Raw genomic sequence first — 56,890 nt, forward strand, 5'->3', positions numbered from 1 at the left:
GCTGAAAGCATCTAAGCGTGAAGCCCACCTCAAGATTAGATTTCCCATAGCGTAAGCTAGTAAGACCCCTTGAAGAACACAAGGTTGATAGGCTAGAGGTGTAAGTGTAGTAATACATTTAGCTGACTAGTACTAATAGGTCGAGGGCTTGATCTTAATTAAAATGCTTTGTGCAATTTTGAAAGAATTTCTTTCAATGAAACTTCGGCAGCTAAAGCTGCGAAGTACTGTTCTAAAACGAAATCAGAGATTTCTGTGGAACAGTATCTGGTGATAATGGCTTGAAGGTAACACCCGTTTCCATTCCGAACACGAAGGTTAAGCTTCAATGCGCCGATGATACTACAAGGGAGGCCTTGTGGGAAAGTAGGTCGTCGCCAGGTCTAAACATTGTTCCGCGGTAGCTCAATGGTGGAGCACTCGGCTGTTAACCGATAGGTTGAAGGTTCGAATCCTTTCCGCGGAGCCATTTTTATAAAAACATAAAATTTATTAGTAATGTTAGAACCTAGATAACAGATAGGTTCTTTTTGTGATTTAATATAAACTATTTTAGAGGGGAGTAAGTGAATGCTTATATCCCCTCTTTATTGTTATTTTTTATATGAAATGAATAATGGTAAAAAATATCAATGTCTAATAATTTAGAAGATTAAATTAAATTTAAAGGATTTTTTGTATGAAAGTAGAATATATTTAAAAAGGGACAATAGTATGTTAGGGGGAATTGCTTATGAAAGAGTATAAAACCAAAAACTTAAGGAACTTGGGAATAATAGGACATAGCGGTTCAGGAAAAACAACTTTGGCTGATGCAATACTTTACCGTACAAAATCCAATGATAGATTTGGAAAGGTAGACGAAGAAACAAGTGTATTTGATTTTGATTCAGAAGAAAAGAAAAGAAGAATTTCTTTATCAACATCCGTTGCTCATTGCGAATGGAAAGATGTAAAAATTAATTTAGTAGATATGCCTGGATATTTTGATTTTGTAGGAGAAATGATTGAAGGATTAAGAGCTATAGATGTGGCTCTAATAGTATTAACAGGAACTTCCGGAGTGCAAGTTGGAACAGAAAAGGCTTGGGAATATGTAAATGAATGCAAACTTCCAAGAGCTTTTTATATAAATAAATTAGATAGAGAAAATAGTAACTTTGAAAAGACATTAGACTCTCTTAAAACGAAGTTTGGTATATCAGTAGTACCTATTCAATATCCAATAGGAGAAGAATTAGGATTTATGGGAGTAATTAATGTTATTTCCAATAAAGCAAGAGTATATAATCCCCAAAAGGATGACATTGAAGATGCAGAAGTACCTGAAAAATTGAAAGATAAAGTTGAAGAATGTAAAAATATGATAATTGAAGCAGTAGCAGAAACTGATGAAGAATTATTAGAAAAATATTTTAGTGAAGGTACTTTAAGTGATGAAGAAATATATAGCGGATTAATAAAAGGTTGTGCTAGTGGAGACATAGCACCAGTGATGTGTGGATCTGCTTTAACGGGTAGAGGTATAAAGAGTTTATTAGATGATGTAATTGAATGCTTTCCTAGTCCTGAAGAGGTAGAAGGAAAAAAGGCTAAGGATTTAAAAAACAATAAAGATATTAATATAAATATTTCAGAAGATGCGCCATTCTCAGCTTTCGTGTTTAAAACTATCGCAGATCCATTCATAGGTAAACTATCTATGTTCAGAGTACTAACTGGTAAAGCTAAACCAGATATTTCAGTATACAATCCAGATAAAGAAAAGCAAGAAAAATTAGGATCACTATATTTCATGAAGGGAAAACAACAAATTCAAGCGGATAAAATAATTGCTGGAGATATTGGAGCAGTTACAAAACTTCAATATACTAGCACGGGAGATACGCTTTGTGACAATAACTTTATAGTATTATATGATAAGGTTTTATTTCCGAAACCAGCAATATCTATGGCTGTAGTGCCTAAATCAAAAAATGATGAAGAGAAGATATCTTCAGGCTTGGCTAGATTATTAGAAGAAGACCCAACATTTACAGTTTCAAGAGATACTGAAAATGCAGAAACTATAATTTCTGGAACAGGAGAAACGCATCTAGAGGTTATTACATCAAAGCTGAAAAATAAATTTGGTGTAGAGGTTGCATTACAAACGCCAAAGATACCTTATAGAGAAACAATAAGAAAAGTATCAGATGTTCAAGGAAAGCATAAGAAACAATCTGGTGGACATGGACAATATGGCGATGTTAAAATCAAGTTTGAACCAAGATTTGATGGAGATGATTTAGAATTTGTTGATAAAGTAGTTGGTGGCGTTGTTCCAAGGCAATATATTCCTGCTGTTGAAAAGGGATTAAAGGAATGTATACTTCAAGGAGTTTTAGCAGGGTATCCAGTTATAAGATTAAAGGCTACACTGCATGATGGCTCATACCATCCAGTAGACTCTTCAGAAATGTCCTTTAAGATGGCAGCATCTCTTGCATTTAAAAAAGGTATGCAGGAGGCAGAACCCTTAATATTAGAACCAATTATGAGTGTAGAAATATTTGTACCAGATGAATATATGGGAGATATAATAGGAGATATAAACAAAAAAAGAGGAAGAGTATTAGGTATGGAGCAAGTAGGCAAACTTCAAAAAATTATAGCAGAAGTTCCTCAGTCTGAGATGTTTAAATATGCAACAGATTTAAGATCTATGACTCAAGCGAGAGGAAGCTTCACTATGAAATTTGAAAGATATGAAGAGGTACCGCCATCAGAGACAACAAAGATAATTGAAGAGAGAAAAAAAGAAAAAGAAGCATTATAATTTTAAAATCCCCTGTTAAATTAACGGGGGATTTTTTTATATGTTTCAATTAATATGTTTCAACAAAAACTTCAAAATAAGATTGAGGATGTGCACATGCAGGACATAGGTCAGGAGCTTCTTTTCCTTCGTATATATATCCGCAATTGTTGCACTTCCATAAAGAAACTTCATCTTTCTTAAATACCATTTCAGTTTTTATATTTTCTAAAAGTTTTCTAAATCTATTTTCATGTCTTAGTTCTACTTCAGCAATTTTTCTAAACACAGTAGCGATTGATGGAAAACCCTCTTCATCAGCTATATCGGCGAATTCAGGGTATAACTCTGTCCATTCTTCATTCTCACCATTAGCAGCATATTCAAGATTTTGAACAGTACTACCAAGTCCAACTGGATAAGAAGCTTCTATATCCACTACTTCGCCTTGAAGGTCTGCATTTAAAAATTTAAAGAATCTTTTAGCATGTTCCTTCTCATTTTCAGCAGTTTCCAAAAAAATGTTGCTTATCTGAACATACCCTTCTTTTTTAGCCTGAGAAGCGTAATAGGTATACCTAGTACGTGCCTGTGATTCTCCGGCAAAAGATTTCATTAAGTTTTCAGCTGTTTTAGTTCCTTTTAATGATTTCATATTAATCCCCCTTCGTAATTATATTTTTATAATGTGTGAATATAATTACATTGTAGCATTAATTCTCCTAAAACTAAAATAATATTTAGTCAATTAATATAAACATAGGGATAAATGTATATTTAATTTGTGTTTAACAAAAAATAACTTGGATCTAGAAGAGGAAGGAGGACTAGTTATGTCAGATTATAAATTAGATATTAAGGGTGCCATTGAACTTTCCGATTATAGCAGCATAAACGACTATATGGAAATAGTAAATGAGAATGATAGCTTAACCATTAATTTAAGAGGTAATAAAGATGAGATTGGAATTATATGTAGCATGTTAAAAGAAAAAGGGTTTTATATAATAAGAGAGGAGCTAAGTGGTCAATACCCCTATATATTAGCTGGTAAGAAGAACAGAGAGTAAAATGGTGTAAGACTATGGTATAATATAATAAAATATTACATTGCTGTGGGGGAATGTTAATGAGTAAAAATTATATTATAGGTATTGATTTAGGTGGAACTAAAATAAATTCAGTATTATCTGATTTAGAAGGTAATGTGATAAGCCAATATACAATATATACAGAAGCATCTAAAGGAGAACAGGCAGTATTAAGTAAAATTATAGATACCATAGATAGAGTATTACAGGATAGCAATAAGACAATACAAGATGTAAGAGCCATAGGTATAGGCTCACCAGGACCTTTAAATTCAAAAGAAGGAATCATTATAACTACGCCTAACTTACCATTTAGAAATTTCAATATTGTAAATCCAATAATAAACAAATATAAAGTACCAACCTATTTAGATAATGATGCAAATGTAGCTGCTATGGGAGAGTTTTTATTTGGTGCTGGAAAAGGAACTAAAGATATGATTTATGTTACTGTAAGCACAGGTATAGGTGGTGGAGCTATTTTAAATAATAGGCTATATAGAGGAAATACATATAATGCTTTAGAGATAGGCCATATGACGATAGAACCTAACGGGCCAAAATGTAATTGTGGAAATTATGGGTGTGCTGAAGCTGTTTCGTCAGGTACCGCTATCGCTAGGCAAGGGAAAGAAGCGGTAGAAAATGGAGAAGAAACCTCTCTTAGTAATTATAAAAATATAACTGCATTTGAAGTATTCAAAGAAGCTCAGAGTGGAGATTTGGTGTCAAATAATATAATAAAAAAAAGCTTAAATTACTTAGGAATATGTATATCCAATATAGTAGCTAGCTTTGATCCAGAGATGATTATTATAGGCGGTGGGGTAGCAAAAGCTGGAGACATAGTTTTCAACTCAGTTAGAGAAGTTGTAGATAATAGATGCTTTAAAACTATGGCGGAATCTTGTAAGATAGTACCACCAAAGCTAGGGGGAGACGCAGGGGTAATGGGAGCAGTTGCCCTAGCTCTAATTGAGGAGGGAGTGGAATTTTGATAACAGATTTATATTTAACTAGACATGGTGAAACTCTTTGGAATACTCAAGGTAGGATGCAGGGATGGAAGGACTCACCTCTAACGGATAAAGGTGTCATACAAGCTGAATTATTAGGAAAAAAATTAAATGATTTAGATATTGATGTTATATATTCCAGTCCAATAGGACGAGCTTCTTATACAGCACAAATACTTAGAGGAGATAGGAATATTTTAATAGAGTTTGATGATAGATTAAGAGAAATAAATATGGGGAAATGGGAAGGTATGCTACAGGAGGATATAGAAAATATATATAAAGAAGAGCTATATAATTTTTGGAATAAACCTCATTTGTATAAGCCTATAGAAGGAGAAACTTTTAGTAATATTGTAAATAGGACAACTTCCTTTATAGAAGAAATAGTAGATAAACATAGAGGAAAGAATATTTTGGTAGTTACACATACTATAACGTTAAGATCTATGTTAGCTTATATAGAAAATAAGAATTTAGAAGACTTTTGGGATGACATATTTATTCATCCTACGAGTTTGACTATGATAAGAATTGGAGATAATGTGAAAGAGGTAACTTTAAAAGCGGATATATCTCATTTTAATAATGAGTTATAAAAGGGCTTAAATTGTAAAATCATAAATAGTTCATAAAAAAGATATGATAACTTAATTAAAGTTATCATATCTTTTTTGTAATGCATAAAGCATAGAAATAGTTAGATATAGGAAGTTAAGTGTATTTATTTTAAAATAAGGGCAAAAATAATGATAAATACCAATAATTTAGATGTTGAGTCATTACGAAAAAAATATTAATATTAAATTAAGGTCAAAGAAAGTCAAAGTCAATGAGGTGTATTATGGCGAGATTATCAGATATAATTGAAGAATTTATAAAAAGTATGTTAGATAGTGCAGAAGAAAGAGAATTGCAAATTCAAAGGAATGAGTTAGCTAATTATTTTAGCTGTGCTCCATCTCAAATTAACTATGTATTAACTACCCGTTTTACTACAGATAAAGGTTATTATGTAGAAAGTAAGCGAGGGGGAGGGGGATACATAGTAATTAAATATATAGATATAGATAGAAATGAATATTTGGTAAATAATATAAATCATAAAATAGCAGATAGTATAACATTTCATAGTGCGTTACAAATAATAGATAATCTTGTAGAAAGAAATATAATATTAGAAAAAGAAGGGAATCTTATTAAGGTAGCTATAAATGATAGAACTCTTTATTTGTGTGGAGAAATGAAAAATAAGGTAAGAGCGGACATATTAAAGAATATGATGATTGTACTTTTATTATAATTGTATTTATATGGTATAATTGTATTAAATAGAATTAATTATAATCTGCTAACAGGAGGTGTTGTTATGTTATGTGAAAGATGTAAAAAGAATGATGCCAATGTTCATTTAACTCAGATTGTTAATAGTGTTAAAAGTCAACTCAATTTATGTGAAAAATGTGCAAAAGAAATGGGTGGATTTGACCTACCTGTGGATATAGATTTTTCTTCCCCTTTTACTTTTCAAAATATATTGAGTGGAATAATGGATTATATAAATCAACCATTGAAGCAAGAAGATAATATTTCACTTACTTGCAATAATTGCGGCACTAATTATGGAGAATTTAAAAATAAAGGTTTAGTTGGATGTAGTGAATGTTACACTAACTTAAATAATACATTGATGTCAGTAATAAAAAGAGTTCAAGGGAATGTAGAGCATGTGGGTAAAATTCCCAAAAGAGCTGGCAAATCTATTATAGAAGTGAGAAAAATCAATAATTTAAAAGAAGAATTAAAGAATGCCATAGAAAAAGAAGAATATGAGAAAGCTGCTGAATTAAGAGATATAATAAAAGGATTTGGAAAGGAAAAGGGAGAGGAGGTATAGAATGTGAAAAACTGGTTAATTTCTCCGGAAGATAATAAAGAAATAGTAATAAGTAGTAGAATAAGATTGGCAAGAAATATAAAAAATATATTTTTTCCTCACAAATTAAAAGAAGAAGAGGGAAGAGATTTAGTAAATACTATAGAAGAAGCCTTTTATTCATCCTGCAATACTACACAGGATTACAGCACATATTATCTTTGGCAATCTGACCCTTTAAATAATAACATTTATCTAGATAAGCATCTTATAAGCAGTAAGCTATTATCAAATTATATGAGCGCAGCCTTTATAATCAATAAAGACGAAACAGTAAGTATTATGATTAATGAGGAAGATCATTTAAGGATACAATGCATAACATCAGGATTAAATTTAGAGGAAACCTATGATGCAGCAAACAAGATAGATGACCTATTGGAGGAAAAATTAGATTATGCATATAGTGAACAGCTAGGATATATGACAGCTTGTCCTACTAATATAGGAACTGGACTTAGAGCATCAGTTATGATTCACCTACCTGCATTATCTATGAGTAATGAGATGACGGGAGTATTCAATGCACTTACTCAAGTAGGTATGACAATTAGGGGAATGTATGGTGAGGGATCAAAATCCAGGGGTAATATATATCAAATATCTAATCAAGTAACTCTAGGAGTAAGTGAAAAAGAGATATTAGATAATTTAAAGGCAGTAGTAAATCATATAATTAATCAAGAAAATTTAGCTAGAGAAAAATTTATAAAGACTTATGAATATGAGTTAAAAGATAGAATATATAGGGCATACGGCATATTAAAGTCTTCATTTATAATGGACTCAGCAGAGTGTTTAAGCTTATTGTCCAATGTAAGATTTGGAATTGAGATGGGTATAATAAATGATATTGACAAAAATACTTTGAATGAGTTAATGGTAAACACTCAAGGAGCTATGTTACAAAAAGTTTATAATAGAGAACTTTCAGATAGAGAAAGTAGTATATATAGAGCTGAATTGCTAAGAAAAAGTCTAAATAGACAATCAATATAAAGGGTGGTGAATTGTAATGATATACGGAAGATTTACAGAGAGAGCGCAAAAAGTATTAATGTATGCCCAACAAGAAGCACAGGAGTTGAAGCATGGCTATGTGGGAACTGAGCATATATTACTTGGTATATTAAAAGAAGAAGGATTAGCAAAAAACTTGCTTAATGATGTAGGAATTACATTAGAAGATGTTAAAAATTTAATTGAGGAATATGAAGGCAAGGGAGATCTTAACATATACAAAAATGAGATTCCATTAACTCCAAGAACAAAGAGACTTTTAGAGCTAAGTTTATTAGAAGCTAGAAATTTAAGCCATAATTTTATTAGCCCAGAGCATATTTTACTTGCGTTGATAAAGGAATCAGAAGGCGTGGCTTACACAATATTAAACAATTTAGGAATAGATTTTACAAAGCTAAGAAAGAATTTGCTAGAAAATCTAGCGGGAGAACAAAAAATAGGTGAATCTATAAATAGTAAAATAAATAATAGTGACACTCCAACTTTGAATCAATTTGGAAGAGATTTAACCGAAATGGCAAGAGAAGGTAAATTGGATCCAGTTATAGGAAGGGAAAAAGAGACTCAAAGAGTTCTAGAAATTCTCTGTAGAAGAACTAAAAATAATCCTTGCTTAATTGGGGATCCTGGAGTAGGTAAAACTGCTATTGCTGAAGGGTTAGCTCAAAAAATTGTTGAGACAAATATACCAGAGATATTAAGAGATAAAAGAGTAGTTACTTTAGATTTATCATCAATGATCGCAGGGGCGAAATATAGAGGTGAATTTGAAGAAAGATTAAAAAAGGTAATGGAAGAAATAAGGAAGGTTGGAAATGTAATATTATTTATAGATGAAATTCATACAATAATAGGAGCAGGCGCTGCAGAAGGAGCCATTGATGCATCTAACATATTAAAGCCAGCTTTGGCAAGAGGAGAAATACAATGTATTGGTGCAACAACGATAGATGAGTATAGAAAATATATTGAAAAAGATGCAGCACTAGAAAGAAGATTTCAACCTATAACAGTAGGAGAACCAACAAAAGAGGAAACAATACTAATTCTTAAAGGGGTTAGAGATAAATATGAAGCACATCATAGAGTTAAAATAACTGATGATGCAATCGAAGCAGCTGTAAATTTGTCAGATAGATATATAACTGACAGATATTTGCCAGATAAGGCGATAGATTTAATAGATGAAGGTGCATCAAGAGTGAGAATAGAAAATATGATTGCTCCACCTGATATGAAGCAATTAGAAGAACAATTGGAAAAAGTAACCAAAGAAAAAGAGGATGCTATAAGAGTTCAAAACTTTGAAAAGGCAGCGAAGCTGAGAGATAATGAAAAAGAGTTAAAAGGTAAATTAGAAGATTTAAAATCTGACTGGAAAACACAAAAGCAAGTTAGCACATACACTGTATCCGAGGAGCAAATAGCCTCAGTAGTTTCTAAATGGACCAATATTCCTGTGGAAAAGCTTACTGAAAAAGAATCTGCAAAGCTTCTAAAGCTTGAAGAAATTTTGCATAATAGAGTAATTGGTCAGGAGGAAGCAGTAAAGTCAGTAGCGAGAGCAGTTAGAAGAGCAAGAGTTGGTCTAAAAGACCCAAATAGACCTATAGGATCATTTATTTTCTTAGGACCTACTGGTGTTGGAAAAACTGAGTTATCTAAAGCATTGGCAGAGGCTATGTTTGGAGATGAATCTAGCATGGTAAGGATAGATATGTCGGAGTACATGGAAAAACATACTGTATCTAGACTTATAGGATCTCCTCCAGGATATGTAGGATATGATGAGGGTGGTCAATTAACTGAAAAAGTAAGAAGAAATCCATATTCTGTTGTATTATTTGATGAAATAGAGAAGGCTCATCCGGATGTATTTAATGTACTATTACAAATATTAGAGGATGGTATACTAACAGATGGAAAAGGTAAAACCGTTAACTTCAAAAATACCATAATAATAATGACATCCAATGTAGGTGCCTCTACAATTAAAAAACAGAGGACATTAGGTTTTTCAACTAGTACCAACGAAAGCGAAAGTCAGTATGAGAGCATGAAAAATAATATTATGGAAGAACTAAAACGTTCCTTTAGACCTGAATTCTTAAATAGAATAGATGATATAATAGTATTTCATCAGTTAGAGGAGAAGCACTTACAAGAAATTGTTAGATTGATGTTGAAATCAGTAAAAGAAAGACTTAAAGAACAAGATATAGATATAAGTTTTGATGACAAAGCAGAAAAGCTATTAGCTAAAGAAGGATTCGATCCTGTATTTGGCGCTAGACCTTTAAGAAGAGCCATCACAAAAACTGTAGAAGATAAATTATCAGAGGAAATATTAAGAGGAAATATTAATAGAGGAGAGCAAGTATTAGTAACCGTTGAAGATGATAAATTAATATTTAATAAAAATTAGATGAAAAAGGGCAGATATAAGAGATATCTGCCCTTTTTATAAATTTTTTCGTATTTTATTAAATTTAATAATAAGTATAAATATTAGTATAATTAAAGAGGATTTTATTATATTGTGTAGAAATTTTAATTACTAAAGTACAATAGTCAATAATTAATTAATACGGAGGGATAGATTTTGAATATTGAAATAAAGAAAAGTTATGATGAATTAAGTAGATTTGCAGCATTGGAAATAAAAAAATTAATAGATGAAAAACCAAATTGTGTACTAGGATTAGCTACTGGTAGTACACCAATTGGATTATACAAAGAGCTGGTAAAACTGCATAAGGAAGGAGAAATAGATTTTTCAAAAATTACTACTTTTAATTTAGATGAATATAGAGGACTTGATGGAGATCATAATCAAAGTTATAGATATTTTATGGATGATAATTTGTTTAATCATATAAACATAGATAAAAATAATACTTTTGTACCTAATGGAGTAGCACAAGATGTTGACGATGAATGCAAAAAATATGAAGAACTTATGGAGGAAAAAGGCGGAGTAGATATTCAAGTATTAGGCATAGGTGTTAATGGTCATATAGGATTTAATGAGCCTAATAAACATTTATACATGGATACACATATTGAAGATTTAACTGATGAGACTATATCTTCTAATTTAAGGTTTTTTTCTAGTAGGGAGGAAATGCCTACTCAAGCAATAACTATGGGAATAGGAAGTATTATGAAAGCAAAGAGAATAATACTTTTAATTTCAGGAAAGAATAAGGCTGATATAGTTGCAAAATTATTTAGTGGCAAAATAACTACTGAATTACCTGCATCAATACTCCAAATACATAATAATTGTACAGTAGTATTAGACGAGGAAGCTGCATCTTTATTGAACAAATAAGTATATAGGGAGGAAGGTTTAATTTTTTTAAACTTCCTCCTTTATTATTGACAAAACTTTGCAATTATATTGTATAATAATAAATTGCAGGGTAAATGAGGAGTTGATTAAATGGGGAAGATTAAAAATTACTATGTTTGTCAAGAATGTGGATATGAGGCTTTAAAATGGTCAGGTAAATGCCCAGACTGTGACACATGGAATAGTATGGTAGAAGAAGTCAGGGAGGCAAAAACAAGTAAAAGTTCATCATCCATTTTAAAAATAAGTAATGAACCACAAAGCATTTTAGAAATTAAGTCACTTAATTATGAAAGATTGGATACTGATATTAAAGAACTCAATAGGGTTATGGGTGGAGGTATTGTAAAAGGATCTTTAATACTTATTTCTGGTGATCCAGGCATAGGTAAATCTACATTACTATTACAAGTAGCTAATAATATATCGAAAAAGTATGGAAAAGTTTTATACATATCAGGAGAAGAGTCAGAAGAACAAATAAAAATAAGAGGTGAGCGGTTACAAGCTCTATCAAAAGATCTTTATTTACTTTCTGAAACTAATATTGAAAATATAGAACATCATGTAAATAAATTCAATCCAATATTTGTAATAGTTGACTCTGTTCAGACATTATATCATCCGTCTATTTCATCAGCGCCAGGAAGCGTATCTCAAGTTAGGGAAGGCTCAAACAGTATAATGCGTATAGGAAAGAGTAAAGGCATACCATTTTTTATTGTAGCTCATGTTACAAAACAAGGAGCTTTAGCAGGACCAAAGGTATTGGAACATATGGTTGATACTGTTTTACATTTTGAGGGTGAAAGAACAGAAGAATTTAGGATATTAAGAACAATAAAAAATCGTTTTGGAACTACTAGTGAAATAGGCGTTTTTGAGATGAGAGAAAAAGGTTTAGAAGAAGTAGCAAATCCATCTGCAGTTTTCTTAGAAGATACCGACTTTAATAAGGAGGGTTCTATAGTAATTGGTGTTATGGAGGGGAGTAGACCAATTTTAGTGGAAGTTCAAGCACTTGTTACGGAAACTAAGGCTGCCATGCCAAGAAGAACTTCTGTAGGAATTGATAACCCAAGGTTAAATCTAATTTTGGCTGTATTAGAGAAGAAGCTAAGATTGCCATTTTATAAATATGATGTATACATTAATGTGGTCGGAGGGTTAAATATAGAAGGAACTTTTGGGGATTTAGGAATTGCTCTAGCTCTTATATCTAGCATAAAAAGCTGTGAAACAAAATTAGAGAAGCTTCTTGTGGTAGGAGAAATAGGTTTAACAGGTGAGGTAAGACCTGTTAGTTTCAGCGAAAAAATAGTCAATGAAGGTAAAAAGATGGGTTTTAAAAACTTTATAGTTCCCCAAAGAAATAAAGATAAGATATTATCAGATGGTATAAGTGTTATGGGAGTATCGACATTAAAAGAAGTTATAAATAAAGTATTTTAAGTATAGGTGAGGAAAAGTGAGATTAGAAAAAGATAAAGAACTTATGAATATTCTAAAAATAATGGCTCCAGGGACGACATTAAGAGAAGGCTTAGAAAATATACTAAGAGCTAAAACAGGTGGACTTATAGTATTAAGCGATAATGAGCAAGTTTTAAGCGTAGTAGATGGTGGTTTTATAATTGACTCAGAATATAGCCCTTCATATGTATATGAATTAGCTAAAATGGATGGGGCAATAGTAATAAGTAGTGATTTAAAAAGAATAATGTGTGCAAATGCTCAACTAATGCCTGATCATACTATACCAACCTTTGAGACGGGAACAAGACATAGAACAGCAGATAGGATGGCAAAACAAACAGGGACAATAGTAATAGCTATATCTCAGAGAAGAAATATTATATCTGTTTACAAAGGAAATATTAAATACATACTAAGAGATAGTAGTATTATATTGGGAAAAGCCAATCAAGCCCTGCAAACTTTAGAAAAATATGTAGCGGTGTTAGATAGGGTGGTAAGCACTTTAAATGTACTAGAGTTTCAAGACATTGTTAGCTTATTTGATGTAATGACCGCCATACAAAGAACAGAGATGGTTATGAGAATTGTTGGAGAAATCGAAAGATATATTTGTGAACTTGGTAATGAAGGAAGATTGATTTCTATGCAATTAAATGAATTGGTAAAATCTGTAGAGCAAGATGAAATTTTGTTGATTAGAGATTATTGTGAGACCTATTTTGATTATGGTGAAGTGTATAAGCAAATTCAGGGATTATCTTCAGAAGACTTATTGAATTTGGATATTATTTCAAAAAATTTAGGGTATACTGGGGTACCTTTAGTAGATACTTTAATATCTCCAAGAGGATATAGAATGTTGAACAAAATACCAAGAATACCTAGCAATGTAATAGACAATTTAGTAAGACATTTTAAAGAGCTTAAAGCAGTTATGGAAGCAAGTTTCGAGCAGTTGGACAATGTAGAAGGTATTGGAGAAGCAAGAGCAAAGGCTATCAAAAATGGATTGAGGAGATTGCGCGAACAAGTAATGATAGATAGACCTAAGGATATATAGAGCAAGTAAATGTTCATTACATTTACCGGCTCTATATAAAGTAAGTCCTATCTTAATGAATATTTTCCTAAGGTATGTATTCTATCATATTCTTTTATTAGTACATCATATAAGTTGATATCTAATGTATTGCATAGGGAAGTTAAATAGAAAAGGTGATTACCTACTTCTCTTTCTATAACTTCTCTACAATTTTCGCATAAGAACCCTCTTGTATGTGTGTCTAATATATTTGGTAATTCATTTATGTCGATATCTTCATTATCTTCTATAGATAATTGATTTTTTGCTTCTATATGAATACACCCGCAGTTTGTAACTGATTTGGCGACTGCTCTATTTATTCTGGCATCTGATTCTTGAAGTTTTGTCATAATATCTAGAATGCTTTTATGTCTTAACAGGGATTCGTCAACGGAATTTTGAAAATTATCAAATATTATATCTTTCATAGAGTTCAGCTCCTTATAGTAAAATGTTGGCTATCGAGATAATTATAGTTTTTTTCTTATAAGTTTGTCAATTTGTAATGAAACTCACTCAGCATAGCTAAGGAGTACTGATTCAAAACGAAATCAAGGATTTCTACGAATCATGAAGATATGTGTCTTTATACTCACATATATATAATAATTCAAAAATCAGTTTTAGAATAGGGGGATAAAAATTTATAATAATAAAAAATAATCAAATAATGAACAAATAATTAAATAATGAACAAATAATTAAATATTTTAACTGTTGTTGAAAATTAGTATTAATTAATATATATTAAAAATATATTTAAACATTAAAAAAGCAAATAATTAACATAGGAGGTGAATTGAGATGTTAAAAAAGGTATTGAGAGGTTTGTTTACAACTATAGGTGTTACTCTTGGATTTATAATAAGTTCAGAAATGTTAAATACAGAATTATTTTCAAAACTGGATTATTTTCAGAATAGTCCTCTTAAAAGTGTTTTATTCATTTCTTTATCAAGTATTTTATTTGGACTCATATTATTTTTAATATCTCCTTGGATTACTATTTTTATCATGAAAGTTATGGACTATGCAGAAAAAAGCATACAAAAGATACCAACACACGAAATATTATTGGCTGCTTTTGGTGCTATAATTGGGTTGGGAATATCAGCTATATTTGTAACCCTTTTATCTAAAATACCTATTATAGGTGTAGTGTTAGCAGTTGGAGTGGCTTTACTTATGGCTGCGCTTGGAGCTAATATTGCACTTAAGAAAAGAGAAGATATACTTGCATTGTTCACAAACTTAAAAAAATCTGGAACTCCAAGTAAAGATAAAAAGAGTAAATTATATAAAGGAGATCCTAAGGTATTAGACACATCTGTTATAATAGATGGTAGAATATTTGATATATGTCAAACAGGATTTGTAGAAGGAACCCTTGTAATTCCTAACTTTGTTCTTGAAGAATTAAGGCATATAGCTGACTCCTCTGATGGTTTAAAAAGAAACAGAGGTAGAAGAGGATTAGATATATTAAACAAAATACAAAAAGAATTAAATATAGAAGTTCAAATATATGAAAAAGATTTTCCAGATATTGCTGAAGTGGATAGCAAATTGTTAAAGCTAGCACAAGTGCTAAATGGAAAAGTTATAACTAATGACTACAATTTAAATAAAGTTGCTGAATTTCAGGGAGTACCAGTATTGAATATAAATGAGCTAGCTAATGCAGTAAAACCTGTAGTTCTTCCAGGAGAAGAGATGAGAATACAAATCGTTAAAGATGGAAAGGAATCAGGGCAAGGTGTAGCCTATTTAGATGATGGAACTATGATTGTAGTAGAAGGCGGCAGAAAATCTATGGGAGAAACCATAGATGTAGTTGTTACTTCTGTATTACAAACAGCAGCAGGTAGAATGATATTTGCTAGACAGAAGGATGGTATTGACTAATCCAGAGGAGAAAAAAATGTTAGGAAATTGTGCTTTGATTTTAGCAGCTGGTAAAGGGAAAAGAATGGGAGTGGGTTTTAATAAACAATTTTTAGATATAAACAATAAACCCATTCTATATTATACATTAAAAGCTTTTGACCAACATGAAGAGATTAATAGTATTATTTTAGTAGCTGCGGAGGAAGAAATTGATTACTGTAAAAATGAGATAATAAATAAATATGGAATAAAAAAAGTAAAAAAGGTAGTTTGTGGTGGAGAAGAAAGACAGCATTCTGTACTTAATGGATTAAAAGAAGTAGATGATGCTAATATAGTTCTCATTCATGATGGAGCAAGGCCTTTTATATCTAAAAAAATAATATCAGACGGAATTAAGTATGCTAACATGCATGGAGCTGCCGCTTGCGGTGTTACTCCAAAAGATACTATTAAAATAATAGATGATAAAGGATTTTCTTGCGAGAATTTAGACAGAGATACTTTAATAAGTATTCAAACTCCACAATGTTTTCAATATGACTTAATACTGAAATGCCACAATGACATTTTAGATAAGAATATTAAAATTACAGATGATACTTCCGTTGTAGAATATTTTGGTTATAGGGTATATATTTATAAAGGTGAGTACTCTAATATTAAAATAACTACTCCCGAGGATCTAATTATTGGGAAAAATTTATCGCAAATGCTTAATTGTTAAAGTAACACTTGACAGTTATAGTTTTTTAAATATAATTATTGTTATAATTCAATATAAAGCCGTGAAGAAGAATAGTAGAAACAAAGTTACAGAGAGAAAGTCCCAGGCTGAAAGATTTTCAACTGTTTTGAACCCGCTTTGGAGCTGTAGGAAAAACCTACCGGAAATAACCGTTATAGAGACTAAGTGATAAAATTAGGTGGTACCGCGACTCATCGCCCTATAATAGGGCGATTTTTTATTTTTTGAGATTAAACTTATTAAGGAGGAATATAATATGAAATTATCAAAAATGCTTGTAGGAACTCTAAGAGAAACACCAGCAGAAGCGGAAATAATAAGTCATCAATTAATGCTTAGAGCAGGTATGATGAGAAAAATGGCTTCTGGTATTTATAATTTTATGCCTTTTGGGTTAAGAGTTATAAAAAAAATTGAGGATATAGTTAGAGAAGAGATGGATAACGCAGGAGCACAAGAATTTTTAGCTTCAGCAGTATTGCCATCAGAATTGTGGAAAGAATCCGGTAGATGGGAAGTATTTGGACCAGAAATGTTTAAGTTGAAGGATAGAAATGAAAGAGAGTTTTGTCTAGGACCAACTCATGAGGAAGTGTTTACGGACATAGCTAGAAATGAAATCAAGTCCTATAAACAATTACCTTTAAATTTATATCAAATTCAAACAAAATATAGAGATGAAAGAAGACCAAGATTTGGAGTTATGAGATCAAGAGAATTTGTAATGAAAGATGCTTATAGCTTTGATAAAGACAATGAAGGATTAGATATAAGCTATAATAAAATGTATGAAGCTTATCATAATATATTTAAAAGATGTGGCTTAAATTGTAAATGTGTTGAAGCTGACTCAGGAGCAATGGGCGGATCAGGTTCAGCGGAGTTTATGGTTCAATCAGAAGTTGGAGAAGATGAAATAGCATTTTGTACTCACTGTGAATACGCTGCTAATATAGAAAAAGCACCTTCTACAGCTGAAATAAGTGAGAAAGAAGAATTAGCTACTATAGAAAAGATTTCTACTCCAGATGCGAAAACAATAGAAGATCTAGTTAAGTTTTTTAAAACTAATTCCAAAAAATTTGCTAAGACATTAATTTATCTATCAGATGGAAAAGTAATAGCTGTTATGGTAAGAGGAGATAGGGAAGTAAACGAAGTAAAAGTTGTAAATGCCATAGGTGGGGCTGTAGATTTTGAAATGGCAGATGCTGAGACTGTTAAAGCAGCAACAAATGCAGAAATTGGTTTTGCAGGACCTGTAGGAATAAAAGCAGATTTACTGTTAGTTGATGAAGAAGTGGCAAACATGTATAATTTTATTATAGGAGCTAACGATACTGGTTACCATTATATTAATGCTAACTATAAAAGAGATTTTGAAGGAAAGGTTGGTGACTTTAGAAAGGCCGTTGAAGGAGATAAATGCCCTAAATGTGAAAACAGTATTACTGTAGCTAGAGGTATAGAAGTAGGTCATATTTTTAAGTTAGGAACTAAGTATTCAGAGTCTATGGGAGCTACATTCTTAGATGAAAAAGGAGAAGCTAAGCCATTAATAATGGGATGCTATGGAATAGGAATCAATAGAACCATGGCTACAGTTATTGAACAAAACCACGATGAGAATGGAATAATATGGCCATTAGCTATAGCACCATATCAAGTTATAGTAGTTCCAGCGGTTATGAAAGATGAAGAGCAGGTTAAGATTGCAGAAGAAATACATGATAAACTTCATAAGATGGGATTAGAAGTACTACTTGATGATAGAGATGAAAGAGCAGGAGTGAAATTTAAAGACGCAGACTTAATAGGCATACCAATGAGGGTTACTGTTGGTAAGAAAATTAAAGAAGGAAATGTAGAGTTCAAATTAAGAAGTTCTTCTGAAAATGAAGTGGTAAGTGTAGAACAGGTTTACGAAAAGATAAAAGAGGAATTTGCTAAAAATAATATGAGACTTTAATAATTATTTAATAATGAATTTGGGGGATGTATGTAATGAAACTTGATTTAAATAATATAAAGATAGCTCAGGAAAATATAGCAAGTGTGGCTAGGAAAACTCCGCTCTTTTATTCAACTACTTTTTCAAGAGAAAGTGGATATAATGTTTATCTAAAATGTGAAAACAAACAAAAGACTGGAGCTTTTAAGATTAGGGGAGCATATAACAAAATAGTAAATTTAAGTGAAGAAGAGAAAGCAAGGGGAGTTATAGCTTCTTCAGCAGGAAATCATGCCCAAGGGGTAGCTTATGCAGCTACAGCCTTAGGCATAAAATCTACTATAGTTATGCCACAAACTGCACCACAAGCAAAAGTTCAAGCTACAAAGGCTTATGGAGCTAAAGTTATACAATATGGGGAAGTATATGATGAATGTTATGCAAAGGCATTAGAGGTACAAAAGGAAATAGGAGCTACATTTATTCATCCTTTTAATGATGAGGATGTAATTGCAGGCCAAGGGACCATAGGAGTTGAAATATTAGAAGAATTAGAAGATGTAGATGCCATAGTAGTACCAATAGGAGGCGGCGGCTTAATATCAGGTATTGCGCTAGCTGCTAAGTCTATTAAGCCAGAGATTAAAATAATAGGAGTACAGCCATCTATTATAGCTTCATCTAAAGCTTCACTAGAAGAAGGGAAGATTGTTACTCTACCTGGTGTGAAATCATTAGCAGATGGTATCTCTGTAAAAACTCCTGGAGATATAACCTTTGAATATATTAGGAAATATGTAGATGACATAGTAACAGTTTCAGAGGATGAAATTGCGTACGGTATATTTTGCCTGATGGAGCGTTCAAAATTAGTTTCAGAGGGGGCAGGAGCAGTAGCTATAAGTGCTGTATTAAACAACAAAGTAAATGTTAAAGGGAAAAATATTGTTTGTTTAGTAAGTGGAGGCAATATAGATATAGCTGTACTCTCAAAAATAATTGATAGGCAGCTTATCATACTAAAGAGAAGAATTAGGTTTGTGGTTGAAATACAAGATAAGGTAGGGGAGCTAGGACAGTTAGTAAATAGTGTGGTTTCCATGGGAGCAAATGTGGTAAAAGTACGCCAAGATACAAATTGGAACGACAAAGGACTAGATTATGCAAATGTACTCTTTGAAATAGAAGTTCAAACTAGAGAGCATGCACAAAATGTTATAGATAGTTTAGGTAAAAAAGGCTATAATTTAGAAATAGTAGGATAAAGGGAGGTAAATTACATGAAGCTATATAACACTTTAACTAGAAAAAAAGAAGAATTTATTCCTATAAACCCGAATCAGGTAAATATGTACGTATGTGGACCTACTGTATACAATTTCTTTCATATTGGAAATGGAAGAACATTTATTGTATTTGACACTATAAGAAAATATCTTGAATATAGAGGATATAAAGTTAATTTTATTCAAAACTTCACAGATATTGATGATAAAATGATTAAAAGAGCTAATGAAGATGAAATTACTGTAAAAGAATTGGGAGATAGATTTATAGAAGAATATTACAAAGATGCAGATGGGCTAAACATAAAAAGGGCTACTGTTAATCCTCGTGCCACAGAGTTTATGAGTGAAATTATAAAGTTTGTTGAGGAGTTAATAGAAAAGGGATATGCATATGAAATAGATGGAGATGTATATTTTCAAACTAAAAAGTTTAGTGAGTATGGAAAGTTATCTGGTCAAAATTTAGAAGAATTACAAGCAGGAGCTAGGATTAATATAGATGAAAGAAAAAAAGATCCTATGGATTTTGCTATATGGAAAAAGCAGAAACCTGGCGAACCAGCTTGGGAAAGTCCTTGGGGATTGGGAAGACCAGGATGGCACATAGAGTGTTCTTGTATGGCTTATAAACTTTTAGGTGAAACAATAGATATTCATGCAGGAGGATTTGACCTTGTATTTCCTCATCATGAAAATGAGATAGCTCAAAGTGAATGTAGAACTGGAAAACCTTTTGCTAACTATTGGATGCATTCTGCCTTTTTGAATGTGGATAATCAGAAGATGTCAAAATCTCTTAATAATTTTTTTACAGCAAGGGAAGTGCTTCAAAAGTATGATGCTGAGGTAATAAGATTATTTATGTTATCAGGTCATTATAGAACACAATTAAATTTTAGTGAAGAATTATTAGAATCAGCTAAAGCAGGATTAGAAAGAATATATAATGCAGTAGGAAATTTAGAAAATTTATTAAATGAAGTTACATTAGAAAATATGAATGATGATGAGAAAGAATATGCTAAAGTTATAGAAGGCTATAAAACTAAATACATTGAAAAAATGGATGATGATTTTAATACTGCGGATGCTATTTCAGTTATATTTGATATGATAAGAGATATGAATACAAATATTAATAGAAATTCATCTAAGGAATTAATTAATTTTTCATTAAGTATAATAAGAGAGTTGGGTGAGCCGCTTGGAATAGCTCAAAAAACAACTAAGTTAGATTTAGAAAAGGACATAGAGGATTTAGTAAATAAAAGACAACAAGCTAGGAAAGACAAGAACTGGGCTTTAGCAGATGAAATAAGAGATGAATTAAAAAATATGGGCATAGTATTAGAAGACACTCCTCAAGGAGTAAGATGGAAGAAGATTGATTAATTGGAGAATTTATTTATGAACTTAGATATTATAAACAAAAAATTTACAAAAGAAGAAGCTAGGGCGTTAAGCCCTCTAGTTTTAGCTTTTGTGGGAGATGCAGTATATGAAGTTTTAGTGAGAATATATCTTGTAGATTTAAATAAAGATATGTGTGTAAACAAACTTCATAAGAAAGCGGTGGACTTTGTTAAGGCTAATTCCCAAAGTGAAGCTATAAGAAATATACAACAGTACTTAACTGAGGATGAAATCGCTATATATAAAAGAGGAAGAAATGCTAAAGGAAGAATCCCTAAAAGCGCTACGGTTCAAGATTATAGAATGGCCACAGGATTTGAAGCCGTGGTGGGATTTTTATATTTAACAGACCAAAAAGAAAGATTGTCAAATATATTTAATACGATTCTAAAAATGCAAAATGATAATACTACAAATTAGTGTTTAATGGGAGGTAAGTGATGGGGCTTAAGGTTAAATTATTAGAATACACTCCAAATCCGGAAAAACTTGTAGCATCAGCTGCAAAGTTGTGTTATAGCGCTGTAGGAGTGGAGGAAATACAAGAAAATTTAGAAGAAAATAAAGTGGTAAAGTTTTTAGATATGCTAATGTCTTATGGTCATGAATCACCAATTGAGCATGTATCCTTTACTTTTGGAGTTGAAGGAGTATCTAGAAGCTTAACACATCAATTAGTAAGACATAGAATAGGATCTTACTCACAACAGAGCCAAAGGTATGTAAAGTTAGAGCAGTTTGAATACATAATTCCTCCAGAAATTGAGAAGAATGAAGAAGCTAAAAAAGTGTTCGTCAGATCTATGGAAGAGTGTCAAAAAAGTTATAATAAATTAGTTGAAATTTTAAAAAGTAAATATGTCGAAGATGGTATGAGTAAAACTAATTCAGAGAAAAAAGCTATTGAAGATGCTAGATATGTATTCCCTAATGCATGTGAAACAAAGGTAGTATTTACAATGAATGCTAGAAGCCTAATGAACTTTTTTAAACATAGATGTTGTAATAGAGCCCAATGGGAGATCAGAGAACTAGCATACCAAATGCTTATGGAAGTTAGAAAAGTAGCACCTGTGCTATTTAAATACAGTGGACCAAATTGTACCAATGCACCATGTCCAGAAGGTAAAATGAGTTGTGGCAAAATAGTGGAAGTTAGAGAAAAATACCTATCAAAATAAGAACAAAGGGGTAAATGTTATGAGAGAAGACATAATAGCAGGAAGAAATGCAGTAATAGAAGCTTTAAAATCTGATAGAACAATCGATAATATAATGATTGCTAAAGGAGATGTAAAAGGTTCAATAACAGTTTTGTTGGCCTTAGCAAAAGAAAAAGGAATTATTGTGAAAGAAGTAGATAGAAGAAAATTAGATCAAATTTCTGAAAATGGCAATCATCAAGGAGTAATAGCTTATGTAACTCCTTACAAATATGTAGAACTAGAAGACATACTTAACTATGCAAAGGCTAAAGGAGAAAGTCCATTTATAATAATACTAGACGAGATAGAGGATCCACATAATTTTGGGGCGATTATCAGAACAGCTGAAACTTGTGGAGTACACGGAATAATAATACCCAAAAGAAGAAATGTAGGGATCACACCAGTTGTTTATAAATCCTCTGCAGGTGCAATTGAATATATGAAAATTGCAAAGGTACCTAATATAAATACTACAATAGAGTATCTTAAAAAAGAAGGAATATGGGTATATGGAGCTGATATGGATACAGAAACTCATTCCTATGAGGCAGATTTTTCTGGATCGGCAGCTTTAGTAATAGGCAGTGAGGGAAGAGGTATCTCCAAACTTACGAAAGAAAAATGTGATTTATTAGTTAAAATACCTATGAGAGGGGAGATAACCTCTTTAAATGCATCAGTGGCTGGTGGAATTTTGATGTATGAAATATTAAGGCAAAGAATTACAAGAGGATAAAATTGAGGAATGTATTTGTAGATGGGTATAACGTTATAAATAGTTGGCCTGAATTAAAATTAATAAAAGATTATAGCTTAGAGGGGGCTAGGCATAAGCTTATAGAAATGCTTCAGAACTATGCTACATTCAAGGGATATAAAATATTTTTAGTTTTTGATGCTCATCTAGTAGTTGGAAGCATTGAAAAGAAAGAAAGATACGGAGAGTATCTTATTGTTGTGTTTACAAAAGAAGGAGAAACAGCGGATGTATATATAGAGAAGAAAGTAAATGATATAGGAAGAAAGTGGGAAGTCTGTGTAGTAACCTCTGATTTAGTAGAGCAACAAGTAACTTTTCAAAGAGGTGCAATAAGAATGTCTTCTTTAGAGTTTTATCACGAAGTTAAAAGTATTGAGAGGAAAATATCATCTAAAATAGAAAATAACGGAAAAGTGAATAGAGATACAATTGAAGATAGAATAAAAGGAGAGGTACTGGAAAAACTTCTTAAAATTCGCAAAAGTCATTGAAATGCCTTGACTGTAAAAGGGTGGGTAATGTATAATTTAAGCTGTAGTATACTTTCTAGGGGGGATATTGTGGGAAAAGGGGTTAATGAGGAGAAAAGTAGGAATATGAATGTTTCCTTTAATGAAATGTTAGACGAGGAAATTGTCATTGAAGCTAAAAGAGGAAACGTAAGAGCACAAGAGTATTTAATAAACAAGTATGAAAACTTTGTAAAGTCTAAAGCTAAATCCTATTTTCTAATAGGAGCAGATAAAGAAGATATATACCAAGAAGGGATGATTGGACTTTACAAGGCAATAAGAGATTTTAAACCAGATAAATTATCTTCATTTAAAGCATTTGCTGAACTTTGTGTAACTAGGCAGATAATAACTGCTATAAAAACAGCTACAAGACAAAAACATATTCCATTGAACACATATATTTCATTAAACAAACCAATATATGATGAAGAATCAGACAGAACCCTAATGGATATACTATCTGAGTCTAAGGTAACTGACCCAGAGGAATTGATAATAAGCAGAGAGGAAATGGGATATATACAAAATGAGATTGGTGAGGTTTTATCTAATTTAGAGATGGAAGTCCTTATGTCGTACATAGATGGAAAATCATATCAAGAAATAGCTTGTGATTTAGATAGACATGCGAAATCTATAGATAATGCTTTACAGAGAGTAAAAAGAAAGCTTGAAAAGTGCTTAAATATAAGATAATTTTATATTGACAAAACAAAGTTCATGTATTAAAATTAATAATCGGTATACGTTTATAATTTTACATCATACATAAATGCTCTTAATAATAATTAATGACTCAATTGCCCATGTAGCTCAGTAGGCAGAGCGTCACCTTGGTAAGGTGGAGGTCACCGGTTCAATCCCGGTCATGGGCTCCAATATTTTATATATTAACCACAACACACCAGGGTAAGTTTACTTATGAAATTATGTATATAAATAAAGGAGGAACAAAAAATGGCAAAATTAAAATTTGAAAGAAATAAACCACACGTAAATATAGGAACAATAGGACACGTAGACCACGGTAAGACAACATTAACAGCAGCAATCACAACAGTATTAGCAAGCAAGGGATTCGCAGATGCATTCGACTATGACCAAATAGATAAGGCACCAGAAGAAAAAGAAAGAGGAATCACAATCAGCACATCCCACGTAGAATACGAAACAGAAAACAGACACTATGCACACGTTGACTGCCCAGGACACGCAGACTATGTAAAGAACATGATCACAGGAGCAGCACAAATGGATGGAGCGATCTTAGTTGTAAGTGCAGCAGACGGTCCAATGCCACAAACAAGAGAACATATACTACTAGCATCAAGAGTTGGAGTTGAATATATAGTAGTATTCTTAAACAAAGCAGATATGGTAGACGATGCAGAATTAATCGAATTAGTTGAAATGGAAGTAAGAGAACTATTAAGTGAATATGGTTTCCCAGGAGATGACGCACCAGTTGTTGTAGGATCAGCATTAAAAGCATTAGAAAACCCAACAGATGATGCAGCAACAGAACCTATAATGAACTTAATGGCAGCAATAGACAGCTATATCCCAACACCAGAAAGAGCAACTGACAAACCATTCTTAATGCCAGTAGAAGACGTATTTACAATCACAGGAAGAGGAACAGTTGCAACTGGAAGAGTTGAAAGAGGAGTTCTAAAAGTAGGAGACGAAGTAGAAATCGTTGGATTAAGTGAAGAAAAGAAGAAGATAGTAGTAACAGGAATAGAAATGTTCAGAAAGTTACTAGACCAAGCAATGGCTGGAGATAATATCGGAGCTCTATTAAGAGGAGTACAAAGAGATGACATCCAAAGAGGTCAAGTATTAGCAGCAGCAAACACAGTAAAACCACACAAAAAATTCGTAGGTCAAGTATACGTATTAAAGAAAGAAGAAGGTGGAAGACACACTCCATTCTTTAACGGATATAGACCACAGTTCTACTTCAGAACAACAGACGTAACTGGATCAATCAAATTACCAGAAGGAGTAGAAATGGTAATGCCAGGAGACCACATTGACATGGACGTAGAATTAATCACTCAGATAGCAATGGATGAAGGATTAAGATTCGCGATCAGAGAAGGTGGAAGAACAGTAGGTTCAGGAGTTGTTACTACTATAGTTGAATAATTTAATTAGGGGACTGGGTTTCTAGACCTAGTCCTTTAAGGATTAAATTTCCATATAATTCAATTTGTTAAATTACGTTGACATATAAAATGAATTATGTTAAATTATTAAGGTAATGCATGAAATTAGTAGTATATATCCCTGCGGTTTATATAAATTCAGTTTTAGTACCAGGAGGTGTAGGATATGAGAATAAAGATGACTTTAGCTTGCACTGAATGTAAGCAAAGAAATTACGATTCAATGAAAAACAAGAAAAATGACCCAGACAGATTAGAAATGAGAAAATATTGCAAATTTTGTCGCAAACACACAGTTCATAAAGAAACAAAATAGTTTATAGAGGCATTATTTTATTCAGGGATGTGAAGAAATGAGTGTTAATGTGAAAGAAAAAAGAGAGGTTATTAAAAAAGAAAATAACGCTAAACCAAAAAGAGGCGGCATTATTGGATTTTTTAAAGGTGTAAAAGGTGAATTTAAGAGAATCACATGGGCCTCTAAAGAAGAAGTGAAAAAGTCTACTATTATTTCGTTGAGCTTTTGTTTGATTTATATGGTAGCAATAGGTTTGATAGATTTTGGCTTTAATAAATTGTCACAAATCATCTATAAATAATATAGCAAAAGGAGGTAGGGGTCGAGAGAGATTCCCGTCCCTTAGATTATGGCAGAGAAAGCTAAATGGTATGTAGTGCACACCTATTCAGGATATGAAAATAAAGTTAAGGCTAATTTAGAAAAGACAATCGAGAACAGAAATCTTCATGACTGGATAAGTGATGTTCAAGTTCCTATAGAAGAACAAGTAGAAATTAAAGATGGTAAAAAGAAAGTAACTCAGAAGAAAAAATTTCCGGGTTATGTTCTAGTAAGAATGGTGATGACAGATGACTCATGGTATGTTGTTAGAAATACCAGAGGAGTTACTGGATTTGTTGGTCCAGGATCAAAGCCTGTCCCATTAACAGATGATGAAGTAGCATCCATGGGTATTGTGGATAAACATATAGATTTAGATATAGAAGTTGGAGAAACTGTAATGGTAGTTTCAGGACCTTTAGAAAACTTCTCCGCTGTTATCCAAGAAATTAATTTAGAAAAGAAAAAAGTTAAAGTGCTAGTTAATATGTTCGGCAGGGAAACACCTGTTGAACTTGATTTCAAACAGATAGATAAACTAGACTAATGAAGAGACGAAAGTCTTAATTAAGTGGGAGGATTATATCCGTATAACCACATTTATAGGAGGTGTAAATTATGGCTAAGAAAGTTACAGGAATGATAAAACTTCAACTTCCTGCAGGAAAAGCAACTCCAGCGCCACCAGTAGGACCTGCTCTTGGTCAGCATGGAGTAAACATCATGGCATTTACTAAGGAATTTAATGCTAAAACTGCGAATCAAGCTGGCTTAATAATACCAGTAGTAATAACAGTATATCAGGATAGATCTTTTAGTTTTATACTAAAGACTCCTCCAGCAGCAGTTCTTATTAAAAAAGCAGCAGGAATCGAAAGTGGTTCAGGCGTGCCAAATAAGACAAAAGTTGCTAAGATTACTAAAGAACAATTGAAGCAGATTGCTGAAACTAAAATGCCAGACTTAAATGCTGCATCATTAGAAGCTGCTATGAGAATGGTAGCTGGTACAGCAAGAAGTATGGGTGTAACTGTTGAAGAATAATAGTTCTGCCCCGTTTAAAATTGTGGGAGGTAAAAACCGTTAATACCACGAAGGAGGTTAAGTATGGGAAAAAATTATATTGAAAGTGCTAAATTAGTTGAAAAAAATACATTATATACACCAGTTGAAGCAATGGATCTTGCAGTAAAAACTTCAAAAGCAAAGTTTGATGAAACAATTGAAATTGCTGTAAGATTAGGTGTTGATCCAAGACATGCAGACCAGCAGGTAAGAGGAGCAGTTGTTCTTCCTCACGGAACTGGTAAGAAAGTTAGAATTTTGGTAATCGCAAAAGGCGATAAAGCTAAAGATGCTGAAGCAGCAGGAGCAGATTATGTTGGTGCTGAAGAATACATCGACAAAATTCAAAAAGAAAATTGGTTCGACTTCGATGTAGTTGTTGCTACACCAGATATGATGGGATTGGTTGGTAGATTAGGTAGAGTATTAGGACCTAAGGGATTAATGCCAAACCCAAAATCAGGTACAGTTACATTTGATGTAGCTAGAGCAATAGCTGATATCAAAGCCGGTAAAGTTGAATATAGAGTTGATAAAACTGCTATAATTCACGTTCCAATTGGAAAGAAATCCTTTGGAGCTGAAAAGCTAATGGATAACTTCCAAGTTTTAATGGAGGCTGTTGTAAAAGCTAAACCAGCTGCAGCTAAAGGTCAATACATTAAATCAGTTGCTGTTTCAAGCACTATGGGACCTGGAATTAAAATTAATCCAGTAAAAGTTCTTGAATAGTATTGACAATAGATTGAGAATTTGATATCCTTTTAAGGATTAAACAAGTAAATACTCCGTAGACAGTAGGTGCGAAAGCGTAACGGTCATCCAACCTACCGAGGGTTCCAATATATTTATATTAGATATATAATTGGTTTCTCCATGTCTACGGGAGAAACCTTTAATTTTATATACAGTTTAAACTGTGAGGAGGTGGACACACAGTGAGTAAAAATAGACAGTTAAAAGAAGTTAAGGTTGCTGAGATAAAAGAAAAAATGGAAAAAGCTCAGGCAATCGTATTAGCTAAATATCAAGGCTTAACAGTTGAAGAAGATACAAAGCTAAGAAAGAAACTAAGAGAAGAAGGAGTAGAATACAAGGTATACAAAAATACTTTAAGTATTCTAGCAGCTAAAGAATTAGGTCATGAAGGTGTCGTTGAATACTTAGAAGGACCAATTTCAATTGCTTTCGGATATGATGATCCAACTGCTCCAGCTAGAGTTTTAAACGACTTCGCTAAAGAAGTTAAGAAATTAGAACTAAAAGCTGCTGTAGTTCAAGGTGAGGTATATGATGCAGATAAAGTTAAACAACTTGCTGCAATACCACCGAAGGAAGTATTGCTTGCAAAACTTCTAGGAAGCTTCAAAGCTCCATTATCAAATTTGGCATACTTGTTGAATGCTGTAAAAGAAAAGAAAGAATCTGAAGAAGCTTAATTAAAAAGGAATAATTTGGAGGTGCGTAATAATGACTAGAGAAGATATCATTCAAGCTATAAAAGAGATGAGTGTTTTAGAATTAAATGAATTAGTAAAAGCATGTGAAGAAGAATTTGGAGTAAGCGCTGCTGCTCCAGTAGCTGTTGCTGGCGGAGCTGTTGCTGGCGGAGCTGCTGCAGAAGAAAAAACTGAATTCGACGTTGTATTAGCTAGCGCTGGATCAGAAAAAATCAAAGTTATAAAAGCAGTTAGAGAAATAACTGGATTAGGATTAAAAGAAGCTAAAGAAATAGTTGATGGAGCTCCTAAGACAATAAAAGAAGGTATAGCTAAAGAAGAAGCTGAAGCTATGAAAGCTAAATTAGCTGAAGTTGGAGCAACTGTAGAATTAAAATAATCCTTAACTAAGAGGTATAAAAAGAGGTACTGTTATAATAAGTACCTCTTTTTTAAATAAGTGGGTTATTGCTTGAATAATGATTGACAATAGTTTATTATTATGATAACATAATAAATTGCATTGATTATATAAAAAAGTGAATAATTAAATGAATTTTATGTAAGTGAATTATTTACATAAAAATGGTTATACTATTAAGATGCAACATAATTAATCCAGAAACATGCAAAAATGTTTGTGGTTATTTTTACTTTATGCAAGGGGTGAAATTTAATGGTACATCCTGTCCAAGTTGGGAAAAGAACTAGAATGAGTTTTTCTAAGCTCAAAGAAGTTGGTGAAATGCCTAACTTAATTGAGGTTCAATTGGATTCCTATGAATGGTTTTTAAAAGAAGGCCTTCAAGAAGTTTTCGATGATATTAACCCTATCCAGGATTACACAGGTAACCTTAATTTAGAGTTTGTAGGTTACAAATTAGATATGGATAATATCAAATATTCAGTTGAAGAATGTAAAGAAAGAGATGCTACTTATGCGGCTCCATTAAAAGTTAATGTGCGTTTGATAAACAAAGAAACTGGAGAAGTTAAGCAGCAGGAAGTATTTATGGGAGATTTCCCTCTCATGACTGATCAAGGAACATTTATCATTAATGGTGCGGAGAGAGTAATAGTTAGTCAGCTTGTTAGATCACCTGGGGTATACTATGATGTAGCTCTAGACAAAACAGGTAAGCAACTATTTTCTTCAACGGTAATACCTAATAGAGGAGCTTGGCTTGAATATGAGACAGATTCTAATGATATTATATATGTTAGAATTGACAAAACTAGAAAATTGCCTATTTCAATTCTTGTAAGAGCTCTAGATTATGAAACAGATACCGAAATTATTAATTATTTCGGTGAAGACGAAAGATTAAAAGCTACCATAGAAAAAGACAATACAAAAAGCAAAGAAGAAGCTTTGCTTGAAATATATAAAAGATTAAGACCAGGCGAACCTCCAACTGTGGATAGCGCTATGGCTCTTATAGAATCTTTATTTTTTGATGCAAAAAGATATGACTTATCTAGAGTAGGTAGATATAAATTTAATAAAAAATTATCCCTATCTATAAGAATCGCAAATCAAATCTCAGCTGAAGATATAGTAAACCCACAAACTGGTGAAATATTAGTACAAAAAGATGAAAAAATAGACAGGGAAAAAGCTTTAGAAATACAGAATTGCGGTGTTAATTCTGTAGATATAAAAGTTGACGAAAGAATTATAAGAGTTATTGGAAATAACTTTGTTGATATACATAGTTTTGTAGACTTTGACATAGAAGATTTGAATATCAAAGAGTTAGTTCATTATCCAACATTAAAAGAAATATTGGATAATTATACAGACAAAGATGCGATTAAAGAACAAATCAAGAAGAATATTCATAATTTAATTCCTAAGCATATAATTAGAGATGATATATATGCAACAGTAAGTTATGAATTAGGATTGCCTTATGATGTAGGATATACAGATGACATTGATCATTTGGGAAATAGAAGATTAAGATCCGTAGGAGAGTTGTTGCAAAACCAATTTAGAATTGGTCTTTCAAGAATGGAAAGAGTTGTAAAAGAAAGAATGACTATTCAAGATCAAAACTCTATCACTCCACAAGCCTTAATTAATATTAGACCAGTTGCAGCATCTATCAAAGAATTCTTTGGTAGTTCACAGCTTTCACAGTTCATGGATCAAACCAACCCATTATCTGAATTAACTCATAAAAGAAGATTATCAGCCCTAGGACCAGGAGGACTTTCAAGAGAGAGAGCTGGCTTTGAAGTAAGAGACGTTCACCACTCTCATTATGGAAGAATGTGTCCTATAGAAACTCCTGAAGGACCTAATATAGGATTGATAAACTCACTAGCTACTTATGCAAGAGTTAACGAATATGGGTTTATAGAAGCACCTTATAGAAAAATAGATAAAAAAGAAGGCAGAGTAACAAAAGAAATAATTTATATGACTGCTGATGAAGAAGATAGATATTTAGTTGCACAGGCAAATGAGCCGTTAGATGATGATGGTTATTTTATAGATGATAAAATAACAGTTAGAGATAAAGAGGATATTCTTGTAGTTCCAAAGCAAGAGGTTGACTACATGGATGTTTCGCCAAGACAAATTGTATCTGTTGCAACAGCAATGATACCTTTTCTTGAAAATGACGATGCCAGCCGTGCACTTATGGGATCTAACATGCAGCGTCAGGCGGTTCCGTTATTAAAGCCTGAGGCTCCAATAGTAGGTACTGGCATAGAATACAAGGCTGCCGTAGATTCTGGAGTTCTTCCTAAATCGAAAAATGCGGGTACAGTAGTTTATGTAAGTGCAAATGAAGTAAGAGTTAGAAGAGATTCAGATGGCGGTATTGATACATGCAGATTGCTTAAATTTAAAAGGTCAAACCAAGGTACATGTATAAACCAAAGACCAATTGTAAGCAAGGGAGACAGAGTTGAAAAAGGAACAGTATTAGCAGATGGACCTTCAACAGATTTAGGAGAAATAGCATTAGGTAAAAATATAAGAATCGGTTTTATAACTTGGGAAGGTTATAACTACGAAGATGCTATGCTTATCTCTGAAGAATTGGTGAAGAATGATGTGTTTACATCTATTCATATTGAGGAATATGAAGCAGAGGCTAGAGATACGAAATTAGGACCTGAAGAAATCACTAGAGATATTCCAAATGTAGGAGAAGACGCTCTAAGAGACATAGATGAAAGAGGAATAATAAGAATAGGTGCAGAAGTAAGATCAGGAGATATATTAGTTGGAAAAGTAACTCCAAAGGGAGAGACTGAGCTTACAGCAGAAGAAAGATTATTAAGAGCTATATTCGGTGAGAAGGCTAGAGAAGTAAGAGATACCTCTCTTAGAGTTCCACACGGTGAAGCTGGAATAATAGTTGACGTTAAAGTATTTACTAGAGAAAACGGAGATGAATTACCTCCAGGGGTAAATAAATTAGTAAGATGTTATATTGCCCAGAAGAGAAAAATATCCGTTGGAGATAAGATGGCTGGAAGACATGGTAATAAGGGTGTTATCTCGAGAGTGTTACCAGAAGAAGATATGCCATTTTTACCAGATGGAAGACCTCTTCAAATATGTTTAAATCCACTAGGGGTTCCATCACGTATGAATATCGGTCAGGTATTAGAAGTACATTTAGGCTTAGCTGCTTCTAAGTTAGGCTGGCATATTGCTACGCCAGTATTTGATGGAGCAACCGAACCTGAAATAGATGAATGCTTAAGAGAAGCAGGATATAAAGAAGATGGTAAGGCTGAGTTATATGATGGAAGAACTGGAGAAGCTTTTGACAACAGAGTAACAGTAGGATACATGTATATATTAAAACTTGCTCACTTAGTTGATGACAAAATACATGCTAGATCTACAGGACCATACTCATTAGTTACGCAACAACCACTTGGAGGAAAAGCACAGTTTGGTGGCCAGAGATTTGGAGAGATGGAAGTTTGGGCGTTAGAAGCTTATGGTGCAGCTCATACTTTACAGGAAATATTAACAGTTAAGTCTGATGACGTTGTTGGTAGAGTTAAGACATATGAAGCTATAGTAAAAGGTGAAAATATACCAGAGCCAGGGGTTCCGGAATCCTTTAAGGTTCTAATTAAGGAACTACAAGCTTTATGTCTTGATGTTAAAGTGTTAAATGATGACAAGGAAGAAATAAAATTAAAAGAATCTGTTGAGGACGAATTAGAAGAATTAGATGTTAATATGGAAGGAACAGAAGAGTACGTACCACCTACACCATCAGATGAGTATGTAGAAGAAGAAGACAAAGGTGAGAATATAGAGGAAGATATGGATATAGATTATGAAGATCTACCATTAAATGACTTTGAAAATGATCTAGAATTAGATGATTTTAATGATGAACACTAATTTGAAGGGAGGATTACCCTTGTTTGAATTAAATAATTTTGATGCTTTACAGATAGGTTTAGCTTCACCGGAACAAATTAGAGAATGGTCAAGAGGAGAAGTGAAAAAACCTGAAACTATTAACTATAGAACTTTAAAGCCTGAAAGAGATGGATTGTTTTGTGAAAGAATATTTGGTCCAACAAAAGACTGGGAGTGTCATTGCGGTAAATATAAAAGGGTCAGATATAAAGGCATAGTTTGTGATAGATGTGGTGTTGAAGTAACCAAATCAAAAGTTAGACGTGAGAGAATGGGGCATATTGAATTAGCTGCCCCAGTATCCCATATTTGGTATTTTAAAGGTATTCCATCAAGAATGGGATTGATACTAGATATGTCACCAAGATCTTTAGAAAAAGTTCTATATTTCGCTTCTTATATAGTTCTTTCACCGAAAGAAACTAGATTAGATAAAAAACAATTATTAAGCGAAAAAGAATATAGAGAAGCAATTGATAAATATGGCGAAGGTAGCTTTGAAGCGGGAATGGGAGCTGAAGCTATTAAGAGATTGCTTGAAGAAATTGACTTAGAACGTTTGTCTAAGGAGCTTAAAGAAGGTTTGAAAACAAGCACTGGTCAAAAGAAAGTAAGAATCATAAGAAGACTAGAAGTAGCTGAATCATTTAGAAAATCAGGTAATAGACCTGACTGGATGATTATTGATGTTATACCAGTAATTCCACCAGATTTAAGACCTATGGTTCAGTTAGATGGAGGAAGATTTGCCACTTCCGATTTGAATGATTTATATAGAAGAGTTATAAATAGAAATAACAGACTTAAGAAACTTCTAGATTTAGGAGCGCCAGATATCATTGTAAGAAATGAAAAAAGAATGTTACAGGAAGCTGTAGACGCTCTTATAGACAACGGAAGAAGAGGAAGACCTGTTACAGGACCAGGAAATAGACCATTAAAGTCCTTGTCAGATATGTTAAAAGGTAAGCAAGGAAGATTTAGACAAAACTTACTTGGAAAACGTGTTGACTACTCAGGACGTTCAGTTATAGTTGTAGGACCTGAATTAAAAATGTATCAATGCGGTCTTCCTAAAGAGATGGCTCTTGAATTATTCAAACCATTTGTTATGAAAAAATTAGTAGAAGGTGGATTGGCACATAATATAAAAAGTGCAAAAAGAATGGTTGAAAGAGTTCAACCTCAAGTTTGGGACGTATTAGAAGAAGTAATATCTGATCATCCTGTACTTTTAAACCGTGCTCCTACCCTACACAGACTAGGAATTCAAGCCTTCCAACCTGTATTAGTTGAAGGTAGAGCTATAAAGCTTCATCCATTATCATGTACTGCATATAACGCAGACTTTGATGGTGACCAGATGGCGGTACACGTACCACTATCCGTTGAAGCTCAAGCTGAAGCTAGATTTTTAATGTTAGCAGCTCACAACATTTTAAAACCTTCAGATGGTAAACCAGTTGTAGTTCCTACCCAGGATATGGTTTTGGGATCCTATTACTTAACCTTAGGTAAGGAATCAAATCCAGGGGAAAGAATTCCTGTATTTTCATCATCTGATGAAGCAGTAATGGCATATCAAGTTGGTGCAGTTGCAATACATTCAAATATAAAAGTAAAGATTGTAAAAGAAAAAGATGGGGAAACTGTATACGGAATAATTGATACTACCCCAGGGAAGTTAATATTTAATGAATCAATACCTCAGGATTTAGGCTTTGTAGATAGAAGTAAGCCTGAAAATGAATTTAAATTAGAAGTAGATTTCTTAGTTAACAAGTCAGCTTTAGGTAAGATAATTAATAAGTGTTATATGAAACACGGTCCGACTAAGACGTCTATTATGTTGGATAATATAAAAGCTAAGGGATATCACTATTCCACTATAGGAGCTATAACAGTTGCTACTGAGGATATGGTAGTTCCGGAAGATAAAAAGAGATTATTAGCAGAAGCTGACGATGCAGTAAACAAGATTGAAAAGATGTATAGAAGAGGATTTATATCTGAAGATGAAAGATATGAAAGAGTTATAGAAAAATGGACTAAAACAACAGATGAAATCGCAGACGCTCTTATGACTAGCTTAGATAACTATAACCCAATATTTATGATGGCAGACTCTGGAGCCAGAGGTTCTAAGAGTCAGATTAAGCAGCTGGCAGGTATGAGAGGACTTATGGCAAATCCTTCTGGTAAAATTATAGAGTTGCCAATAAGATCATCCTTTAGAGAAGGTCTTGACGTTTTAGAGTACTTTATATCAACTCACGGAGCTAGAAAAGGTAATGCTGATACAGCGTTAAAGACTGCTGACTCTGGTTACTTAACAAGAAGACTAGTTGATGTTAGCCAAGATGTTATAGTTAGGGAAGAAGATTGTGGAACTAAAGATGGCTATGAAGTTTCTGTAATTAAAGAAGGAAATGAAGTTATTGAAACATTAGCTGAAAGATTACATGGAAGATATTCTGGAGAAGATATATTAAATCCTTCTACAGGAGAAGTTATTATAGAGAAAGATAAATATATTGATTCTAAGACAGCAGATGCTATAGAAGAAGCTGGCGTAACAAAAGTTAAGATAAGATCCGTGTTTACATGTAAATCTAAGCATGGGGTTTGTTCTAAATGCTATGGAATGAATATGGCTAGTGCTGAAAAAATTAATATAGGAGAATCTGTTGGTATAATAGCAGCACAGAGTATAGGAGAACCTGGTACTCAGCTTACAATGAGAACTTTCCATACAGGGGGAGTTGCAGGTGCCGACATAACTCAAGGTCTTCCAAGAGTTGAGGAATTATTTGAAGCGAGAAAACCAAAGGGGTTAGCTATAGTTTCAGAAAATGCAGGAACAGTAAGAATTGAAGAAACTAAGAAAAAGAGAACTGTAGTTGTAATTAACGAATCAGGTGAAGAATCAAGTTATGATATTCCATTTGGTTCAAGACTTAAGGTATCTAATGGAGAAATGATAAATGCTGGAGATGAAATAACAGAAGGATCAGTTAATCCGCATGATATCATAAGAATAAAGGGAGTAAAAGGTGTTAAAAATTATCTTTTATCAGAAGTTCAAAAAGTTTATAGATTACAGGGTGTTGATATAAATGATAAGCATCTTGAAGTAGTTATAAGACAAATGACAAGAAAAGTTAAGATAGAAGAATCTGGAGATACTGATTTACTACCAGGAACTATGATTGATATTTTTGATTTTAATGAGGAAAATGAAAAGGTAGAAGCGGTAGGTGGAGAGTTAGCTAGAGGAAGAATAGCATTGCTAGGAATAACAAAAGCTTCCTTAGCTACAGAGTCTTTCTTATCCGCAGCATCCTTCCAAGAAACAACAAGAGTATTAACAGATGCAGCAATAAAAGGAAAAATTGATCCTTTATTAGGACTAAAAGAAAATGTAATCATAGGTAAACTGATTCCGGCAGGAACAGGTATGACTAGATATAGATCAATAAGAATCAACACAGAAAAAGATGAAGAGATGGAAAATATTGAATCTTTAAATGCAGAATTAGATAAAGAAATAGAAGTTTAATTTATTGACAGGATAACATTAAGATGATAAAATACTTCTGTGTGTTTGTAGAAGGAGACAGAGCCTTTGGCTTTGTCTCTGTATAATATTTGTAGGGGGGAACAGAAGTGCTCGACAGACTTGAAGGAAAAAAGGTTGTGGGATTGAAGCAATCTTTAAAAGCTATAAAGAATGGCAGTGGTAAAACTGTTTACGTAGCAAAAGATGCAGATATAAAGATATATGACCAAATAAAAAGTGCTGCCGAAGAAAATTCCCTTGAAATTATACTTGTAGATACTATGAAGGAACTAGGAAGACTTTGTGGTATTGATGTGGGAGCAGCGACAGCTGTTATCATAGATGAATAAGCTTATAAGAAATTTTTAAATAGATTTTTTATATTATACTGAGGAGGTGTAAATATGCCAACAATTAGCCAATTAGTTAGAAAAGGCAGAAAGACAATTAAGGAGCAATCCGCAGCACCAGCATTAAGACAGTGTCCTCAAAAAAGAGGAGTATGTACAGTAGTAAAAACTAGTACGCCAAAGAAGCCAAACTCTGCGTTAAGAAAAGTTGCCAGAGTAAGACTTACAAATGGTTACGAAGTATATGCGTACATTCCAGGTATAGGACACAACTTACAAGAACACAGTGTTGTTCTAATAAGAGGTGGAAGAGTTAAAGACCTTCCAGGTGTTAGATATCACATCGTTAGAGGTGCGTTAGACTCTGCTGGAGTAGCTAACAGAATGCAAAGCAGATCAAAGTACGGTGCTAAGAGACCAAAGAAAAAATAATTAGCTAATAATTTAATTTAAGGTTTGAAAATGGTGCTGTGTCTTCGGCATTTATATATATTCATTAGTATAATATTTTGCAGAAGTACAAAGCGCTTTACGGTTGAAAGACCGAGTACCGATGAACTTAAATTTCAATTATGTTAAGGAGGGAAGAAAAGTGCCAAGAAAAGGACATATAGGTAAAAGAGATGTATTACCAGATCCAGTGTACAATAGTAAAGTTGTAACTAAATTTATAAACAATTTAATGGTTGATGGTAAAAAAGGTGTAGCTCAAAAAGTTTGCTACAGCGCGTTTGATATAATAGCAGAAAAAACTGGCAAAGATGCAATGGAAGTATTCGAAGAAGCTATGAACAATGTAATGCCATTACTTGAAGTAAAAGCAAGAAGAATTGGTGGTGCTACATATCAGGTGCCAATCGAAGTAAGACCAGAGAGAAGACAGACTCTTGGTATTAGATGGATGCTAGACGCTGCAAGAAAAAGAGGCGAAAAATACATGAGAGAAAGACTTGCAGGTGAACTCATGGATGCAGCCAATAATACAGGAACAGCTGTTAAGAAAAGAGAAGATACTCATAAGATGGCTGAAGCAAACAAAGCTTTTGCACATTACAGATATTAATATTAAAACTGTTTTGGTGTGTACCAAAACAGTTTTCTCAAATTTTATAATTAAACTATTCGTAGTTTGAGAGGAGGAAACATTAGTGGCAAGACAATATCCGTTAGAGAAGTTTCGTAATATAGGAATAATGGCACATATAGACGCAGGTAAAACTACTACAACAGAACGTATTCTATTCTATACAGGTAAAACTCATAAATTAGGAGAAGTTCATGAAGGTGCTGCTACTATGGACTGGATGGTTCAGGAACAAGAAAGAGGTATAACAATTACTTCAGCAGCAACAACATGTATGTGGAAAGATCACGTAATAAACGTTATCGACACACCAGGACACGTAGACTTCACAGTTGAAGTTGAAAGATCACTAAGAGTATTAGATGGTGCTGTAACAGTATTAACAGCAAAAGGTGGGGTTGAACCTCAGACTGAAACAGTTTGGAGACAGGCAGATAAATACGGAGTTCCAAGAATGGCTTATGTAAATAAGATGGATATAGTAGGAGCTGACTTCTTCAGAGTTGTTAATATGATGAGAGAAAGATTAAAGACCAATGCAGTTCCAATTCAACTTCCTATAGGTAAAGAAGATTACTTCAAAGGATACGTTGATTTAATAAAAAATGAAGCAGTAATTTATGTAGATGATCTTGGAACATCAACAAAAGCAACAGATATTCCAGAAGATATGGTAGATCAAGTTGAAGAATATAGAGCTGCTATGATAGAAGCTATAGTTGAATTAGATGAAGATTTAATGATGAAATATTTAGAGGGTGAAGAAATTACAGTTGATGAACTAGAAGCTGCATTAAGAAAAGGTGTTATAGCTAACAAAATAGTTCCAGTAATTTGTGGTTCCTCATATAAAAACAAAGGTGTTCAGGCAATGATTGATTCTATAATAAAATACATGCCATCACCAATAGATATTCCTCCAGTAAAAGGTACTGATCCAGATAATGGAGAGGATTTAGAAAGAAAATCATCAGATGAAGAAGCTATGTCAACATTAGCATTCAAAATTGCTACTGACCCATTCATAGGAAAACTTGCTTTCGTAAGAGTATACTCAGGAGTTATTAAGAGTGGTACTTATGTTTATAACTCTACAAAAGGTAAGAAAGAAAGAGTTGGTAGAATAGTAAGAATGCATGCTAATCACAGAGAAGAAATTGAAGAATTATGTGCAGGAGACTTAGGTGCAGTTGTTGGATTAAAAGATACTACAACTGGAGACACTTTATGTGACGAAAAGGATCCAATAATTCTTGAAAACATGGAATTCCCAGAACCAGTTATCCATGTTGCTATAGAGCCAAAATCAAAAGCTGGTCAGGAAAAGATGGGAGTTGCATTAGCAAAACTTGCTGAAGAAGATCCAACATTTAAGACATATACAGATCAGGAAACTGGTCAAACAATTATAGCGGGTATGGGAGAGCTTCACCTTGAGATAATTGTAGATAGACTTATAAGAGAATTTAAGGTTGAATGTAACGTAGGTCAACCACAGGTTGCTTATAAAGAAACAGTTAAAAAGGCTGTTAAAGCAGAAGGTAAGTATGTTAGACAGTCTGGTGGACGTGGACAGTACGGACACTGCTGGATCGAAATTATGCCACACGAAGGAGAATATGTATTTGAAAATGCTATTGTTGGAGGGGTTGTTCCAAGAGAATATATCCCAGCAATCGACAATGGTATTCAAGAAGCTTCTAATAGCGGTGTAGTTGCGGGATACCCAGTTATCAACTTTAAGATTAGATTATTTGATGGATCATACCATGACGTTGACTCATCAGAAATGTCATTTAAGATTGCGGGTTCCATGGCGTTTAAAAATGCTATGTCTAAAGCAGACCCAGTATTACTTGAACCTATGATGAAGGTTGAAGTAACTGTACCAGAAGAGTACATGGGAGACGTAATGGGTGATGTTAACTCAAGAAGAGGTAGAATTGAAGGAATGGAAGCGCAAGCAGGAGCACAAGTTATAAGAGCATTTGTACCGCTTTCAGAAATGTTTGGTTATGCAACTGTATTAAGATCCAATACTCAAGGTAGAGGAACTTACTCAATGCAGTTCGACCACTATGAAGAAGTGCCAAAGAGCATTCAAGAAAAAGTAATTGGAAATAAATAAATTAAAATAATAAACTTAAAATAAAGGAGGAACAAAAAATGGCAAAATTAAAATTTGAAAGAAATAAACCACACGTAAATATAGGAACAATAGGACACGTAGACCACGGTAAGACAACATTAACAGCAGCAATCACAACAGTATTAGCAAGCAAGGGATTCGCAGATGCATTCGACTATGACCAAATAGATAAGGCACCAGAAGAAAAAGAAAGAGGAATCACAATCAGCACATCCCACGTAGAATACGAAACAGAAAACAGACACTATGCACACGTTGACTGCCCAGGACACGCAGACTATGTAAAGAACATGATCACAGGAGCAGCACAAATGGATGGAGCGATCTTAGTTGTAAGTGCAGCAGACGGTCCAATGCCACAAACAAGAGAACATATACTACTAGCATCAAGAGTTGGAGTTGAATATATAGTAGTATTCTTAAACAAAGCAGATATGGTAGACGATGCAGAATTAATCGAATTAGTTGAAATGGAAGTAAGAGAACTATTAAGTGAATATGGTTTCCCAGGAGATGACGCACCAGTTGTTGTAGGATCAGCATTAAAAGCATTAGAAAACCCAACAGATGATGCAGCAACAGAACCTATAATGAACTTAATGACAGCAATAGACAGCTATATCCCAACACCAGAAAGAGCAACTGACAAACCATTCTTAATGCCAGTAGAAGACGTATTTACAATCACAGGAAGAGGAACAGTTGCAACTGGAAGAGTTGAAAGAGGAGTTCTAAAAGTAGGAGACGAAGTAGAAATCGTTGGATTAAGTGAAGAAAAGAAGAAGATAGTAGTAACAGGAATAGAAATGTTCAGAAAGTTACTAGACCAAGCAATGGCTGGAGATAATATCGGAGCTCTATTAAGAGGAGTACAAAGAGATGACATCCAAAGAGGTCAAGTATTAGCAGCAGCAAACACAGTAAAACCACACAAAAAATTCGTAGGTCAAGTATACGTATTAAAGAAAGAAGAAGGTGGAAGACACACTCCATTCTTTAACGGATATAGACCACAGTTCTACTTCAGAACAACAGACGTAACTGGATCAATCAAATTACCAGAAGGAGTAGAAATGGTAATGCCAGGAGACCACATTGACATGGACGTAGAATTAATCACTCAGATAGCAATGGATGAAGGATTAAGATTCGCGATCAGAGAAGGTGGAAGAACAGTAGGTTCAGGAGTTGTTACTACTATAGTTGAATAATTTAATTATAGTTTTAACAGTGTTAATAATAAAAAAGAAGAGTGAAATCACTCTTCTTTTTTATAAAATAACATATCATAATGTATTATATTTATGAATTATAGTGAAATAAATCAACATAAAAGTAAAGAAAAAAAACACTTGTCAAATTTAAAGAAATATTGTATACTATAGAAGTTGTAATGTAATAACAGCGATGAGGCAAGAGGTTGCCGGGCTTCCGGGTAATTCTTAGCTGAGTTAGTGATGGTCTTGAACCAGGCGACGGTTATTCTGTGGGGTGTTATTATGAGAAAGAATATGCAACACCCGGAACAGTTTACAGAATACATCCGCTGTTGTACGTATGAAGTAAAGCGTGCAAGAAAAAGGAGGGAAATTAAAATGGCAAAACAAAAAATAAGAATAAGATTAAAAGCATTTGATCATACAATCCTTGATCAATCCGCTGAAAGAATCGTAGAAACTGCTAAAGCATCAGGAGCAAAGGTAGCGGGACCAGTTCCACTACCAACAGAAAAAGATGTTGTTACAGTATTAAGAGCTCCTCATAAATATAAAGATTCAAGAGAGCAGTTCGAAATTAGAACACATAAAAGACTAATTGATATAATTAGTCCATCACCAAAAACTGTTGATTCATTAATGAGATTAGATTTACCAGCAGGAGTGGACATTGAAATAAAATTATAATTATAATGTAATAGATTGCCTATTACAGACTATTATGACCGCAATTCTGTGGTCCGCTAATTAGTTGAGGAGGTGTAATATAATGAAAAAAGCAATAATAGGTAAAAAACTTGGTATGACTCAAATATTCGATGAGAATAATAGAGTAGTTCCAGTGACAGTAGTAGAGGCAGGTCCATGTGTAGTGGTTCAGAAGAAAACAACTGAAAAAGATGGTTATGAAGCAATACAGGTTGGATTTGGAGAAATAAGAGAAAAATTAGTTAATAAACCATTAAAAGGACATTTCGCAAAAGCAGGTGTTCAATTCAAAAGAGTTCTTAAGGAATTTAAGCTTGAAAATTCAAATGAATACGAAGTAGGTCAGGAAATAAAAGCTGACGCTTTCCAAGCTGGAGAAAAAATTGACGTATCAGGAGTTTCAAAAGGTAAGGGATTCCAAGGTACAATAAAAAGATGGAATGCACACAGAGGACCAATGTCCCACGGTTCCAAGTTCCACAGAGCAGTTGGTTCAATGGGGGGATCTTCAGATCCATCAAGAACATTTAAGAACAAAAGAATGCCAGGACATATGGGAAATGTAAATACAACAGTATTAAACTTAGAAGTTGTAAAAATCATTCCTGAAAAGAATTTAATTTTAATAAAAGGCGGAGTACCAGGACCAAACAAAGGATTCGTGGTAATCAGAAATACAGTAAAAGCTTAATTTGCTGAAGAAAGGAGGATACAGGATGCCTACAGTAGGATTATTTAATAAAGAAGGAAAAAAAGTTGGAGATGTTCAACTTGCAGATAGCGTATTTGGTGTTGAAGTTAATCAATATGCTTTACATCAAGTAGTTGTGGCTCAATTAGCTAACAAGAGACAAGGAACACAATCAAGTAAAACAAGAGCTGAAGTTTCTGGTGGTGGAATCAAGCCATGGAGACAGAAAGGAACTGGTAGAGCAAGACAGGGTTCAACAAGATCACCTCAATGGATACATGGTGGTGTTGTATTTGCACCAAAGCCAAGAGAATACAGAGTTTCAGTTCCAAAATCAATGAGAAGAGTTGCTATGAAATCAGCTCTTACTTCAAAAGTTCAAGAAAATCAAATGATAGTATTAGAGAATCTTGAATTAGAAGCTCCAAAAACTAAAGAAATAGTTAAAATGTTAGGAGCACTTAATGCTAACAAGACATTAATTGTTACAGCAGAATCAAATGAAAATGTATATAAATCAGCAAGAAATATTGAAGGAGTAGAAGTACTTCCTGTTAATAACTTGAATGTTTATGACATATTAAAATATGAAAATTTCATTATAACAAAGGATGCTGTATCAAAAATTGAGGAGGTGTATGCATAATGAAGCTAACTAGTTATGATATTATAAGAAGACCCGTTATAACAGAAAAAAGTATGGCTTTCATGGGAGACAAAAAATACACCTTTATAGTTGATAAGCATGCAAATAAATGCCAAATAAAAAGAGCTATAGAAGAAGTATTTGGTGTAGAGGTTGAAGAAGTTAAAACAGCTAACTATTTAGGAAAAGAAAAAAGAGTTGGTGTTCACATAGGAAGAAGACCAAATTATAAAAAGGCAGTTGTTAAATTAACTGAAAAGAGTAAAGGAATTGAATTCTTCGAAGGAATGTAATAATTGCTTTTGATTAAAGCGGGTTATTGGCTATAAGCCAGATAAGCTAAGTTGGGAGGTAAAAAAATGGCTGTAAAAGGATTTAGACCTACCACTCCAGCTAGAAGACAGATGACAGTATGTACTTTCAATGAAATTACAACTGATAGTCCAGAAAAATCACTTCTAGTTTCATTAAATAAGAGTGGTGGTAGAAATAATCACGGAAAAATTACAGTACGTCATAGAGGTGGCGGAGCTAAGAGAAAATATAGAATAATTGATTTTAAGAGAGATAAGGATGGTATTCCAGCAAAAGTATCTACAATCGAATATGATCCAAACAGAACAGCATTTATAGCTTTAGTTACATATGCTGATGGAGAAAAGAGATATATAATCGCTCCAGATGGATTAAAAGTTGGAGATACAATTGTATCAGGACCGGAATCAGATATTAAAGTTGGAAACTGCTTACCATTAAAGAATATGCCTGTTGGTACATTTGTACACAACGTTGAGCTATCAAGAGGAAAAGGAGCTCAGTTAGTAAGATCAGCAGGAAGTTCAGCTCAGTTAATGGCTAAGGAAGGAAATTATGCAACATTAAGACTTCCAAGCGGTGAAATGAGATATGTAAGAATTGAATGTAAAGCTACTATAGGAACAGTTTCAAACTTAACACATGAAATAATGAATATAGGTAAAGCTGGAAGAAAAAGACATATGGGATTCAGACCTACAGTTAGAGGTTCTGTAATGAACCCAGTTGATCACCCACACGGTGGTGGAGAAGGTAGAACGCCAATAGGACGTCCAGGTCCACTTACTCCATGGGGTAAACCAGCTCTTGGATTGAAGACAAGAAAAACTAAAAAATACTCAGATAGATTAATTGTTAAGAGAAGAGGCAAATAATTTGAAGAGAATATTAATATTCTCTTCAAAAGTTATTAATAAGGTTACGAAGGGAGGCCAATCAAGTGAGTAGATCCGTAAAGAAAGGACCTTTTGTTCATGAAGGACTTTTAAAGAAAATAAATGAAATGAATAAAAATGGTGAGAAAAAAGTTATAAAGACATGGTCAAGAAGTTCAACAATATTCCCACAAATGATAGGTCACACAATAGCAGTTCATGATGGAAGAAAACATGTTCCAGTATATGTTACTGAAGATATGGTTGGACATAAGTTTGGAGAGTTTGTTTTAACAAGAACATACAGAGGTCACGTAGATAAGACAGAAAAGTCATCTAAGGTAAGATAGTACAGGAAGGAGGTAAAAATCAATGCAGGCTAAAGCAATAGCTAAGTATGTGAGAATGTCCTCAACAAAGATAGGAATAGTTCTTGATTTAGTAAGAGGTAAAAATGTAAATGAGGCTTTTGCAATATTACAGTATACTCCAAAGGATGCTGCTGTAGTAGTAAATAAAGTTTTAAAATCAGCAGTAGCAAATGCTGAAAATAATTTAAATTTAGATATAAACAACTTATATGTTTCTGAAGCATATGTAGGCGAAGGTTCAATATTAAAGAGATATAGACCACACGCTCAAGGTAGAGCATTTAGAATAATGAAAAGAACTAGCCATATAACTCTAGTTGTTAAGGAAAGAGCTTAATAAAAGAAGGAGGGAAATAGATTGGGACAAAAAGTACATCCACACGGGTTAAGAGTTGGAGTTATTAAAGATTGGGATGCTAAATGGTATGCTGATAAGAGAAATTTTGCTGACTATTTAGTTGAAGATAATTTAATAAGAGAATACATTAAGAATAAGTCTTACTCAGCTGGAATTTCAAAAATTGAAATCGAAAGAGCAGCTAAAAGAGTAAAGTTAAATATATATACTGCTAAACCAGGAATGGTAATTGGTAAAGGCGGATCAGGAATTGAAGTATTAAAATCAGGAGTTAAAAAGTTAATTAAAGAAGATAAAAATATATTAATTAACATTATAGAAGTTAAATCAGCAGAAACTGATGCACAGTTAATGGCTGAAAGCATAGCTCAACAGTTAGAAAAGAGAATTTCTTTTAGAAGAGCTATGAAACAAACAATTCAAAGAGCAATGAAAGCTGGAGTTAAAGGAGTTAAAACTGCTTGTTCAGGAAGACTTGGTGGAGCAGATATTGCTAGAACAGAACAGTATCACGAAGGAACAATTCCTCTACAGACATTAAGAGCTGATATAGATTATGGATTTGCAGAAGCAGATACCACATACGGAAAAATAGGTGTAAAAGTATGGGTATATAGAGGTGAAGTTCTTCCAGCTAAGAAAGAAATAAAGGAAGTTAATGCATAAGGAAGGAGGAATATGACATGTTAATGCCTAAAAGAGTTAAACATCGTAAGGTACAGCGTGGCAGAATGAAAGGTAAAGCTACAAGAGGTAACTTTATTGCTTATGGAGATTTCGCATTACAAGCTACAGAATGTGGATGGATTACAAGCAATCAAATAGAGTCTGCCAGAATAGCTATCAATAGATACATTAAAAGAGGTGGAAAGCTTTGGATAAAGATTTTCCCAGATAAGCCTGTAACTGAAAAACCAGCTGAAACACGTATGGGTTCCGGTAAAGGATCACCAGAATACTGGGTAGCTGTAGTTAAGCCAGGCAGAATTTTATTCGAATTAACAGGTGTTGATGAAAAGGTTGCTAGAGAGGCAATGAGACTTGCTGCACATAAGCTTCCAGTTAGCACTAAGTTTGTTATGAGATCAGATTTTGAAGAAATGGGTGGTGAAATCAATGAAGGCTAAAGAATTAAAAGATTTAAGAAGCAACAGTCCTCAAGACCTACAAGTTAAGCTTAATGATCTTAAGGGCGAATTATTTAACCTTAGATTTCAGTTGGCTACTGGTCAATTAGAAAACCCAATGAGAATAAGGGAAGTAAAAAAATCTATAGCCCAGATTAAGACCATCCTTAGAGAAGAAGAACTAAGGAACTTTGAGCAGTAATTGTGAAAGGAGGCTTGTCCTGTGGAAAGAGCAAATAGAAAGACAAGAGTTGGTAGAGTTGTTTCAGATAAAATGGATAAAACTGTTGTTGTAGCAGTTGAAACGAAAGTGCGTCATCCATTATATGGTAAAACTATAAATAAGACTACTAAATTCAAAGCTCATGATGAAAATAATGAAGCTAAATTTAATGATAAAGTTTTAATTATGGAAACAAGACCATTATCTAAGGATAAGAGATGGAGAATAGTAGAAATAATTGAAAAAGCTAAATAGTGTAAAAAGCTGAAAGGAGGTATTTGAATGATTCAGCAGCAGTCTTTATTAAGAGTTGCAGATAACTCTGGTGCTAAGGAAATAATGTGTATAAGAGTACTAGGTGGTTCAAATAGAAGATATGGCAACATCGGAGATATAATCGTTGCTAGCGTCAAAAGTGCAACACCAGGCGGGGTTGTTAAAAAAGGTGAGGTCGTAAAAGCAGTTATCGTAAGATCAAGAAAAGGTGCTAGAAGAGTAGATGGTTCCTATATAAAATTTGATGAAAATGCAGCTGTTATTATAAAAGATGACAAACAGCCAAAAGGAACACGTATCTTCGGACCTGTTGCTAGGGAGCTAAGAGATAAAGAATTTACTAAAATACTATCATTAGCACCTGAAGTTCTATAGGATAGGGAGGTGGCTTAAATGACAAATAAAGTACATGTAAGAAAAAAAGACACAGTTATGGTTATATCCGGTAAGGATAAGGGAAAAATAGGTGAAGTTTTAAGCGTATTCCCTAAGAATGGTAAAGTGTTAGTAAAAGATGTTAACGTGGTTACAAAACACCAGAAGCCAAATAGAGAAAATATGCAAGGTGGGATTATTCACAAGGAAGCACCTATATTTAGTTCAAAAGTTATGTTATACTGCACAAAATGTAAATCAGTAACTAGAATAAGTCATAAGTTATTAGATGATGGCACAAAAGTAAGAGTTTGTAAAAAGTGCGGAGAAACATTCTAATCTTGAAAGGAGGTTCACTTAATGATTCCAAGATTACAGGAAAAGTATGAAAAAGAAGTTGTTCCAGCTTTAATGGAAAAGTTCGGATATAAAAATATAATGGAAGTTCCAAAGCTTGAAAAAATAGTTATCAACATGGGTGTTGGAGAAGCTAAGGAAAATCCAAAAACACTAGAAGCAGCAGTAAGTGATTTATCAATAATTACAGGTCAAAAGCCTATATTAACAAGAGCAAAGAAATCAATAGCTAACTTTAAATTAAGAGAAAATATGGCTATTGGATGTAAAGTTACATTAAGAAAAGTAAAAATGTATGAGTTCGCAGATAGATTAATGAATGTTGCATTGCCAAGAGTTAGAGACTTTAGAGGAATTTCTGACAAGTCTTTTGATGGTAGAGGAAACTACTCATTAGGAATTAAAGAGCAACTTATATTCCCTGAAATTGAATACGATAAGATAGATAAGTTAAGAGGTATGGATATAGTATTTGTTACAACTGCAAAGACTGACGAGGAAGCTAGAGAGCTATTAAGATTCCTTGGAATGCCATTTGCACAATAATAAGGAGGGAAGATTGTGGCACGTAAGGCTTTAATTGAAAAGTGGAAAAAAGAACCTAAATATAAAACTAGAGCTTATACTAGATGTAGAATATGTGGAAGACCACATTCTGTATTAAAGAAATTTGGTGTATGCCGTATTTGTTTTAGAGAACTTGCATACAAAGGTCAGATACCTGGTTGTAAGAAAGCAAGTTGGTAATTGTTATACGAAAGGAGGCACATTAATATGGGAATGACTGACCCAATCGCAGATCTACTAACACGTATCAGAAATGCTAATGTTGTTAGACACGAAGTGGTTGAGATACCTTCTTCAAATATAAAGAAGGCTATTGCTAATATAATGTTAAATGAAGGATATATAAAAGAAGTTGAGGAATATAATGACGGATCAGTTCCAATGCTTAAAATAACTATGAAATATGGTTATAACAAAGAAAGAGTTATCACTGGTTTAAAGAGAATATCAAAGCCAGGTTTAAGAGTATATTGTAGAAAAGAAGAAGTTCCTAAGGTTTTAAACGGATTAGGAGTTGCTGTTATATCAACATCTAAAGGAATAATAACAGATAAAGAAGCGACAAAGTTAGCAGTTGGTGGAGAAGTACTTTGCTACATCTGGTAATTAATGAACAGGAGGTGTAATTATGTCAAGAATAGGAAGACTTCCAATAGCTATATCAAATGGTGTAACTGTGACTGTGACTCCGGAAAATGTTGTTACAGTTAAAGGACCAAAAGGTCAGCTTACAAAAGCTATGCATCCAGCTATAAATATAGCTGTTGAGGACAATTCTATAATTGTAACTAGAAGTAATGATGAAAAGCAAAACAGAGCTCTTCATGGATTAACAAGATCTTTAATAAATAACATGGTTGTAGGAGTAACTGAAGGATACAAGAAAACTTTAGAATTAGTTGGAGTTGGTTACAGAGCTCAGTTACAAGGAAAGAAATTAGTATTAAATCTTGGATTCTCACATCCAGTTGAAATAAATGCAGTTGAAGGAGTAGATTTCCAATTAGAAGGAGCTAATAAGATAATAGTTTCCGGTATCGATAAAGAATTAGTTGGAGACGTTGCTGCAGATATAAGAACGTGGAGAAAACCAGAGCCTTACAAGGGAAAAGGTATCAAGTATGATAACGAAGTTGTAAGACGTAAGGAAGGTAAAACTGGTAAGAAGTAAAATAAGAAAGGAGTGAGTCTCTATGTTTAATAAAGAAAATAGAAACGAATCTAGAGTTAGACGTCATTTAAGAGTTCGTAAGAAAGTATCCGGAACTCAAGAAATGCCAAGACTTTCAGTATATAGAAGTGAAAAAAATATTTACGCTCAAATAATAGATGACACTAAAGGAATAACTTTAGTTGCAGCTTCTAGCTTAGATAAAGAATTCGATGGTGCAGGAAGCAACAAAGAAGGAGCTAAGTTAGTTGGAGAAACTATTGCTAAAAAGGCAATGGAAAAGGGAATTAACAAAGTTGTTTTTGATAGAGGCGGATATATTTATCACGGAAGAGTAAAGGAACTTGCTGAAGGTGCAAGAGAAGCTGGCTTGCAGTTCTAAAAAGAGGGAGGGAAATAAATGAGAATAGATCCTGGCACTTTAGAGTTAAAGGAAAAGGTAGTTTATATAAATAGAGTTGCTAAGGTTGTTAAAGGTGGTAGAAACTTCAGATTCAGCGCACTTGTTGTTGTTGGCGATGAAAATGGCCACGTAGGAGTTGGAATTGGTAAGTCTATAGAAATACCAGAAGCAATCAGAAAAGGAATAGAAGATGCAAGAAAGAACTTAGTTGAAGTTCCAATCGTTGGTACAACAGTACCACACCAAATTCAAGGTGAATTTGGAACAGGTAAAGTTCTTATAATGCCTGCAGATGAAGGTACAGGAGTTATAGCTGGAGGTCCAGTTAGAGCGGTTCTTGAATTAGCAGGATTAAAAGACGTAAGAGCTAAATCATTAGGTTCTAACAATGCAAGAAACATGGTGAATGCTACAATTAACGGTTTATCAAGATTAAGAACAGTTGAGCAAATAGCTAAACTTAGAGGAAAAACCGTTGAAGAGATTTTAGGTTAGGAGGGATTGCCTTGGCTAAACTTAAAATAACTTTAAAAAAGAGTTTAATAGGTAGAAAAAAAGACCAAATTGCTACAGTTAACGCTCTTGGATTAAAGAAGATAGGTAAGTTTGTTGAACATAATGATACTCCTCAAATCAGAGGTATGATTAATAAAGTATGTTATCTTTTAGAAGTAGAAGAATTACAGTAAAAGAGGAGGTGCGAGTATGAAACTTCATGAATTAAAACCAGCAGAAGGAGCTAGAAAGTCTCCTAAAAGACTAGGTAGAGGAACAGGTTCAGGACTAGGTAAGACTTCAGGTAAAGGTGAAAAAGGTCAAAACGCTAGATCTGGCGGTGGAGTAAGACCAGGCTTTGAAGGCGGACAAATGCCATTATATAGAAGAGTTCCTAAAAGAGGATTCACTAATATATTTGCAAAAAGATATGAAGCTATAAATGTAAATAGATTAAATATATTTGAAAACGGAACAGTTGTAACTCCAGAATTATTAATAGAAAAAGGCGTAATAAGCAAAATTTATGATGGAGTTAAGATATTAGGAAACGGCGAACTAGAAAAAAACTTAACAGTTAAAGCTACAAAGTTTTCTAAAGCAGCAGCTGAAAAGATAGAAGCAGCTGGAGGAAAAGTTGAGGTGATATAGGATGATATCAACCCTACGTAATGCTTGGAAGGTTCCTGACTTAAAGAAAAGAATATTATTTACATTCTTTATGCTTATTCTTTATAGAATGGGAAATTTCATTTTAGTTCCAGGAATCAACCAAGAACAGCTTAAAAATCTTTCTCAAAGTGGAGGCTTATTTAGCCTTTACGATTTATTGTCCGGTGGTGCTTTTAGCAGTTTTAGTATATTTGCTATGGGGGTAGTCCCTTATATTAACTCATCGATAATATTTCAGCTTCTCACCATAGCAATTCCATCTTTAGAACAATTGTCTAAAGAAGGAGAAGAAGGAAGAAAGAAAATACAAGAATATACTAGATATGGTGCTATAGTTTTTGGGGTAATCCAAGGACTTAGTACATATGCTATTATATCTAGAGCTGGAGCTTTACAAGACGGCTCAAAATTCAATATGTTTTTGATTATACTTACACTATTAGCTGCATCAACATTTTTGATGTGGTTTGGTGATAAGATAACAGAAAAAGGTATAGGAAACGGAGTTTCGCTTATAATATTTGTAAATATTATATCTAGATTTCCGACTACTATATATCAAGTTGCAGCTCTTCAGAAAGCTGAAGAAGTTAACTTTGTTCAGGTAATTATGCTAGCTGCAATAATGGCTGGACTATTTTTAACAACTGTAATTGTGAGTTTAGCAGAAAGAAGAATTCCAGTTCAATATGCTGGTAAGACTATAAATGGAAGAGTATATAGAGGACAATCAACACATATTCCAATAAATATTGCTTCATCAGCAGTTATAGCTATAATATTTGCTATGTCTGTTATGGCGTTTCCAGCTACGTTAGGGCAATTTTGGCCTGAGTCAAAATTATTTATGTTCATAACGACTAACAAATATAGTCCTTTTACACAAGGAAGCTGGTTATACGCTATATTATTTTCTGTACTAATAATATTCTTCACATGGTTTTATACTGAAGTTACTATGAAGCCAGAGGAGATGGCAGAAAATATGAATAAGTCCTCAGGATTTATTCCAGGTATTAGGCCAGGTGAACCAACAGCAAATTTCATTCAAAAAGTATTAAACAGAACATCATTTATGGGTGGTATATTTGCAGCAATGATTGCGGTAATTCCAATTATTGTAGCTGCTAAAACTCCTTTTAGTGGTATTCATTTTGGTGGTACTAGTGTAATGATTATGGTTAGCACAGGCTTAGAAGCTGTAAGACAAATAGAATCTCAATTAGTTATGAGACACTATCAAGGCTTCTTGAAATAAATATATTGTTGGAGATGATTTAGTTGAGAATAATATTATTAGGTCCTCCCGGTGCGGGAAAAGGAACTCAAGCTAAGTTGATTAGCAATGAGTATTCTATACCACATATATCAACCGGAGATATATTTAGAAAAAACATTTCAGAACAAACTCCCCTAGGAGTAAAAGCAAAAAGCTATATGGATAAGGGGCAGTTAGTTCCAGATGAATTAACTATAGAGATTGTTAACGATAGGTTACAAGAAGATGATTGTAAAAAAGGATTTTTACTTGACGGTTTTCCTAGAACAGTATCACAAGCTGAGGCACTAGATAGCTTTTTACAACAGAAGGGTACAAAAATTGATAAAGCTTTATTGATTGAAGTTCCACATGAGTTTATTCTGGAAAGAATGACAGGAAGAAGAGTATGCAAAGATTGTGGTGCTAGCTATCATGTAAAGTTTAATCCTTCTAAGGTTGAAAGTGTATGTGATTTATGCGGTGGAGAGTTGATTCAAAGGAAAGACGATAGTGAAGAAACTGTAAAAGAAAGATTAGAAGTTTATTCTAATCAGACTGCGCCATTAGTAAAATATTATAATGAAAAGAGCAATCTATGCAAGGTAGATGGAACCCTTGAGATAGAAGAAGTGTTCCAGAACATTTGTGATATCCTAGGGAGCGATAAATAATGATAATATTGAAAAATAATATTGAAATTGAATACATGAGACAGGCGGGTAAAGTTGTAGCAGAAACCCTTGCAAAACTTGAAGAGGTAGTAAAACCGGGAATAAGTACTGCTGAACTGGATAGAATCGCAGAAGAACTTATTGTTAAAAGAGGCGCTAAGCCATCTTTTAAGGGTTACTATGGCTTTCCAGCTTCTATATGTGCATCAGTAAACAATGAAGTTGTTCATGGTATACCATCACAGGATAGGATTCTACAAGAAGGAGACATAATAAGTGTAGATTGTGGAGCTATTTTAAATGGATACCATGGCGATGCTGCTAGGACTTTTCCAGTTGGAAAGGTATCAGAAGAAGCTGAAAAGTTAATAAATGTTACTAAAGATAGCTTTTTCAAAGGTGTTGAAAAGGCTATAGTAGGAAACAGACTTACAGATATTTCTTTTGCAATACAGCAGTATGTTGAAAGTTTTGGATATTCTGTTGTTAGAGACTACGTTGGTCATGGTATCGGAAGAGATATGCATGAGGAACCTGAAATTCCTAACTTTGGAAGGGCAGGAAGAGGCCCAAAACTAATGAATGGAATTGTATTAGCCATTGAACCAATGGTTAATATTGGTGATTATCATGTAGATGTAAAACCGGATAACTGGACAGTTGTGACCAAAGATAATAGCTTATCAGCTCATTATGAGAATACTGTGGCAGTTTTAAATAATGGTCCTGAAATATTAACATTAATTCAGTAGAGGTGAAAAGTTTGGAAGATAACGACCAGATAGGTAAAGTAGTCTACTCTAAAGCAGGAAGGGATAAAGATAAGTTTTTCATAGTTACAGGTGTATTAGATGAACAATATGTTTATATTGCTGATGGCAGTTTAAGGCCTATAGAAAAGCCTAAGAAAAAGAAAATAAAGCATCTAGTTTTTACTAATACAACAGCTGATGAAGTAAAAAATTTATTATTATCAGGCGATAAGGTTAGTAATTCAATGATCAGAAAAATTTTGCAGTCTCACGACATGAATAAGGAGGTTTGAGACCTTATGTCAAAAGAGGATGTTATAGAAATGCAAGGTACTGTATTAGAAGCTTTACCTAATGCTATGTTTGAAGTGGAATTAGAAAGTGGGCATAAAATAATAGCACATATTTCTGGAAAACTTAGAATGAATTTTATTAGAATTTTACCAGGTGATAAAGTTACTGTGGAACTTTCTCCATATGACTTAACTCGTGGAAGAATAACTTGGAGAGCAAAGTAATAAGGAGGGTTAGCTATGAAAGTAAGACCATCAGTTAAACCTATATGCGAAAAATGCAAAATCATTAAAAGAAAAGGAAAAATAATGGTTATTTGCGAAAATCCAAAGCATAAACAAAAACAAGGTTAATAACGTTTTAGGAGCGGCTGACGTTAAGATATAGAATATCTAATGGCCTAGAACTTTATATATATTTTTGAATAATCTATGAAAGATTACCTTATTTATATTTACCAGGAGGTGTAATGATTAATGGCAAGAATATCTGGAGTTGACCTACCAAGAGAAAAAAGAGTTGAAATAGGTCTAACTTATATATTTGGTATAGGATTACCAAGTGCACAAAAAATTCTTAAAGAAACAGGAGTAAATCCTGATACAAGAGTTAAGGATTTATCAGAAGATGAAGTTAATGCTTTAAGAGATTATATAAATAAGTATCTTAAAGTTGAAGGTGACTTAAAAAGAGATATAGCTCTTGATATAAAGAGATTAGTTGAAATTGGATCTTATAGAGGAATAAGACATAGAAGAGGACTTCCAGTTAGAGGTCAGAAAACAAAAACTAATGCTAGAACTAGAAAAGGACCAAAGAAACTAGTTTCAGGTAAGAAGAAGAAATAAGCAATATTGAATTAAGGAGGGAAAGAGATGGCAGCAGCAGCAAAGGTTAAGAAAACAAGAAGAAGAAAAGAAAGAAAAAATGTTGAGCATGGCTGTGCACATATAAAGTCAACTTTTAACAATTCAATTGTTACATTAACTGATGCCGTTGGTAACGCACTTTCATGGGCAAGTGCCGGCGGATTAGGATTTAGAGGATCAAGAAAGAGTACTCCATTTGCAGCACAAATGGCAGCTGAAACAGCAGCGAAAACAGCAATGGAGCATGGATTGAAAAGCGTAGAAGTTTACGTAAAAGGTCCTGGAGCGGGTAGAGAAGCTGCAATAAGATCATTACAGGCAGCAGGATTAGAAGTTACTTTAATAAAAGATGTTACACCAATACCACACAACGGTTGTAGACCGCCAAAAAGAAGAAGAGTGTAATCTAAGCAATAGGAGGTGGAATAATAAATGGCAAGATACACTGGAGCAACTTGTAGATTATGTAGAAGAGAAGGATTAAAGCTATTCCTTAAGGGGGATAGATGTTATACAGATAAATGTGCTTTCGCAAGAAGAGGTTATGCACCAGGACAGCACGGACAAAGCAGAAAGAAGCTTTCAAACTATGGATTACAGTTGAGAGAAAAGCAGAAGGCTAAGAGAATATATGGAGTATTAGAAAATCAATTTAGAGCTTATTATGTTAAAGCTGATAGAAAAAGAGGAATAACAGGTGAAAACTTGTTAAGACTTCTTGAAATGAGACTTGATAACGTAGTATTCAGATTAGGATATGGTGATTCAAGAAAAGAAGCTAGACAGTTAGTAACTCACGGTCATTTTTTAGTAAATGGCAAAAAAGTTGATATTCCATCATATATAGTATCAGTTAATGATGTTATAACTGTTTCAGAAAAGAGCAGAGCTACTGAAAAGTTTAAAGTATTTGCTGAAAATCCAAAAACATTACCAAACTGGTTATCAGCTACTCCAGAAAACTTTGAAGGAAGAGTAGTAAGCGAACCTACTAGAGAAGATGTTGATGTTCCTGTAAATGAAACATTAATCGTTGAGTTATATAGCAAATAGTAGTATATAGTGAAAGAATCAGTTGCCCTCATATTAGATTGATATATTATATAAAAGGAGGGTTTGTAAATGTTAGAAATTGAAAAGCCAAAAATTGAATGTGTTGAAATGGCAGAAGATGGTTCTTATGGTAGATTTGTAGTAGAACCACTAGAGAGAGGATACGGAATAACTTTAGGAAATGCATTAAGAAGAATACTTCTTTCATCATTACCTGGAGTTGCCGTTAATTCTATCAGAGTTGAAAATGTATTACATGAATTTACAACTGTTAAGGGTGTAAAAGAAGATGTTACTGAATTAATATTAAATATTAAGCAGTTAGCGTTAAAAATGTCTGGGGAGGGCCCTAGGACTATATATATTGATGCTAAAGGTGCTGGAAAGGTAACAGCTGCTGATATACAGAGTGATGGAGACATAGAAATTATCAACAAGGATTTACATATAGCTACATTAGATGATGATGCAAAGCTTTATATGGAAATGATAGTTGATAGAGGAAGAGGTTATGTGTCCCAAAATAGAAATAAAGCAGAGGGTATGCCGATTGGTACTATCCCTGTAGATTCTATATACACTCCAGTTAAAAGAGTAAATTTCAATGTTGAAAATACAAGAGTGGGACAGATTACTGACTATGATAAGCTAACACTTGAAGTATGGACTAATGGAACTATTATGCCTGATGAAGCTATTAGCTTGTCAGCGAAGATATTAATTGAACACTTTAAATTATTCATG

69 protein-coding genes, 2 tRNA genes, 2 rRNA genes and 2 other annotated features (1 of these 75 cut by a window edge) are annotated in these 56,890 nt (G+C 33.3%); of the genes, 71 read left to right on the forward strand and 2 right to left on the reverse strand.

Annotated features, from left to right (window positions below; translation table 11 throughout):
• From KQI86_RS11665 to fusA (KQI86_RS11680), 4 genes are all read left to right on the forward strand, one after another.
• Positions 1-156: ribosomal RNA gene (locus KQI86_RS11665) — 23S ribosomal RNA — on the forward strand; the annotation flags it as partial.
• Positions 157-266: 110 nt separating this feature from the next.
• Positions 267-383, forward strand: a 5S ribosomal RNA gene (rrf, locus tag KQI86_RS11670).
• 11 nt (positions 384-394) lie between these two features.
• A tRNA-Asn gene (locus tag KQI86_RS11675) sits at positions 395-469 on the forward strand.
• Positions 470-733: 264 nt separating this feature from the next.
• The gene (fusA, locus tag KQI86_RS11680; protein ID WP_216439569.1) at positions 734-2,818 is read left to right on the forward strand and encodes an elongation factor G; all 2,085 of its coding nucleotides are present in this window, start codon (positions 734-736) and stop codon (positions 2,816-2,818) included.
• 49 nt (positions 2,819-2,867) lie between these two features.
• Here the strand turns inward: fusA (KQI86_RS11680) and rbr are convergent, their stop codons facing one another.
• Positions 2,868-3,452, reverse strand: a complete 585-nt coding sequence (gene rbr / locus KQI86_RS11685; RefSeq protein ID WP_216439570.1) for a rubrerythrin — start codon at positions 3,450-3,452, stop codon at positions 2,868-2,870.
• A gap of 178 nt (positions 3,453-3,630) precedes the next feature.
• Between rbr and KQI86_RS11690 the strand changes: the two genes are divergently transcribed.
• From KQI86_RS11690 to disA, 10 genes are all read left to right on the forward strand, one after another.
• Positions 3,631-3,867 carry a hypothetical protein gene (locus KQI86_RS11690; protein ID WP_216439571.1) on the forward strand — a complete coding sequence of 79 codons (237 nt, stop codon included), beginning with the start codon at positions 3,631-3,633 and terminating at the stop codon, positions 3,865-3,867.
• A gap of 59 nt (positions 3,868-3,926) precedes the next feature.
• Positions 3,927-4,886: an ROK family protein gene (locus tag KQI86_RS11695; RefSeq protein WP_216439572.1), complete on the forward strand. Its 960-nt coding sequence runs from the start codon at positions 3,927-3,929 to the stop codon at positions 4,884-4,886.
• Entirely contained in the window at positions 4,883-5,503 is a 621-nt protein-coding gene (locus KQI86_RS11700) for a histidine phosphatase family protein (protein WP_246582788.1), read from the forward strand. The genes KQI86_RS11695 and KQI86_RS11700 overlap by 4 nt, the downstream gene beginning before the upstream one ends.
• A gap of 245 nt (positions 5,504-5,748) precedes the next feature.
• Positions 5,749-6,207 (forward strand): CtsR family transcriptional regulator, encoded by a 459-nt coding sequence (locus KQI86_RS11705; protein WP_216439573.1) that lies wholly within the window; start codon positions 5,749-5,751, stop codon positions 6,205-6,207.
• Between the two features lie 66 nt (positions 6,208-6,273).
• Positions 6,274-6,801, forward strand: a complete 528-nt coding sequence (locus KQI86_RS11710) for a UvrB/UvrC motif-containing protein (RefSeq protein WP_216439574.1) — start codon at positions 6,274-6,276, stop codon at positions 6,799-6,801.
• A 3-nt stretch (positions 6,802-6,804) separates the two neighbouring features.
• On the forward strand, positions 6,805-7,839 hold the full coding sequence (locus KQI86_RS11715) for a protein arginine kinase (RefSeq protein ID WP_216439575.1): 1,035 nt from the start codon (positions 6,805-6,807) through the stop codon (positions 7,837-7,839).
• A gap of 16 nt (positions 7,840-7,855) precedes the next feature.
• Positions 7,856-10,288: an ATP-dependent Clp protease ATP-binding subunit gene (locus tag KQI86_RS11720; protein WP_216439576.1), complete on the forward strand. Its 2,433-nt coding sequence runs from the start codon at positions 7,856-7,858 to the stop codon at positions 10,286-10,288.
• A 177-nt stretch (positions 10,289-10,465) separates the two neighbouring features.
• Entirely contained in the window at positions 10,466-11,197 is a 732-nt protein-coding gene (nagB, locus tag KQI86_RS11725) for a glucosamine-6-phosphate deaminase (RefSeq protein ID WP_216439577.1), read from the forward strand.
• Between the two features lie 111 nt (positions 11,198-11,308).
• Positions 11,309-12,670 carry a DNA repair protein RadA gene (gene radA, locus KQI86_RS11730; RefSeq protein WP_216439578.1) on the forward strand — a complete coding sequence of 454 codons (1,362 nt, stop codon included), beginning with the start codon at positions 11,309-11,311 and terminating at the stop codon, positions 12,668-12,670.
• 16 nt (positions 12,671-12,686) lie between these two features.
• The gene (disA, locus tag KQI86_RS11735) at positions 12,687-13,757 is read left to right on the forward strand and encodes a DNA integrity scanning diadenylate cyclase DisA (RefSeq protein ID WP_216439579.1); all 1,071 of its coding nucleotides are present in this window, start codon (positions 12,687-12,689) and stop codon (positions 13,755-13,757) included.
• 47 nt (positions 13,758-13,804) lie between these two features.
• Here disA and KQI86_RS11740 read toward each other — a convergent pair whose 3' ends face one another.
• The gene (locus KQI86_RS11740; protein ID WP_216439580.1) at positions 13,805-14,209 is read right to left on the reverse strand and encodes a nucleoside triphosphate pyrophosphohydrolase family protein; all 405 of its coding nucleotides are present in this window, start codon (positions 14,207-14,209) and stop codon (positions 13,805-13,807) included.
• Positions 14,210-14,585: 376 nt separating this feature from the next.
• On the opposite strand from KQI86_RS11740, the gene KQI86_RS11745 reads away from it, so the two are divergent.
• The 57 genes from KQI86_RS11745 to KQI86_RS12025 all read left to right on the forward strand — a co-directional run.
• Positions 14,586-15,686, forward strand: a complete 1,101-nt coding sequence (locus KQI86_RS11745; protein ID WP_216439581.1) for a PIN/TRAM domain-containing protein — start codon at positions 14,586-14,588, stop codon at positions 15,684-15,686.
• Between the two features lie 16 nt (positions 15,687-15,702).
• Positions 15,703-16,395, forward strand: coding sequence for a 2-C-methyl-D-erythritol 4-phosphate cytidylyltransferase (gene ispD / locus KQI86_RS11750; protein WP_216440214.1), 693 nt, complete (start codon positions 15,703-15,705; stop codon positions 16,393-16,395).
• A 52-nt stretch (positions 16,396-16,447) separates the two neighbouring features.
• Positions 16,448-16,621: a binding site (T-box leader), on the forward strand.
• Positions 16,622-16,672: 51 nt separating this feature from the next.
• On the forward strand, positions 16,673-18,385 hold the full coding sequence (locus tag KQI86_RS11755; RefSeq protein WP_216439582.1) for a proline--tRNA ligase: 1,713 nt from the start codon (positions 16,673-16,675) through the stop codon (positions 18,383-18,385).
• A 35-nt stretch (positions 18,386-18,420) separates the two neighbouring features.
• Complete coding sequence (gene ilvA, locus KQI86_RS11760; protein ID WP_216439583.1) at positions 18,421-19,632, forward strand: threonine ammonia-lyase; 1,212 nt, start codon at positions 18,421-18,423, stop codon at positions 19,630-19,632.
• A gap of 15 nt (positions 19,633-19,647) precedes the next feature.
• Entirely contained in the window at positions 19,648-21,048 is a 1,401-nt protein-coding gene (gene cysS / locus KQI86_RS11765; RefSeq protein ID WP_216439584.1) for a cysteine--tRNA ligase, read from the forward strand.
• A gap of 15 nt (positions 21,049-21,063) precedes the next feature.
• Positions 21,064-21,489: a Mini-ribonuclease 3 gene (locus KQI86_RS11770; protein ID WP_216439585.1), complete on the forward strand. Its 426-nt coding sequence runs from the start codon at positions 21,064-21,066 to the stop codon at positions 21,487-21,489.
• A gap of 20 nt (positions 21,490-21,509) precedes the next feature.
• Complete coding sequence (gene thyX, locus KQI86_RS11775; protein ID WP_216439586.1) at positions 21,510-22,250, forward strand: FAD-dependent thymidylate synthase; 741 nt, start codon at positions 21,510-21,512, stop codon at positions 22,248-22,250.
• Between the two features lie 19 nt (positions 22,251-22,269).
• Positions 22,270-23,013: a 23S rRNA (guanosine(2251)-2'-O)-methyltransferase RlmB gene (gene rlmB, locus KQI86_RS11780; protein ID WP_216439587.1), complete on the forward strand. Its 744-nt coding sequence runs from the start codon at positions 22,270-22,272 to the stop codon at positions 23,011-23,013.
• A 2-nt stretch (positions 23,014-23,015) separates the two neighbouring features.
• Entirely contained in the window at positions 23,016-23,528 is a 513-nt protein-coding gene (locus tag KQI86_RS11785; RefSeq protein ID WP_216439588.1) for an NYN domain-containing protein, read from the forward strand.
• A gap of 27 nt (positions 23,529-23,555) precedes the next feature.
• Positions 23,556-24,248: an RNA polymerase sporulation sigma factor SigH gene (gene sigH, locus KQI86_RS11790; protein ID WP_216439589.1), complete on the forward strand. Its 693-nt coding sequence runs from the start codon at positions 23,556-23,558 to the stop codon at positions 24,246-24,248.
• A gap of 106 nt (positions 24,249-24,354) precedes the next feature.
• Positions 24,355-24,430: transfer RNA gene (locus KQI86_RS11795), tRNA-Thr, on the forward strand.
• 79 nt (positions 24,431-24,509) lie between these two features.
• The gene (gene tuf / locus KQI86_RS11800) at positions 24,510-25,703 is read left to right on the forward strand and encodes an elongation factor Tu (protein ID WP_216439590.1); all 1,194 of its coding nucleotides are present in this window, start codon (positions 24,510-24,512) and stop codon (positions 25,701-25,703) included.
• A gap of 186 nt (positions 25,704-25,889) precedes the next feature.
• A complete protein-coding gene (gene rpmG / locus KQI86_RS11805; RefSeq protein WP_216439591.1) occupies positions 25,890-26,039 on the forward strand; it encodes a 50S ribosomal protein L33 in 150 nt (49 codons plus the stop codon).
• 37 nt (positions 26,040-26,076) lie between these two features.
• Positions 26,077-26,322: a preprotein translocase subunit SecE gene (gene secE / locus KQI86_RS11810; RefSeq protein ID WP_216439592.1), complete on the forward strand. Its 246-nt coding sequence runs from the start codon at positions 26,077-26,079 to the stop codon at positions 26,320-26,322.
• A 48-nt stretch (positions 26,323-26,370) separates the two neighbouring features.
• On the forward strand, positions 26,371-26,892 hold the full coding sequence (gene nusG / locus KQI86_RS11815) for a transcription termination/antitermination protein NusG (protein ID WP_216439593.1): 522 nt from the start codon (positions 26,371-26,373) through the stop codon (positions 26,890-26,892).
• Positions 26,893-26,963: 71 nt separating this feature from the next.
• On the forward strand, positions 26,964-27,389 hold the full coding sequence (gene rplK, locus KQI86_RS11820) for a 50S ribosomal protein L11 (protein ID WP_216439594.1): 426 nt from the start codon (positions 26,964-26,966) through the stop codon (positions 27,387-27,389).
• A gap of 63 nt (positions 27,390-27,452) precedes the next feature.
• Positions 27,453-28,142, forward strand: coding sequence for a 50S ribosomal protein L1 (rplA, locus tag KQI86_RS11825; RefSeq protein WP_216439595.1), 690 nt, complete (start codon positions 27,453-27,455; stop codon positions 28,140-28,142).
• Between the two features lie 38 nt (positions 28,143-28,180).
• Positions 28,181-28,319: a sequence feature (ribosomal protein L10 leader region), on the forward strand.
• Between the two features lie 29 nt (positions 28,320-28,348).
• The gene (rplJ, locus tag KQI86_RS11830; protein WP_216439596.1) at positions 28,349-28,849 is read left to right on the forward strand and encodes a 50S ribosomal protein L10; all 501 of its coding nucleotides are present in this window, start codon (positions 28,349-28,351) and stop codon (positions 28,847-28,849) included.
• A 31-nt stretch (positions 28,850-28,880) separates the two neighbouring features.
• A complete protein-coding gene (gene rplL, locus KQI86_RS11835) occupies positions 28,881-29,249 on the forward strand; it encodes a 50S ribosomal protein L7/L12 (RefSeq protein ID WP_216439597.1) in 369 nt (122 codons plus the stop codon).
• A 276-nt stretch (positions 29,250-29,525) separates the two neighbouring features.
• On the forward strand, positions 29,526-33,236 hold the full coding sequence (gene rpoB, locus KQI86_RS11840) for a DNA-directed RNA polymerase subunit beta (RefSeq protein ID WP_216439598.1): 3,711 nt from the start codon (positions 29,526-29,528) through the stop codon (positions 33,234-33,236).
• Positions 33,237-33,255: 19 nt separating this feature from the next.
• On the forward strand, positions 33,256-36,816 hold the full coding sequence (gene rpoC / locus KQI86_RS11845; RefSeq protein ID WP_216439599.1) for a DNA-directed RNA polymerase subunit beta': 3,561 nt from the start codon (positions 33,256-33,258) through the stop codon (positions 36,814-36,816).
• Positions 36,817-36,923: 107 nt separating this feature from the next.
• Positions 36,924-37,166, forward strand: a complete 243-nt coding sequence (locus tag KQI86_RS11850) for a ribosomal L7Ae/L30e/S12e/Gadd45 family protein (protein ID WP_216439600.1) — start codon at positions 36,924-36,926, stop codon at positions 37,164-37,166.
• 54 nt (positions 37,167-37,220) lie between these two features.
• Positions 37,221-37,598 (forward strand): 30S ribosomal protein S12, encoded by a 378-nt coding sequence (gene rpsL / locus KQI86_RS11855; protein WP_216439601.1) that lies wholly within the window; start codon positions 37,221-37,223, stop codon positions 37,596-37,598.
• A gap of 160 nt (positions 37,599-37,758) precedes the next feature.
• On the forward strand, positions 37,759-38,229 hold the full coding sequence (gene rpsG, locus KQI86_RS11860; protein WP_216439602.1) for a 30S ribosomal protein S7: 471 nt from the start codon (positions 37,759-37,761) through the stop codon (positions 38,227-38,229).
• An 85-nt stretch (positions 38,230-38,314) separates the two neighbouring features.
• Positions 38,315-40,378 carry an elongation factor G gene (gene fusA / locus KQI86_RS11865; protein WP_216439603.1) on the forward strand — a complete coding sequence of 688 codons (2,064 nt, stop codon included), beginning with the start codon at positions 38,315-38,317 and terminating at the stop codon, positions 40,376-40,378.
• A gap of 38 nt (positions 40,379-40,416) precedes the next feature.
• Positions 40,417-41,610, forward strand: a complete 1,194-nt coding sequence (gene tuf, locus KQI86_RS11870) for an elongation factor Tu (RefSeq protein WP_216439604.1) — start codon at positions 40,417-40,419, stop codon at positions 41,608-41,610.
• A 384-nt stretch (positions 41,611-41,994) separates the two neighbouring features.
• Positions 41,995-42,303 carry a 30S ribosomal protein S10 gene (gene rpsJ, locus KQI86_RS11875; RefSeq protein WP_216439605.1) on the forward strand — a complete coding sequence of 103 codons (309 nt, stop codon included), beginning with the start codon at positions 41,995-41,997 and terminating at the stop codon, positions 42,301-42,303.
• Between the two features lie 82 nt (positions 42,304-42,385).
• Positions 42,386-43,015, forward strand: coding sequence for a 50S ribosomal protein L3 (gene rplC, locus KQI86_RS11880; RefSeq protein WP_216439606.1), 630 nt, complete (start codon positions 42,386-42,388; stop codon positions 43,013-43,015).
• A gap of 25 nt (positions 43,016-43,040) precedes the next feature.
• Entirely contained in the window at positions 43,041-43,661 is a 621-nt protein-coding gene (rplD, locus tag KQI86_RS11885; RefSeq protein WP_216439607.1) for a 50S ribosomal protein L4, read from the forward strand.
• Complete coding sequence (gene rplW / locus KQI86_RS11890) at positions 43,661-43,954, forward strand: 50S ribosomal protein L23 (RefSeq protein ID WP_216439608.1); 294 nt, start codon at positions 43,661-43,663, stop codon at positions 43,952-43,954. The genes rplD and rplW overlap by 1 nt, the downstream gene beginning before the upstream one ends.
• Positions 43,955-44,020: 66 nt before the next feature.
• The gene (gene rplB / locus KQI86_RS11895; RefSeq protein WP_216439609.1) at positions 44,021-44,851 is read left to right on the forward strand and encodes a 50S ribosomal protein L2; all 831 of its coding nucleotides are present in this window, start codon (positions 44,021-44,023) and stop codon (positions 44,849-44,851) included.
• Between the two features lie 65 nt (positions 44,852-44,916).
• Positions 44,917-45,201: a 30S ribosomal protein S19 gene (gene rpsS, locus KQI86_RS11900; RefSeq protein WP_216439610.1), complete on the forward strand. Its 285-nt coding sequence runs from the start codon at positions 44,917-44,919 to the stop codon at positions 45,199-45,201.
• A 22-nt stretch (positions 45,202-45,223) separates the two neighbouring features.
• Entirely contained in the window at positions 45,224-45,559 is a 336-nt protein-coding gene (gene rplV, locus KQI86_RS11905) for a 50S ribosomal protein L22 (protein ID WP_216439611.1), read from the forward strand.
• Positions 45,560-45,580: 21 nt separating this feature from the next.
• A complete protein-coding gene (rpsC, locus tag KQI86_RS11910) occupies positions 45,581-46,246 on the forward strand; it encodes a 30S ribosomal protein S3 (protein ID WP_216439612.1) in 666 nt (221 codons plus the stop codon).
• Positions 46,247-46,263: 17 nt separating this feature from the next.
• Complete coding sequence (rplP, locus tag KQI86_RS11915; protein WP_216439613.1) at positions 46,264-46,707, forward strand: 50S ribosomal protein L16; 444 nt, start codon at positions 46,264-46,266, stop codon at positions 46,705-46,707.
• Positions 46,697-46,909, forward strand: coding sequence for a 50S ribosomal protein L29 (gene rpmC / locus KQI86_RS11920; protein WP_216439614.1), 213 nt, complete (start codon positions 46,697-46,699; stop codon positions 46,907-46,909). The genes rplP and rpmC overlap by 11 nt, the downstream gene beginning before the upstream one ends.
• Positions 46,910-46,930: 21 nt before the next feature.
• Positions 46,931-47,185 (forward strand): 30S ribosomal protein S17, encoded by a 255-nt coding sequence (gene rpsQ / locus KQI86_RS11925; protein ID WP_216439615.1) that lies wholly within the window; start codon positions 46,931-46,933, stop codon positions 47,183-47,185.
• A 27-nt stretch (positions 47,186-47,212) separates the two neighbouring features.
• The gene (rplN, locus tag KQI86_RS11930; protein WP_216439616.1) at positions 47,213-47,581 is read left to right on the forward strand and encodes a 50S ribosomal protein L14; all 369 of its coding nucleotides are present in this window, start codon (positions 47,213-47,215) and stop codon (positions 47,579-47,581) included.
• Positions 47,582-47,599: 18 nt separating this feature from the next.
• Positions 47,600-47,920, forward strand: a complete 321-nt coding sequence (rplX, locus tag KQI86_RS11935) for a 50S ribosomal protein L24 (RefSeq protein WP_216439617.1) — start codon at positions 47,600-47,602, stop codon at positions 47,918-47,920.
• Between the two features lie 21 nt (positions 47,921-47,941).
• The gene (rplE, locus tag KQI86_RS11940; RefSeq protein WP_216439618.1) at positions 47,942-48,484 is read left to right on the forward strand and encodes a 50S ribosomal protein L5; all 543 of its coding nucleotides are present in this window, start codon (positions 47,942-47,944) and stop codon (positions 48,482-48,484) included.
• A gap of 15 nt (positions 48,485-48,499) precedes the next feature.
• A complete protein-coding gene (locus KQI86_RS11945) occupies positions 48,500-48,685 on the forward strand; it encodes a type Z 30S ribosomal protein S14 (RefSeq protein WP_216439619.1) in 186 nt (61 codons plus the stop codon).
• Positions 48,686-48,712: 27 nt separating this feature from the next.
• Positions 48,713-49,111: a 30S ribosomal protein S8 gene (gene rpsH / locus KQI86_RS11950; protein WP_216439620.1), complete on the forward strand. Its 399-nt coding sequence runs from the start codon at positions 48,713-48,715 to the stop codon at positions 49,109-49,111.
• Positions 49,112-49,133: 22 nt separating this feature from the next.
• Positions 49,134-49,676: a 50S ribosomal protein L6 gene (gene rplF, locus KQI86_RS11955; RefSeq protein WP_216439621.1), complete on the forward strand. Its 543-nt coding sequence runs from the start codon at positions 49,134-49,136 to the stop codon at positions 49,674-49,676.
• Positions 49,677-49,698: 22 nt separating this feature from the next.
• Entirely contained in the window at positions 49,699-50,058 is a 360-nt protein-coding gene (gene rplR, locus KQI86_RS11960) for a 50S ribosomal protein L18 (protein ID WP_216439622.1), read from the forward strand.
• Between the two features lie 18 nt (positions 50,059-50,076).
• Entirely contained in the window at positions 50,077-50,574 is a 498-nt protein-coding gene (rpsE, locus tag KQI86_RS11965) for a 30S ribosomal protein S5 (RefSeq protein ID WP_216439623.1), read from the forward strand.
• An 11-nt stretch (positions 50,575-50,585) separates the two neighbouring features.
• Positions 50,586-50,768, forward strand: coding sequence for a 50S ribosomal protein L30 (gene rpmD, locus KQI86_RS11970; protein ID WP_216439624.1), 183 nt, complete (start codon positions 50,586-50,588; stop codon positions 50,766-50,768).
• 16 nt (positions 50,769-50,784) lie between these two features.
• Positions 50,785-51,225: a 50S ribosomal protein L15 gene (gene rplO, locus KQI86_RS11975; protein ID WP_216439625.1), complete on the forward strand. Its 441-nt coding sequence runs from the start codon at positions 50,785-50,787 to the stop codon at positions 51,223-51,225.
• Between the two features lies 1 nt (position 51,226).
• A complete protein-coding gene (secY, locus tag KQI86_RS11980; protein WP_216439626.1) occupies positions 51,227-52,504 on the forward strand; it encodes a preprotein translocase subunit SecY in 1,278 nt (425 codons plus the stop codon).
• A gap of 23 nt (positions 52,505-52,527) precedes the next feature.
• Positions 52,528-53,178, forward strand: a complete 651-nt coding sequence (locus KQI86_RS11985) for an adenylate kinase (RefSeq protein ID WP_216439627.1) — start codon at positions 52,528-52,530, stop codon at positions 53,176-53,178.
• Positions 53,178-53,930, forward strand: a complete 753-nt coding sequence (map, locus tag KQI86_RS11990; RefSeq protein WP_216439628.1) for a type I methionyl aminopeptidase — start codon at positions 53,178-53,180, stop codon at positions 53,928-53,930. Before KQI86_RS11985 ends, map begins: the two co-directional genes overlap by 1 nt.
• Before the next feature lie 11 nt (positions 53,931-53,941).
• Complete coding sequence (locus KQI86_RS11995) at positions 53,942-54,223, forward strand: KOW domain-containing RNA-binding protein (protein ID WP_216439629.1); 282 nt, start codon at positions 53,942-53,944, stop codon at positions 54,221-54,223.
• A gap of 6 nt (positions 54,224-54,229) precedes the next feature.
• Positions 54,230-54,448, forward strand: a complete 219-nt coding sequence (gene infA / locus KQI86_RS12000) for a translation initiation factor IF-1 (RefSeq protein WP_216439630.1) — start codon at positions 54,230-54,232, stop codon at positions 54,446-54,448.
• Positions 54,449-54,463: 15 nt separating this feature from the next.
• Positions 54,464-54,577 carry a 50S ribosomal protein L36 gene (gene rpmJ, locus KQI86_RS12005; RefSeq protein ID WP_162324979.1) on the forward strand — a complete coding sequence of 38 codons (114 nt, stop codon included), beginning with the start codon at positions 54,464-54,466 and terminating at the stop codon, positions 54,575-54,577.
• A gap of 123 nt (positions 54,578-54,700) precedes the next feature.
• Positions 54,701-55,072, forward strand: coding sequence for a 30S ribosomal protein S13 (gene rpsM / locus KQI86_RS12010; protein ID WP_216439631.1), 372 nt, complete (start codon positions 54,701-54,703; stop codon positions 55,070-55,072).
• Positions 55,073-55,099: 27 nt separating this feature from the next.
• A complete protein-coding gene (rpsK, locus tag KQI86_RS12015) occupies positions 55,100-55,498 on the forward strand; it encodes a 30S ribosomal protein S11 (protein WP_216439632.1) in 399 nt (132 codons plus the stop codon).
• Between the two features lie 27 nt (positions 55,499-55,525).
• Positions 55,526-56,146 carry a 30S ribosomal protein S4 gene (gene rpsD / locus KQI86_RS12020; RefSeq protein WP_216439633.1) on the forward strand — a complete coding sequence of 207 codons (621 nt, stop codon included), beginning with the start codon at positions 55,526-55,528 and terminating at the stop codon, positions 56,144-56,146.
• 69 nt (positions 56,147-56,215) lie between these two features.
• Positions 56,216-56,890, forward strand: partial view of a DNA-directed RNA polymerase subunit alpha gene (locus KQI86_RS12025; RefSeq protein ID WP_216439634.1) — the 5' portion only. The gene runs 273 nt beyond the window's last position; only the first 675 of its 948 coding nucleotides appear in the window; it begins with the start codon at positions 56,216-56,218; the stop codon falls past the right edge of the window.

The organism is Clostridium mobile (assembly GCF_018918285.1).
Taxonomy (GTDB): domain Bacteria; phylum Bacillota; class Clostridia; order Clostridiales; family Clostridiaceae; genus Clostridium_AW; species Clostridium_AW mobile.

Excerpts from the sequence above, each read along its gene's own strand:
- fusA (WP_216439569.1), top strand. The coding sequence starts at position 734 with ATGAAAGAGTATAAAACCAAAAACTTAAGGAACTTGGGAATAATAGGA.
- rbr (WP_216439570.1), bottom strand. The coding sequence starts at position 3,452 with ATGAAATCATTAAAAGGAACTAAAACAGCTGAAAACTTAATGAAATCT.
- KQI86_RS11690 (WP_216439571.1), top strand. The coding sequence starts at position 3,631 with ATGTCAGATTATAAATTAGATATTAAGGGTGCCATTGAACTTTCCGAT.
- KQI86_RS11695 (WP_216439572.1), top strand. The coding sequence starts at position 3,927 with ATGAGTAAAAATTATATTATAGGTATTGATTTAGGTGGAACTAAAATA.
- KQI86_RS11705 (WP_216439573.1), top strand. The coding sequence starts at position 5,749 with ATGGCGAGATTATCAGATATAATTGAAGAATTTATAAAAAGTATGTTA.
- KQI86_RS11710 (WP_216439574.1), top strand. The coding sequence starts at position 6,274 with ATGTTATGTGAAAGATGTAAAAAGAATGATGCCAATGTTCATTTAACT.
- KQI86_RS11720 (WP_216439576.1), top strand. The coding sequence starts at position 7,856 with ATGATATACGGAAGATTTACAGAGAGAGCGCAAAAAGTATTAATGTAT.
- radA (WP_216439578.1), top strand. The coding sequence starts at position 11,309 with ATGGGGAAGATTAAAAATTACTATGTTTGTCAAGAATGTGGATATGAG.
- KQI86_RS11740 (WP_216439580.1), bottom strand. The coding sequence starts at position 14,209 with ATGAAAGATATAATATTTGATAATTTTCAAAATTCCGTTGACGAATCC.
- KQI86_RS11745 (WP_216439581.1), top strand. The coding sequence starts at position 14,586 with ATGTTAAAAAAGGTATTGAGAGGTTTGTTTACAACTATAGGTGTTACT.
- ispD (WP_216440214.1), top strand. The coding sequence starts at position 15,703 with ATGTTAGGAAATTGTGCTTTGATTTTAGCAGCTGGTAAAGGGAAAAGA.
- KQI86_RS11755 (WP_216439582.1), top strand. The coding sequence starts at position 16,673 with ATGAAATTATCAAAAATGCTTGTAGGAACTCTAAGAGAAACACCAGCA.
- ilvA (WP_216439583.1), top strand. The coding sequence starts at position 18,421 with ATGAAACTTGATTTAAATAATATAAAGATAGCTCAGGAAAATATAGCA.
- cysS (WP_216439584.1), top strand. The coding sequence starts at position 19,648 with ATGAAGCTATATAACACTTTAACTAGAAAAAAAGAAGAATTTATTCCT.
- KQI86_RS11770 (WP_216439585.1), top strand. The coding sequence starts at position 21,064 with ATGAACTTAGATATTATAAACAAAAAATTTACAAAAGAAGAAGCTAGG.
- thyX (WP_216439586.1), top strand. The coding sequence starts at position 21,510 with ATGGGGCTTAAGGTTAAATTATTAGAATACACTCCAAATCCGGAAAAA.
- rlmB (WP_216439587.1), top strand. The coding sequence starts at position 22,270 with ATGAGAGAAGACATAATAGCAGGAAGAAATGCAGTAATAGAAGCTTTA.
- sigH (WP_216439589.1), top strand. The coding sequence starts at position 23,556 with ATGTATAATTTAAGCTGTAGTATACTTTCTAGGGGGGATATTGTGGGA.
- tuf (WP_216439590.1), top strand. The coding sequence starts at position 24,510 with ATGGCAAAATTAAAATTTGAAAGAAATAAACCACACGTAAATATAGGA.
- rpmG (WP_216439591.1), top strand. The coding sequence starts at position 25,890 with ATGAGAATAAAGATGACTTTAGCTTGCACTGAATGTAAGCAAAGAAAT.
- secE (WP_216439592.1), top strand. The coding sequence starts at position 26,077 with ATGAGTGTTAATGTGAAAGAAAAAAGAGAGGTTATTAAAAAAGAAAAT.
- nusG (WP_216439593.1), top strand. The coding sequence starts at position 26,371 with ATGGCAGAGAAAGCTAAATGGTATGTAGTGCACACCTATTCAGGATAT.
- rplK (WP_216439594.1), top strand. The coding sequence starts at position 26,964 with ATGGCTAAGAAAGTTACAGGAATGATAAAACTTCAACTTCCTGCAGGA.
- rplA (WP_216439595.1), top strand. The coding sequence starts at position 27,453 with ATGGGAAAAAATTATATTGAAAGTGCTAAATTAGTTGAAAAAAATACA.
- rplL (WP_216439597.1), top strand. The coding sequence starts at position 28,881 with ATGACTAGAGAAGATATCATTCAAGCTATAAAAGAGATGAGTGTTTTA.
- rpoB (WP_216439598.1), top strand. The coding sequence starts at position 29,526 with ATGGTACATCCTGTCCAAGTTGGGAAAAGAACTAGAATGAGTTTTTCT.
- rpsL (WP_216439601.1), top strand. The coding sequence starts at position 37,221 with ATGCCAACAATTAGCCAATTAGTTAGAAAAGGCAGAAAGACAATTAAG.
- tuf (WP_216439604.1), top strand. The coding sequence starts at position 40,417 with ATGGCAAAATTAAAATTTGAAAGAAATAAACCACACGTAAATATAGGA.
- rpsJ (WP_216439605.1), top strand. The coding sequence starts at position 41,995 with ATGGCAAAACAAAAAATAAGAATAAGATTAAAAGCATTTGATCATACA.
- rplC (WP_216439606.1), top strand. The coding sequence starts at position 42,386 with ATGAAAAAAGCAATAATAGGTAAAAAACTTGGTATGACTCAAATATTC.
- rplD (WP_216439607.1), top strand. The coding sequence starts at position 43,041 with ATGCCTACAGTAGGATTATTTAATAAAGAAGGAAAAAAAGTTGGAGAT.
- rplW (WP_216439608.1), top strand. The coding sequence starts at position 43,661 with ATGAAGCTAACTAGTTATGATATTATAAGAAGACCCGTTATAACAGAA.
- rplB (WP_216439609.1), top strand. The coding sequence starts at position 44,021 with ATGGCTGTAAAAGGATTTAGACCTACCACTCCAGCTAGAAGACAGATG.
- rplV (WP_216439611.1), top strand. The coding sequence starts at position 45,224 with ATGCAGGCTAAAGCAATAGCTAAGTATGTGAGAATGTCCTCAACAAAG.
- rplP (WP_216439613.1), top strand. The coding sequence starts at position 46,264 with ATGTTAATGCCTAAAAGAGTTAAACATCGTAAGGTACAGCGTGGCAGA.
- rpmC (WP_216439614.1), top strand. The coding sequence starts at position 46,697 with ATGAAGGCTAAAGAATTAAAAGATTTAAGAAGCAACAGTCCTCAAGAC.
- rplN (WP_216439616.1), top strand. The coding sequence starts at position 47,213 with ATGATTCAGCAGCAGTCTTTATTAAGAGTTGCAGATAACTCTGGTGCT.
- rplX (WP_216439617.1), top strand. The coding sequence starts at position 47,600 with ATGACAAATAAAGTACATGTAAGAAAAAAAGACACAGTTATGGTTATA.
- rplE (WP_216439618.1), top strand. The coding sequence starts at position 47,942 with ATGATTCCAAGATTACAGGAAAAGTATGAAAAAGAAGTTGTTCCAGCT.
- rpsH (WP_216439620.1), top strand. The coding sequence starts at position 48,713 with ATGGGAATGACTGACCCAATCGCAGATCTACTAACACGTATCAGAAAT.
- rplF (WP_216439621.1), top strand. The coding sequence starts at position 49,134 with ATGTCAAGAATAGGAAGACTTCCAATAGCTATATCAAATGGTGTAACT.
- rplR (WP_216439622.1), top strand. The coding sequence starts at position 49,699 with ATGTTTAATAAAGAAAATAGAAACGAATCTAGAGTTAGACGTCATTTA.
- rpsE (WP_216439623.1), top strand. The coding sequence starts at position 50,077 with ATGAGAATAGATCCTGGCACTTTAGAGTTAAAGGAAAAGGTAGTTTAT.
- rplO (WP_216439625.1), top strand. The coding sequence starts at position 50,785 with ATGAAACTTCATGAATTAAAACCAGCAGAAGGAGCTAGAAAGTCTCCT.
- secY (WP_216439626.1), top strand. The coding sequence starts at position 51,227 with ATGATATCAACCCTACGTAATGCTTGGAAGGTTCCTGACTTAAAGAAA.
- map (WP_216439628.1), top strand. The coding sequence starts at position 53,178 with ATGATAATATTGAAAAATAATATTGAAATTGAATACATGAGACAGGCG.
- infA (WP_216439630.1), top strand. The coding sequence starts at position 54,230 with ATGTCAAAAGAGGATGTTATAGAAATGCAAGGTACTGTATTAGAAGCT.
- rpmJ (WP_162324979.1), top strand. The coding sequence starts at position 54,464 with ATGAAAGTAAGACCATCAGTTAAACCTATATGCGAAAAATGCAAAATC.
- rpsM (WP_216439631.1), top strand. The coding sequence starts at position 54,701 with ATGGCAAGAATATCTGGAGTTGACCTACCAAGAGAAAAAAGAGTTGAA.
- rpsK (WP_216439632.1), top strand. The coding sequence starts at position 55,100 with ATGGCAGCAGCAGCAAAGGTTAAGAAAACAAGAAGAAGAAAAGAAAGA.
- rpsD (WP_216439633.1), top strand. The coding sequence starts at position 55,526 with ATGGCAAGATACACTGGAGCAACTTGTAGATTATGTAGAAGAGAAGGA.